Below are 56,222 nucleotides of genomic sequence, written 5' to 3'. Positions count from 1 at the left end.
AAAATCGGCAACGACCACGGTCGTTGGAAACGTTTCACCGGCTCGCTGCAACAGGACTTCCACTTGCCCTCAGCCTGGTGCTGGCGGCCTGCGGCGGCAGCGACAGCGCGCCAGGCGCGCAAGACCGTACCGCCAGTCTCAAGGTCATGGGGGGCGCCGCCGATCCCGAAGTGGCGCTAACGCCGGCCGCCGCCAACTCCAGCGGTGCCGAACGGGGCGACCTGTCGGCCGCCGCCGCCATCGACCACAACCAGAACACCCGCTGGGGCAGCCTGTTCAGCGACGACCAATACCTGACGCTGGATTTTGGTGCGTCCAAGCCCATCAACCGCGTCCACATCGAGTGGGAAAACGCGCACGCCACCAAGTACCTGCTGCAGGTGTCCGACGATAATGCCACCTGGACCACCATCAAGACCGTCGACAACAGCGCCGGCGGCATTGAGGACTGGGGTAACTTGAACGCGCAAGGCCGCTATCTGCGCATGCAGGGCGTGAAGCGCTCGACCAATTACGGCTATTCGATCTTCGAGATCCAGGCCTATTCCGGCGGTTCGACCGCCACGCCTGGCGATCCCACCACGCCGCCGACCACCACCGATCCGGTGATCATCGACCCGACCAAGCCTGGCGTCGCTATCCAGCCGGTGGAAGCCACCTCGTCGAAGCTGGAAAACCCCGGCATGCCGGCCGCCAACAGCATCGACGGTAAAACCAATACCCGCTGGGCCAGCGCGTTTGAAGACGGCGCCTGGATTCAGTACGACTTCGGCGCCAAAACCCAGATCGGCTACATGAAGCTGATGTGGGAAAACTCGTATGGCAAGCAGTACAACCTGCTGGTGTCCGACGATGGCCAGAACTGGACGCAGATCCGCGCCGTCACCGACGGCAAAGGCGGCACCGAGGAGTTCTTCAACCTCGGCGTCAACGCCCGCTACCTCCGTCTGCAGGGCGTGGCGCGCGCCACCCAATACGGCTACTCGCTGTTTGAAGTCGAGTTCAAGACGCCGGGCAACGACAATACGCTGGGCACGTCCGCCACCTCGCCGATGAAATTCCCGGCCAGCGGCGCCGGCTGGGCACCGCTGCCGGCATCGGGCGAACCGATCGAATCGCTGCAATTCACGCTGGCCGACGGCACGCTGGTCACCCGCTTCGGCGCGCGCGGCCTGGCGCGTCATGGCCGCGAACGTGGTGAGGAGTGGAACGAGATCGGCTATGGCCCCAACGAAACCGTCGATCCTGTCACCGGCCTGCCGGTCGATAAAGGTCCGGGTAACTACCTGACCTTCGTGCCGCAATACTTCAAGAACCGCACCTGGGGCGTGGAGATCATCGACAACAGCCGCGTGCCTGGCGTGACCAAGCCTACGCTGACGGTCAACCAGTACACCACGGTGGACTTCCTCAGCGGCGGCATCGCCTTCTTCCGCGGCATCGACCGCCCAGGCGTGACCGGTTATGGCTGGATGGCGCCGGGCCAATTGGTCGACGACAGCGTCAAGGTCTGCAAACCAATCGCCTACCCCGCCAACAACAAACTGGCCAGCGCCAATGGCATCAACAGCGCCTGCACGCTGCAGGTGAAAAACTATCCGGGCATGACCGCGCTGGATGCCGACGGCTTCCCGATCGCCGGCAAGGCCATCAACGCCCGTCCGCTGGTACAGGGCGATGTGATCGAGGTGTCGCCATCGATGTTCTCCACCAATGAGTCGATGCAGTCCAAGGGCGACAATGGCGGCATCCGTTACTACTCGTATGAGTGGGTGTACGTGGTCGGACAGGGCCTGAAGCCATGGTACGGCGTGCAGCCCCGCCTGAACTCCGTGCCGCTGCCGGCGGAAACACTGTCGGGCGGTCTCGGTTCGGTGGGCTATAACTACTCGGACAACGCGTTGTTCATGTTCCAGCAGCCGCATACCAACATCGGCATGCAGAATATGCAGCGCTTCGTTGAAGGCCGCCGCCTGTTCCATACCAACTTCAGCACCGGCGATCACAATGAACCCGGCAATGACCGCTATGACGCGGCGGTGGGCCTGCAAGGCCAGCGCTTCAACCAGTCGTCGTGCTTCGCCTGCCACGTCAACAATGGCCGCAGCGTGGCGCCGGTCGCGATCAACCAGAAGCTGGACAGCATGTCGGTGCGCGTTGCGACCACCAACGCCGCCGGCCAGCAAATGCCGCATCCGACTTACGGCACCGCAGTGCAGATGAACGCCGTGTCCTCCAGCGGCACGCCGCAAAACTGGGGCACTGGCGTGCGCGTCGCGGGCTTCGACACCGCCACCAAAAAGCTGGCCGATGGCACGACGGTCGAACTGCGCAAGCCCAAGCTGGCGTTTGAAGGTCCAACGCCGGATACCATCTCGCTGCGCGCCGCACAGCCGATCATCGGCGCCGGCCTGCTCGAAGCGGTGCCGGAAGCCGACATCCTGGCGCGCGCCACCGGCACGCCGGACGTGGATGGCGTAAAAGGCGTGGCCAACTACGTCTATGATCCGGAATCGGGCGCGGTGCGTCTGGGCCGCTTCGGCTGGAAGGCATCGAAGGCGACGCTGCGCCAGCAGGCCGCATCGGCGCTGCTACTGGACATGGCGGTGACTTCGCCGCTCTACCACAACCGCTCGTGCGACGCCGATCCCGCCGGTTGCGGCGCCGCCGCCACGCAAAAAGGCATCTCGGAAGCGGACCTGCAATCGTTGTCCCACTACCTGGCGCTGGTCGCCGTGCCGGCGCAACGCAGTCTGGCCAGCGGCTTCCCGAAAGGCGTGGCGCCAATCGATGAACTGAACGTGGACCCTGCCAAAGTGGCGGCTGGCGCCAAGGTCTTCCAGGGCATGCGCTGCGCGGCTTGCCACACCGTCGAGATGAAGACCGGTTCGGGCCATCTGTTTGCGGAGCTGCGCAACCAGACCATCCGTCCGTACACCGACCTGCTGCTGCATGACATGGGCGACGGCCTGGCCGACAAGTTCGCGGAAGGTCAAGCCAAGGGCAATATGTGGCGTACCGCGCCGCTGTGGGGCATCGGCTACACCGAGAAAGTCATGGGCAACAGCGCCAAGGTCGGCTACCTGCACGACGGCCGCGCGCGCAGCCTGACGGAAGCCATCATGTGGCACGACGGCGAAGCAACCAAGTCGCGCCAGCGCTTCGAAGCGCTGAGCAAGACCGACCGCGAGGCATTGATGGCCTTCCTGAAGTCGTTGTAATCATTCCTTAGTTGTTTTTGAATGCCGGACATCTCGCGATGTTCGGCATTTTTTTTGAGGATCTCAATATGAATATCGCAGCATCTCCGCGCCGCGCGCGACGTGAGGCCTACATCCGCGACTTCATGCTGCCGGTAGGTCTATTCGACAAACTGCGCGCCACCTATCTGCAATTGAGCCTGAAGGACTGCCAGCTTGTGGCGCAAGCGCTGCGGCAGTTCTTTCTGGCGCACCTGAAAAGCGGACGCCAGTTCGTATCCATGCCGTCGCAGGTGGTGGACGAGTTATGGCACGAGTTCATTCTCTACACAAAAAACTACGAGCAGTTTTGCAAGCGCGCCCATCCCGCTTGCCATTATTGCGGCGCTGATCTGGGCGTGGCCGGCGTTGGCGGCGGCTGTGGTGGTGGCGACTGATCGCGCCACGCCCCCTCTTCTCTGCGCGCTAATCGAGCGGCGTCAATGTCACGTTGCGCAACTCGTATGGCGTGCCTTCCAGCTGGAAGCCGATGCGCCCCGATGCCGGCGACACCTGCGTCACACGATTTTGCGGCACGCCGTTCACCGTTACTTCCACCGTGCCGTCGCGGCTAACGATGTCGCATTCGTTCCATTCGCCGACCGGCTTTTCGCTATCCGCCGCCGTGTGGGCTTTGATGCGCGTGGCCGCGCCGGGAGCGCTGGTCAACGGTTCGGCGAAGCTGGCGGCGGCCATCGGCAACAGGTCGCCGGCGTTGCCGTTCTTGGTCTGGACCTGCAGGCTGACCGGCCAGACGCGGTCAAACGTGCCGGGGGTGATGTGCAGCAGCACGCCGCCGTTGCCCGGTTTGCCGCTCCAGCGCCACTCGACATGCAGCTTGTAGTTGCGGTAGTTTTCGGTGGTCGCCAAAAATCCGGACGGCGCACCGGCCGAGGCGATCACACCGCCCGGCAGCACGCGGAAGGCGTCGCCGACTTTCGCGGCCGGCGTGGTTTGCAGCGTCCATCCGCTGAAATCGCGGCCATTAAACAGGTCAACCGCCCCCGCGGATTGCGCGCACAGAGTTAATATCGCAGCACTCAACAACTTTTTCACTCAGGTCTCCTCTATGAAAACAATGCTTCTTGTATTGATGCTCGGCGCCGCAGGCCTGGCCTCCGCCGCCGACAAGGTAATTCCACTGTGGCCGGAGGGCGTGCCGGGCAAGCGCGATATCGGCCCGGAACAAGTCGGCAACGGCTACACGTCCAACGTCAGCGAAGCCACGCTGACCATGGTGTCGCCGGCGGTCGATCATCCGAACGGCACGGCGGTCATCATCTGTCCCGGCGGCGGCTACGTACGCATGTCCACCGCGCGCGAGGGCGATCAGTATGCCAACTGGCTCGGCACCTTGGGCGTGACGGCGTTTGTGCTGAAGTATCGCATGCAGGAGTATGGACATCCAGCGCCATTGCAGGATGTGCTGCGCGCCGTGCGCACGCTGCGTTCGCGGGCGGCCGAATTTGGGATCCGCGCCGACCGCATTGGCGTCATGGGCAGTTCGGCCGGCGGCCATCTGGCGGCGAGCGCCGGTACACTTTTCGACAGCCCGCTCGGCCGCACCGGCGCCCCGCTGGACAGTGTCAGCGCGCGGCCGGACTTCATGATGCTGATGTACCCGGTGATCACCATGCAGGACCCGGTCGCCCACGCCGGCTCGCGCAAGGCGCTGCTGGGCGCAAACCCATCGGCCCAGGATCTGACGCTGATGTCGCTGGAAAAACAGGTCACGCCAGCCACGCCGCCCACGCTGCTGATCCACACGCAGGAAGATAACACGGTGCCGGTCGAGAACAGCATCCTGTTCTATCAGGCGCTGACCAAGGCCAAGGTGCCGACCGAGATGTATCTGTTCGAGCATGGCGGCCATGGCATGGGCATGCGCCAGGGGCTGGGCACGTCGTCGCTGTGGCCACGCCGCGCGGAAGAATGGCTGCGCGAGCGCGGCCTGCTGAGCGCCGCGCCGGCTCAAACGAAGTGAAACACCTGCTGCAGCGGCCACTCGCGGGGCCGGTTGCCCGGCTCCACGAGCATCAGTTCAGCCATGCTGTCCCACCAGCGTTGCATGATGGGCTTGGACGGCAGCTCGCCGATCTGGTTATCTGGCCGAAGCTTCAGCACGGCGAACAGCGACAGCGTTTCCTCGTCCAGAAAGATCGAATAGTCGTAGATGCCGGCGTCGCTCAGCGCCTGGCCGAGATCCGGCCACAGTTCGTCGTGACGCCGCTTGTACTCTGCCACCATGCCTGGCTTGAGCTGCATGCGGAAGGCGCGGATATCGGCGCTCATACGATGCCGCTCCCGCTGGCGCCCGCCTTGGCCGGACGCGCTTCCGCCACCCGCGAGCGATAGCCGCTGGCGCGATAGCAAGCCACCGGATCGATGGCGCCACCCGCACGCAAGCGCGCCATCGCCAGGATGGCGCTGACATCGGTGCGGAAGGCGTGCTTCAGCGCCTGCGCCGATTGCAGCGCATCGTTGGCTTCCTGGTGCTGGCGCAAGGCCGCGCGGTCCACAATCTGCGACTGCACAAAGGCGCGCTGCACTTCCACCGCGCTGTTGATCAGGCTTTCGATCGGGTCGGTGACGTTGTGCGACTGGTCCAGCATATAGGCCGGCTTGAAGGCCGCGCCCTCGCGCTCCGCCGCATCGGCCAGTTCGTTAAACACCAGGAACAGCTGGAACGGGTTGATCGAGCCGGAATCCAGATCATCGTCGCCGTACTTGCTGTCGTTGAAGTGGAAGCCACCCAGCTTGCCGAATTGCGCAAGGCGGGCGACGATCATCTCGATGTTGGTGTTCGGCGCGTGGTGCCCGAGATCGACCAGACAGCGCGCCTTGTCACCCAGCGTCTGGGCGCAGGCAAAGCTGGTGCCCCAGTCGGCAATCGTGGTGGCATAGAACGCCGGCTCAAACAGTTTATGTTCGATGAACACCAGCCAGTCCGCCGGCAGGGCCGCATAGATGCCGCGCATGCTGTCCAGGTAGCGCTCCAGTGCGCCGCGCAGATTATGCTGGCCAGGGAAGTTGGCGCCGTCACCCACCCACACCGTCAATGCCTTCGAGCCGAGCGCCTTGCCAAGTTCAATGCATTCGATATTGTGCGCCACCGCTTGCGCGCGCGTGGCGGCGTCGTTGGCGGTCAGGCTGCCGTATTTGTAGCTGTGCTCCTGGTCCGCCTGATCCTGGAAGGTGTTGGAGTTGACCGCGTCGAAATACAGGCCGTGACTTTCGGCCTGCTGGCGCAGCGCCGCCGGGTCGGTGGTTTTATCCCACGGGAAGTGCAGCGATACGCCCGGCGTGGCGCGCGTCAGTTGATGGATGACGGCGCAGTCGTCCAGTTTTTCAAATACATTGCGCGGTTCGCCCTTGCCGGGGAAGCGCGCAAAACGCGTGCCGCCGGTGCCGACGCCCCAGCTGGGCAAGGCGACGGCAAAGGTTTGCGCCAGCGCCGTCAGACGTTCGATATCCACGCCGCGACGGGCCAGCATGCCGCCCAGCGCCTCATAATCCGCATTCAGTCCGGCGCGCAGTTGTGCGTTGTGCTCGGCCACGCGGCCGCTGTCGATGATAGTGCTCACAGTATCCCCTTTGTTCTTATCGTGTAAATGCGCCGGCGTTGCCGGCATCGACGTTGAGGATGTTACCGGTGCTCTTGGCCGCTTTGTCGCTGGCCAGGAAGTACACCGCTTCCGCAATATCCTCCGGCAGCACGCTCAGCTTCAGCATGCTGCGCTGGCGATAAAATTCCTCGACGTCGTCGGCCTCGATTTTATTCGACTGCGCGCGTTCCTGCTTCCATTTGCCGTCCCAGATGCGCGAGCCGCGAATCACCGCGTCCGGATTGACCACGTTGACGCGGATGCCATGCGGCGCGCCCTCCAGCGCGATGCAGCGCGCCAGATGGATTTCCGCCGCCTTGGCGGTGCAGTAGGCCGACGCGCCGGCCGACGCCACCAGGCCGTTTTTGCTGGCGACGAACACCATCGAGCCCCCCAGTTTTTGCTGCTTCATGATGCGGAAGGCGGCGCGGCTGGCGAGGAAGTAGCCCTTCACCAGAATCTCCTGGTTGCGGTTCCATACTTCCAGCGTGGTGTCTTCCAGCGGCGCCGACGAGGCGATGCCGGCGTTCGAGATCAGCAGGTCGATGCCGCCGAAGTTCAGCGACGATGCTTTCAGGATATCGTCCACCGCGTCCTCGCCGGTGATGTTGGCGACCACGCTGGTGACGTTGTCCTTGCCGGCCACCTTGGCCAGATTCTTGTGCGCTTCCGCCAGCGCCTCCGAATCGATATCGGTCAGCAGCACGCAGGCGCCCTCTTGCAGCAACTGTTTCGCCACCGCCTGGCCGATGCCGCCGGCGCCACCGGTCACCAGCGCGATGCGGCCGGCCAGCGATTTCGGTTTCGGCATGCGTTGCAGCTTCGCTTCCTCCAGCAGCCAGTATTCGATGTCGAAGGCTTCCTGCTCCGGCAGACCGACATATTTGTCGACGCCATTCGCGCCGCGCATCACGTTGATGGCGTTGACATAGAACTCGCCGGCGATACGGGCGGTGGCCTTGTCCTTGGCGAAGGACAGCATGCCCACGCCGGGAATCAGGTAGATGATCGGGTTGGCGTCGCGTACCGCCGGGCTGTTATCGTGCTTGCAGCGTTCGTAATAGGCCACGTAATCGGCACGGTACTGCGCAAGCGCCTCGTCCAGACCCGCGACCAGCTTATCGAAATCCTGATCGTAATCGATGACGAACGGGCGGATTTTGGTGCGCAGGAAGTGGTCCGGGCAGGACGTGCCCAGCGCCGCCAACGGTTGCAGATCGCGGCTGCAAACAAATTCCAGCACCGCGTCGCTGTCGTTGAAGTAACCGAGCTTGTACTCGTCGCGGCTGATTTTCCCGCGCAGCAGCGGCATCAGCTTCGCCGCCATCGCCGCGCGCTCGTCGGCCGGCAGCGGTGCGCGCGCCTGGCCACCGAACACTGGCTGCTGGATGTTTGCCGCCAGCCACTCCTCCGCGCGCTGGATGACGGCCAGCGTGGTTTCGTAGCACGACTTGGCGGTGTCGCCCCAGGTGAACAGGCCATGGCCTTCAAGGATGATGCCCTTCAGGTCCGGCTGCGATTGCGACAGCGCTTCCAGCTTCAGGCCCAGGTCATAACCTGGACGCTGCCACGGCAGCCATCCCAGTTCGCCGCCGAAAATCGTCGCGGTCAGTGCCTGGCTGCTGGCGCAGGCGGCGATCGCGATGACCGAATCCGGATGCATATGATCGACATGCTTGCGCGCGATGTAGGCATGCAGCGGCGTGTCGATACTGGCGGCCCGTGGATTGAGGTTAAAGGTGCAATGTGGCAGATACGCCACCATTTCGTCTTCGTGTTCAAGGCCGCGATAACGGCCTTTGAGCGCCTGCAGCTTGTCCATGTACAGCGTCGAAAAGCCGTCGATCTTGATGCTGCCCAGATCACCGCCGGAGCCTTTCACCCACAGCACTTCCACCTGCTCGCCGCTGAGCGGATCTTCCATCATCACCTTGGCCGAGGTGTTGCCGCCGCCGAAATTGGTGATGCGCAGGTCGGAGCCGAGCAGGTTGGAACGGTATAACAGCAGCTCGGGCTCACTCATGCTGGCGGCCGCGCCATCGTCCCATAGAGAAGTGATCGGTGATTCTTTCATGCCTGGTCTCCGTATTGTGTTTTTACTCCGGCCAGTAGAAATCAGGCCGTGGGTGAGTGTCAATGCGGAACCAATCAACTTGATGACAAAGATCGAAATAATCATATGGATGATCAATGTCTGATCAAAAACCGCCACACGCCTCGAAACAATCACATATTTGATCGCTATGTGATTGACGTGCGTTTTGGAAGTGTTTAGCCTTTAACGTTAATAAAACAGGCACACCGCACTCACGGGCGGTCGTAGACCTAAATAAAAGGAGACTGAAATGGTAAATCACAAACGTCGCAAGCGTTTGCTGAAGCTGCTTGCCGAACATAATGCGGCCACCGTGCCGCAACTGGTCGACTGGCTGAACGCCTCGCCGGCTACGGTACGGCGCGACATCAGCTGGCTGGCGGCCCGCAGCCTGCTCACCCGGACGCGCGGCGGCGCCGCCAATCTGGAGCAGAAAAAACGCGGCTTCACCCTCACCAGCGAAACCTTCCAGCACAATATCCAGTGCCGCGCCGAGCACAAACGCGCCATCGCGCGCTACGCGGCCAGCATGTGCAACGAGGGTGAAACGATCATCATCAACGGCGGCACCACCACGTTCATGATGGCCGAATTCCTGACCGACCATCATCTCAAAATTCTCACCAATTCCTTCCTGATGGCCGAGCGTCTGCTGGTCTCCAGCGAGAACGAGATCATCGTCCCCGGCGGCAAGGTGTACCGCGAACAGAACGTCATTCTCAGCCCGTTCGACAACGACATCACCCAGCACCACTACGCCGCCAAGATGTTCATGAGCGTCTTCGGCCTGTCGCTGCTTGGCCTGATGGAGGCCGATCCGCTGCTGATCCAGGCGGAGAAACGGCTGATTTCACAGGCCGAGGAACTGATCGTGCTGGCCGACAGCTCCAAGTTCACCAAGAAGGCGGGCCTGATCCTGTGCGGCTTGAACCGCGTATCGACCGTCATCACCGACACCGACGCCTCGGATTCGGCGGTGCAACTTCTGGAACAATCGGGCGTGCGTGTGGTGACGGTGAGCCCGGAAGCGCTGCCGAAGCAGATGACGCCATCGGTATTCAATGCGCCTTATGGCTACGAGACGCTGGCGGGTATTTATCATCCGGAGGCGGCCCATTGAAGTTCAGGAAGATCGTATTGGCGGCCGTTGCCGCCGGTCTGCTTGCGGCCATCGCCGGCTGCAAGGAGAAAGCGCCTGATCACATCCGCATCGCGATGGTGGTGAAAAACCTGGGCAATGGCTTCTTCGACGCCGCGCATACCGGCGCGCTGGACGCCGCCAAGGAATTGAAAAATGTCGAGATTATCTACACCGGGCCGACCACGCCGAGCGCGGAAGGCCAGATCGAGATCGTCAATTCGCTGATCAGCCAGAAGGTCGATGCCATCATCATCTCGGCCAATGATCCCAACGCGCTGGTGCCGATCGCCAAGAAGGCCATGGTGCGCGGCATCAAGGTCGTGTCCTTCGACAGCGGCCTGGCCAAGGATGGCCGCATGATGCAGCTCAATCCCTCCAACGCCGACTTGATCGGCTTGAAGCAGATCCAGATGGCGTCCGACGCCATTGGCGGTCAAGGCGAAATCGCGATTCTCTCCGCCTCCGCGCAAGCCACCAACCAGAATATCTGGATCGGCGTGATGAAAAAAGTGCTGGAGCAGCCGGAGTTCAACAAGATGAAACTGGTCACGGTGGCTTATGGCGACGACCAGTCGGACAAGAGCTACCGAGAGGCCATCGGCCTGCTGCGCAGCTATCCGAATCTGAAGGCGATCATCTCACCGACCACCGTCGGCATCAACGCCGCCAGCAAAGCGGTGGTGGATGAACACCTGGTGGGCAAGGTCTTCGTCACCGGCCTTGGCTTGCCGTCCGAGATGGCGGGCCACGTCAAAAGCGGCGCGGTGCGCGAGTTCGCGATCTGGAATCCGATCGACCTGGGCTACGCGGCCACCTACGCGGCGTATGACTTTGTGAAGAAGCAGCCTGGCGCGCAAGCCGGCGGCAGCATCAGCGCCGGCCGCATGGGCAGCATCGCCATCGACGCCAATGGCGAAGCCGCGATGGCCCCGCCGTTCACCTACAACAAGGGGAATGTCGACCAATTCTCCAAGATCTTCTAAGCCGGGCATTCCATGACGACGATTTCCACCGACAAGCCGGCGGCCCATAGCTCGCGCTACGTCATCGCCGACCAGCCCCCCGGCGGGCTGCGCGCCGCGCTGGCCAGCCGCGAAGCGCTACTGGCGCTGTTGCTGCTGCTGGCCCTCTGCGCCAACGGCATGCTGCTGCCCCACTTCCTCGATCCGTACAACCTGGCCGACAGCACTTTCAACTTCAGCGAAAAGGCGCTGATCGCGCTGCCGATGGCATTGTTGATCATCTGCCGCGAAATCGACATCTCGGTTTCCGGTATCCTGGCGCTATCGTCTGTGGCCATGGGGCTGGCGCACGCCAACGGCATGCCGCCGGAAGCGCTGCTGCCGATCGCCATCGCCACCGGCATGCTGTGCGGCTGCCTGAACGGCATTCTGGTCACGCAGTTTGGGCTGCCCTCGATCGTCGTCACCATCGGCACCGTTTCGCTGTTCCGCGGCCTGGCCAGCGTGGTGCTGGGCGACCAGGCCTTCACCGGCTATCCGCAGACGATGGCCGAATGGGGCCAGGGCTACTTCTTCGATTTCATCCCACGCGAATTCATCGTGCTGCTGGTGTGCGCCGCATTGTTTGCCGGCGTGCTGCACGCCACGAGCTGGGGGCGCCGCATCTACGCCATCGGCAATAACCCGGTCGCCGCGCGCTTCTCCGGCATCCACGTCGAACGCTATCGCCTGATGCTGTTCATGCTGACCGGCGCCATGGCCGGCCTGGCCGGCTACCTGCTGACCGGCCGTATCGGCAGCACGCGTCCGAACATCGCCATGGGCTGGGAGCTGGAAATCATCACCATGGTGATTCTCGGTGGCGTCAGCATCGCCGGCGGCGCGGGGACCATTGCCGGTGTGCTGCTGGCCGTGCTGACGCTGGGCGCTGTCACCTACGGCCTGCAAATGGCGAATATCCCTGGCATCTACATGACCATCGTTATCGGCGTGCTGCTGCTGGCGACCATCGCCCTGCCACGGCTGCTGCGTGGTGCCGGCGCAAAGTCTTACTTTAGCCTCTGGCGGGAAAAGAAAAAACCGCGCTAGACTATGGCCATGGCCATCTACGACACCTTCAAAACCCGCAGCGCCCAGGCGCTTCCCAAGCTGACGGCTGCGGAAATCAAACGCGTCCAACGCTTCGGCAATCTGGTCTGCTATCGCGATGGCGAACGGCTGTACGAGGTGGGCAGCAGCAGCTTCGGCATGTTTGTGGTGCTGAAGGGGGCCATCCGGATCAGCCGCTATGATGGTTTGGGCAACACCTCGATCATCACGGAGCATGGTGTGGGCGAATTCGCCGGCGAAATCAGCCAGCTGGCAGGTGCCCCATCGCTGGTCAACGGCGACGCGGTGGGCGACGTCGAAGTGCTGGCACTCACCACCGAATCCCTGCGCGCACTGCTGATCGCCGAGGCGGAACTGGGCGAACGCATCGCCCGTGCTTTCATTCTGCGCCGCGTCGAACAGCTGAATAGCCATGACGGCGGCGTGGTGCTGGTGGCCACGCCCGGCCACGCGCGCATGCACGCGCTGCAGGGATGGCTGTCCAGTAACGGCCTGCCGCATCGCGTGCTGGACCCGCGCAGCGACGAACAGGCTCGCGCGCTGGTCGAGCGTTTCCAGCCGGAGGCCAACGACTGGCCGCTGGCGGTGTGCCCGGACGGCGGCGTGAAAAAGAACCCGAGCGTGGTGGACCTCGGCCGCTGCCTTGGCACGCTGCCGGAACTGACGCCGGACCATATCTGGGATGTGATCGTGGTCGGCGCGGGACCTGCCGGCCTGGCCACCGCCGTGTATGCGGCGTCGGAAGGCTTGTCGGTGCTGGTGCTGGAAACCCGCGCCTACGGCGGCCAGGCCGCGGCCAGCGCGCGCATCGAGAATTACCTCGGCTTCCCGACCGGGATTTCGGGCGCGGCGCTGGCCGGCCGGGCTTTCGTGCAGTCGCAGAAATTCGGCGTCAAGATGGCGATTCCGGCGCCGGCCGGACGCCTGCTGTGCGATACCTACCCGGTGCAAGTCGAAATGTGCGGCAGCCTCACGCGGCTGCAAGGCCGCACCGTCGTCTTGTCCTGTGGCGCGCGCTATCGCCGGCCATCGCTGGCCAATCTCAAGCAGTTTGAGGGCAAAGGCGTGTACTACTGGGCCTCGCCGCTGGAGGCAGGCCTGTGCCACAGCCAGGAAGTGATTCTGGTCGGCGGCGGCAATTCCGCCGGGCAGGCGGCCGTCTACCTGTCCGGCCACGCGGCCAAGGTGCACATCCTGATCCGCAAGGACAGCCTGGCGTCCACCATGTCCAGCTATCTGATCGAGCGCATCGCGGCCACGCCGAACATTGAACTGCACGTGGAGTCCGAAATCGTGGCGCTGGAGGGCTGCGACGAGGAAGGCTTGCAGCAGGTGCGCGTGCGCGACAATCGCAGCGGCGTGGAAAAGGACTACGACATCTGCCGCGTTTTCCTCTTCATCGGCGCGGACCCGAACACCGGCTGGCTGGACGACTGCGGCGTACAGGTGGACGACAAAGGCTTTATCCTCACCGGTTACGACATTCCAGGCGCCCCCGCCAGTGGACGCGGAGGCCTGGAAACCAGCGTTCCCGGCGTGTTTGCGATTGGTGACGTGCGCGCCCGCTCGACCAAGCGGGTGGCTGCGGCGGTGGGAGAAGGCGCCGCCGTGGTGTCGCAGATCCACGGCTTTCTGGCCAACCGCGCTAGCGCAAATTGATCCGGTGGTACGGCGCGATGTCGTGAAAGACATCCTCCTGATGCAACGGGATGTACAGGTGCAGCTTTTTACCGCGATGAAAAACACCGCGTAGCTGGTTGCACACGTTCCAGACCCGTTCATACGAATCCGCCACCTCGATCAGCGCCCAGGGATTATCGTCCATGCCCTGGCGGATCATGCTGACGTTCTTGACGTGGAAGTACATCGCGAGGTCTTCGGCAATACTGGCTTCACACGCATCTCCGTGCAGGCCGGATAGGATAACTTGCATGGGCCGCTCCTCTCAGGCGATGATATTCAGGCCGCCGTCAACGTAGACCGTGCTGCCGGTGAGCCGCTTTGCGTACGGCGATGCCAGATAGGCGCAGGTATTGCCGACATCGATGATGTCGACCAGCTCTCCCAGTGGCGCGCGTTGGATCGCCTCGCTCAAAAGATGATCGAAGTCCTTCAGGCCGGACGCCGCGCGGGTTTGCAGCGGGCCAGGAGAAATGGCATGCACGCGAATGTCGCGTGGTCCCAGTTCAAACGCCAGGTAGCGACAGCAGGCTTCCAGCGCCGCCTTCACCGGGCCCATGACGTTGTAATTGGGGACCACCTTGTCGGCACCGTGATAGCTCATGGCGAACATGCTGCCGCCGGTTTTCATCAGCGGCGCCGCCAGCTTCGCCATCCGCACGAACGAGTGGCAGGACACGTCCATCGCCTTCAGGAAGCCTTCGAGCGAGCATTCCAGCAGGCCGGCTTGCAGGTCTTCCTTGGGCGCGAAGGCGATGGAGTGGACCAGAATGTCCAGTTGTCCCTGAACCGCCAGCGTGTCGAACACCGCTTCCAGTTGGCCGGGCTGGGTGACGTCCAGCGGCAGCAGCTGGGCGTCGATCTGTTGCGCCAGCGGCGCCACATGCGGCAGCGCTTTCTCGTTCAGATACGTCAGCACCACCTCGGCGCCCAGTTTGCGGAAGGCCAGCGCGCAACCCCAGGCGATCGAGTGTTCATTCGCCACGCCGACCACCAGCGCGCGCTTGCCGGTCAGGATCGGATAGATGGTTTCCGTGCTCATGTGCCCTCCACCACGTCCAGCGCGTGGCGCGCGATCATCAACTCTTCGTTTGCCGGCACCACCCAGACCGCGACCTTGCTGTCCGCCTTGCTGATGCGGGCAATGCCGCGCGGGTTGGCCGCGTTGGCTTGCGCGTCGAGCTGCACGCCCAGCCAGGCCGCGTCGCGGCAGACGGCTGCGCGCAGGGCGACGCTGTTTTCACCGATGCCGCCCGAAAACACCAGCGCATCCAGACCGCCCAGCGCCGCCGCCAGCGAGCCCAGTTCACGGCCGATGCGGTACACCATCAGGTCGATGGCCTTTCTGGCGCGCGGATCGTCGCTCTGCTCCAGCGTGCGCATGTCCGACGAAATGCCGGAGACGCCCAACAGGCCAGATTGCTGATACATCAGCTTCTGCACCGCCGCCACGTCCATCCCCAGTTCCTGCATCAGGTACAGCACCACGCCGGGATCGAGCGCGCCGCAGCGGGTGCCCATCGGCAGGCCATCGACGGCGGTGAAGCCCATGGTGCTGGCGACGCTGCGACCGGCATCCATGGCGCACATGCTGGCGCCGTTGCCCAGGTGCGCCGCCACCACGCGGGCATGGGCAAGGCCAGGCTCCGCCCGCGGCAGCACACTGGCGATGTATTCGTATGACAGCCCGTGGAAACCGTAGCGGCGCACACCCAGCTCCGTGATATTCGACGGCAGCGCAAATTCCTGCGCCTCCACCGGCTGGCCGACGTGGAACGCGGTGTCGAAACAGCCGATCTGCGGCACATGCGGCGCCAACGCCATCACCGAGCGCACCGGCGCCAGATTGTGCGGCAGGTGCAACGGCGCAAGCGGCACCAGCTTTTCCAGTTCATCAACCAGCGCCGCGTCCAGGCGCTGCGGTCCGCTGTGGGCTACGCCGCCATGCACGATGCGGTGACCGACCGCGATCACGCGATGGCCATCCAGGTGACTCTGGGCGAAGTCGATCAGGAAGCGCATGCCGCCTTCGTGATCCAGCGGCGCGTCGCGCCAATGGTGTTCGCCGACCACGCCATCGCGCGCGTCCTGGGCGACGAAGTGCGCCACGCCGCTGTACAGGTTTTCGATTTTGCCGCGCATGGTGAGTTCCAACGCGGCGCCGCTATACATCGAGAATTTGATGCTCGATGAGCCGGCATTGATGACGATGACGCTGTCGTTATCCTGCATGCGTTCAGCCCCCGAAAATACGCGAACCAGTCAGTTTGCTGTGCGCCACCAGCACAGCCACCGCGCACGATGCCAACCTTGCCTGCACAGTATCGGCACGGCTGGTGAGGATCACCGGTACGCGCGCGCCGAGCACGATGCCGGCGGCGCTGGCGCCGGCCATGAAACTCAGGCTCTTGGCCAGCATGTTGCCCGCCTCCAGGTCCGGCGCCACCAGCACGTTGGCCTGCCCCGCCACCGGCGACACCAGATGCTTGATGGCGGCCGCTTGCGGGTCGATGGCGTTGTCCATGGCCAGCGGGCCATCGAGCAGCGCGCCGGTGATCTGGCCGCGGTCGGCCATCTTGCACAGGGCGGCGGCGTCGATGGTCGACGGCATCTTGGCGCTGACCGTCTCCACGGCGGCGAGGATCGCGACTTTGACCGGATTGAAACGCAGGATGTGCGCCAGGTCGATGGCGTTCTGCACGATGTCCACCTTGTCGGCCAGCGTCGGCACGATGTTGACGGCGGCGTCGGTGATAATCAGCGGTTCGGCGCGGTCCGGCACGTCCATCACGAAGCAGTGGCTCAGGCGGCGCGCGGTGCGCAGGCCGGTGGCGGTGGCCACCACGGCGCCCATCAGCTCATCGGTGTGCAGGCTGCCCTTCATCAGCGCGGTGGCCTGGCCTTCGTGCACCAGTTGCACCGCGCGGGCGGCCGAAGCGTGGCTATGTTCGGTATCGATAATCGGCAGCGCCGAGATATCCAGGCGCGCGGCGTCGGCTTCCTGGCGAATGCGCTCGCTCGGGCCGACCAGAATCGGCTTGATCAGGCCCATGCGCGCCGCATCCAGCACGCCTTCCAGCGAACTGCGGTCGCAAGGATGGGCCACGGCGACGGTGGCCGGGCCGGCATGACGCGCTGCAGCGATCAATCTGTCGTAGTGCGGGTGCGGTCTTTCCATGCGTATTCCTCTCTAAGATGGCATGGAAATGATAACAATCAGGTCAAATAAAGCAATCGCTATTTGTGCGTTGCATCAAGAAAGCTGTTATTACCTGTAAGCAAAATTTTTCCCGCGGACTTAATAGATTTCGCGGCGCAGGCGCTGCATCTGCTGGTCGTGACGATCGACCCAACGCCGCGCGTCTTCGAACTGCCGCTCCAGCCGCTGCACATAGTCGACCAACTCGCGCCGCTCCTGCTCGCGGCGGCGGTCCTGCTTCGCCGATTCCTCATTATTGGGGCGGTCTTTCGCGTCCCGCGCCACGCGCATTTCCCGCTCCAGTCGTCCCAATCGGCCGCGCGCATCGAGCACGCGGTTGGCGAGGTCATTCGCGGCGGTCACCGCGTCGCTGTGCTTGGCCGCCGCGATTTCGTAATCCTGACCACTCACATAGGCGTGCTTCAGTTGATTCTGCGCGACCGGCGCACACACTTCCACCGCCATGCCGATGTTGCCGCGCCCCCGTTCAAAGGCGTTGTCCGGTGTGCAGTAGCGCGCGTTCTCCTGGCGCCAGGCGTTGGTGTAGGCATCGCGCGTGGCCGGGATGACGAATACGCCGGCGCGGCTGGCGTTGGCCATGCGGTCCTCCAACTGATACGGGTGGCCGTAACCGTCTTCGGCGCCGGTCTGCCGCCAGTATTCGGTCAGCCGCGTTTCCCACGCTTGGCGGTATTCCTTCTCATGGATCTTCAGCCCTTTGGCCTTGGCTTCCCGGCCGCGCAACCCAAACTCCTTGCCGCTGGTGGCGTCCTTGGTGCCGAGGTTGCGCCAGTAGTTGACGATCTCCGCGTTCCACGCAGCGCGGTAGGACGCTTCCTGCACATCGACGCCGGCGCGGCGCGCGGCGGCGGCGCGGTTGCGGAATTCGTCGTCCGGCGTGCCGTTGCGGGCATCGGTGTAGCCGGCGTCCGACCAGAAGGTGCGGTTGCCGGCGCGCCAGCCGTCGGTGTAGGCGCTATCGTCGAAACGCAGTTGCGCGGCGGCGGCGTGGTCGCGGTTGATGTCCTTTTGCGTCAACGGCTTGCCCTCGGCGCCCTCTTTCTGGCCAAGATTTTGCCAGTAGCGGGAATTACCGGCGCTCCAGCCGGCATCGTAGGCGGCGCGGTTCAGCGGGGTTTTATGCTTGCGGATTTCTTCGCCGTTGGCGCGCAGGTCGAACTGCGACCGCGTGCCCTGCACGCCGTCGGCGCTGCCCAGCGCATGCCAGGCGTCCCAGTTGCCGTGCGCCCAGCCGGCGCTGTAGCGCGCTGCCGCGTCGGCGATGGCGGGTTGGTCGGCATGGTCGTCGCAGAAGTCCTTGCGTGTGGCGTAGTTGGCCGGCTCGCCCATCAAGCCATCTTTGTGGCCGATGGCGGTCCAGTCGCCGATCTTGCAGTAGGCGACGCGCTGCAGGTGGGACTGGCATCCGGCCAGCAGCAGTAACAGGGGTATCAGGCGTAGTGCGATTTTCATGGCCCGGATTATAATGCCGGATTGACAATCCAGGCCGGTTTTATGCGGTGATGGCGGCGTGACCGTCGCGGTAGCGGATCGCGTGTTCGAGGAAGGCAGCGGCGCTCAGCGGCTTGGCGAAATGGTAGCCCTGCGCGACGTCGCAGCCCCAGTCGCGTATCAGCGTTAGCGCCTGCGCCGTTTCGACGCCCTCCGCCACCACCTGATAATCCAGCTCGCGCGCAAGGGTGATCAGCGAGCGCACGATGCGCTGGTTGCGCGGATTGGCGTCCACATTGCGAATCAGCGATTGGTCCACCTTGACCACGCTGGCCGGCACCTTCTGCAGATAGGCGAAGTTGGAGTAGCCGGTGCCGAAATCGTCCAGCGCGAGGCTCATGCCCAGATCGCGGATGCCGTTCAGCGCGGCCAGGATGCCGGCGCCTTCCATCCACACGCCTTCGGTGCATTCGATTTCCACGTAGCGCGGATCGACACTGAACTCACGGCAGACCGCGGCCAGCCGCGCGACAATATCCGGCTCCTCGAAATTGTAGGCGGACAGGTTGATCGCCACCTTGACCGGATGGCCGGCGGCGTGCCATTCGGCCAACTGGCGCATGGCGGTGCGGATCACCCAGTGGCTCAGGGGCCCGATCAGCGCCGTCTTTTCGATCAGCGGAATGAATTCCGCCGGCGATACCGGTCCCAGTGTCGCGTGGTTCCAGCGCAGCAGCGCCTCGGCCGCCAGGCAGGCGCCGTTGCGCAGGTCATGCTTGGGCTGATACACCAGCTCAAACTGATCGTTGGCGATGGCGTGCCGCACATCGTTCAGCAGACGGAAGGCGCGCTGCTGCTTTTCATCCTCCGCATTGCTGTAGCAACTCCAGCGCTGCTGCCGGACCAGCGCCTGGTTGATCGCCGCAGCCGCTTTGCGCGGCGCATCCGTGGCCGCGCCGGGACACAGATCGAATTCCACGATGCCGCCAAAGCTGGCCAGGGCCATGGGAATACTCAAGCGATTCAACGGCGCCTGCAACTCGGCGTCAAGGCCATGCAGGTAGGCGATAAAGCCGGCGCAATCCTGATCCCGCGACAGAACAGCGAAGCGGGCGTCGGTCAGGTGATAGACCTGCGCCCTGCCCTCGAACAGCCGCAAAAGCCGCGCGCCCACTTCGCGCACCAGTTCATCGTAGACCAGCGCGCCCAGCACGCGGATGATTTCAAAGGCCTTGGCCGCATCCGGCATGGCGATATCGGCCAGCACGCGGCGTTCGCCGGGATAGTCGCGCGCGTGGTTGGTCAGGTCTTCGAACAGCTGATATTTGTTCGGCAGGCCGCTGACCGGGTCCACATGGCCGGCAGCGCGGCCCAGCGTGATGTGCGACATGACCAGCGACGCCAGGCTGGCCAGCTTGTCCATCTCGGCGGCGGTGAGCGTGCGCGGCGCGCTGTCGATCACGCACAGCGCGCCGATGGCGTAGCCGTCGCCGGTGATCAGCGGCGCGCCGGCGTAAAAGCGCACGGCCTGCACGCCGGTCACCATCGGATTGTCCGCAAAGCGTTCGTCGAGCAGCGTGTCCTCGATCATCAACACGCTGGCCTGCTGGATGGTGGTGTGGCAGAAGGTCTGGTCACGCCGCGTGGCCGTTGGACAGAGGCCGACGCTGGACTTGAGCCACTGGCGGTCGCTGTCCAACAGCGAGATGTAGGCGCCGGCCACGCCATACATGTCCATCACCAGCCTGGTGATGGCGTCGAAATACTCGCTGGCGTTGGTGTTGAGGATGCCGAACTGGTGGAGCGCTTCCAGCCGCTCCGGCTCAGACCTGTTCAGCAACATCATCCCCTACGCCTCCTCTGGTGCCGGCAGACGCGCGGCGCCGGCAGGGGCGGCGGGCGCCGGCCGCGCGTCCCAGCCGGCGCGCTGGAGCTTGAACACGCTGACCGTCTGATTCAGCTGGGCGGCCTGCTGCCGCAGCACCTCGACTTCACCGGCGGCGTTCTCCACCAGTGCCGCGTTTTGCTGCGTCACCTGGTCCATCTGCGAGATGGCGCGGTTGACTTCCTCGATTCCCTCGCTTTGCTCGTTGCTGGCCAGCGTGATGGCGCCGACCATGTCGCTCACCTGCTTCACGCTGTGCACGATGTCGCGCATGGTGCTGCCCGCGTGTTCCGCCAGTTCCGTGCCGGCGTGGATTTTGGACACCGAGTCGTCGATCAGCGTTTTCACCTCGCGCGCGGCGGTGGAGCTGCGCTGCGCCAGGTTGCGCACCTCGGTCGCCACCACCGCGAAGCCGCGTCCCTGCTCACCGGCGCGCGCCGCCTCCACCGCCGCGTTCAGCGCCAGAATGTTGGTCTGGAAGGCGATACCGTCGATGACACCGATGATCTCCTCGATCTTGCGCGACGAGGCGTCGATCAAATTCATGGTCTGCACCACCTCGCCGACGATTTCGCCGCCCTTGCTGGCGATGTCGGAGGCGTTTTGCGCCAGTCGGTTGGCGTCGCGCGCGCTGTCGGCGTTCTGTTTGACGGTGGAGGTCAGTTCCTCCATCGCCGAGGCGGTTTCCTCCAGCGAGCTGGCCTGGTCTTCGGTGCGGCTGGACAGATGCTGATTCTGCTCGGAGATCTGTTCGCTGATGCTGGTGACGGCGACGGACGCCTGGTGCACTTCGGTGACGGTGCTGCGCAGGTTGCGGCTCATTTTCAGCAGCACGGCCATGATGCTGGTCCGGTCCTGGTCACGCAGCGCCACCTCGTGATACAGCTCGCCGCGGTCGACCGCATTGGCCAGCGCCTTCACCTCGGCCGGTTCGGCGCCGAGGGCGCGCAGCAGGTAATGCGTGACGCGCCATGCCACCACCAGGCCGATGGCGATCGCCGCCGCCACGGCGAACAGGGCCAGCGACTGGAAGTTGTGCGCGCCCTGGCGTGCCAGTTCGGATTCGGCGCTGGTGAGTTTCTCCTCCTGGTCGATGAGGCCGTTGATATTGGCCAGCCATTGAACGAAGGCCGGTTTGGCCTGCCCCAGCATGATCTTGCGGGCGCCTTCGAGGTCGCCGCCATTGCGGGCGTCGATGATCTTCTTGATCAGCGGCGTGGTCTGGGTTTCGCTCTGTTTGATTTTGTTGAGCCACTCGCGTTCTTCCGGCGTGACCTTGACCTGGGCGTCGCTGAATAAAGCGTCCAGCGGCTTGGCCGAGCGCTGATAATCGGCGTCCAGCTTGTCGATCAGCGCGGTGACGCCGGCCATTTCGCTGTCACCGACCAGCGTAACGTCCCGCAGCGCGATCGCGCGGTCATGCACGCTGCCCCGGAAGTTGATGGCGTAGCGCTGCTTGACGTTATTGACTTCGCTGATGTGCTGCAAGCTGTTGTCGATGGCGTTGACCTTGAACACGCTCAGCACCGACAGTGCCAGCATCATGGCCAGGATAATGCCAAAGCCGATGCCCAGGCGGGCAGCGACGGTGATTTCGTTTTTGTTGGATTCCATGGCTTTGTTCCTTATCGCAATTTAAGTGCAATCATTGGAATAAGATAATAACAGTTTCCAGCAAATAATTTCCAGTGAGCAAGTTGATAACAATGCCGACGCCTCACCAGTTGAACCGCAACGACAGCGTCAGGCTGCGCTCGGTCTGCACCGGCGCCTCGCCGAGCTGCAGGCGCGCGCCCCGGTCGCTGCGCACCAGCAGCGCCTCCGTCATCAGCGATACGCGGTCGGCCAGCGGCGCATCGTAAGCCAGCGCCACGGCATAGCCGCGCTCGTTGTTCGGGTCGGTTGGAAGATGGTCGTGCTCGCGCGTGCTGAAGCGGTCGTAGCGCAGCGTCGCCGTGCCGGGGCCGAGCGGATGGCTCGCCAGCAAGAACCATGACCGGAAGTCCAGCGCCACCAGGTTGCGCCCCATCATCGTATCGCCGGCCATGGCTTGCGCCGCCAGTTCCCACTCGCCGCGCGGCCGCCACACCGCGCTCAGATGGGTGAAGCGCGTGCGCCAGCCCCACTGGTTATCCTTGATGGCGGTGGCGTCCGCCAAATTATCGTAACGGAGTGACGACAATTCCAGCGTCCGGCCCAGGCCCAGATTGGCGCCGTAGTAATAGCCAAGCCGGCCGTCGATTTCACGGAACGGATGGATGGTGCGGCTCTGCGCGGGAATCGGGCCGTCCGGCGCGTAGGACGGCAGGTTCGGCAGCAGCAAGGCGTCGTTGCGGCCGCCGATGCGGTCACTGATCGACCAGCCGCGCCAGGCCAGCAGCGTACCGGTCGGATCGTTGCCGTTGAAGACGGCGGCCAGCAGGCCGACATCGTAAGGCGCATCGACGTAACGTCCCAGCCGGCGCGCGCTCCACTCAATGCCGTTGGTGCGCAATTCCTCGCCGATCCAGCTGTTGATGGCGGCGCTGGAGACGGTGTGTTTCGGCAGCCAGCCGACGCTGTCGTAATCGGTTTCCACGCTGGTCGGCGGAAAGAAGAAGCCGGCCTTGACGCGCGTTTTCCACGCGCCGGCCGGCAGCGGACTCCATGCCAGCCAGGCCTCGCGCACGCCCACCGCGCGGCCCCGGTGTTGCTGCTCGGCGCTCAACACCACGCTGGCGCTGATGCTGTCGGCCTCGTCCATGTCCCCTTGCAGCACCGCCTGGCCGACGCTTAGTCGCGGCGACTGCGCGTCATAACGCGTTTTGCCCATGCCGCCGTCGAGAAAACCGCGGTTGGCGCCGGCATCGACGGCGCGCACGTCCAGCAGGCCGCGCCACTCGGCGCCGTCCGCGCCGCCGGCCAGGGTCATCAGCGCCAGCAAAATCGGAGGGGGTGTGAATCTCATGCGCGCATGATACACGGCTATAATCCACCGTCCCAACCTGATGAAGAAAGCTTCGGATGATCAAAAGTTTACGTGTTGCCGGTCTGGCGCTGCTGGCCTGCGTGTCCGGCGCGGCCATGGCCGACACCTTCGAAACCATCGACTCGGCGCCGCTGAATGAAGTGTGGCTGAACGGCGGTTTCCACACCTGGCACTTCCAGCGCGATAAAAACCTGAACGGCGCCAATGGCGGCATCGGCGGCGAGTGGCGCTTTTCGACGGTGGCGTCGGCCACGGCCGGCCGTTTCTACAATAGCGACCGCGCGTATTCCAACTATCTCGGTGTCTACTACCAGCCGTGGAAGGTCGGGCCGGTGCGCATCGGCGCGGTGCTGGGCGCTTTTGACGGCTACCCTAAAATGCGCAATGGCGGCTGGTTTCCCGCCGCCATCCCCACGTTGAGCTATGAATACAAACGGGTTGGCGTCAACCTCGGCATCATCCCGTCGTACAAGGACCGGCTGTACGGAGGCATCTCCGTACAGCTGAAAGTCAAAGCGTTTTAAGCTTTCGCCTTGGTCACGGCGATCTGGTCCAGGATGTGTTTCGGAACTTCGGCATAGTTCTTGAACTCCATCGTGTAGGTCGCCCGGCCCTGCGTCAGCGAGCGCAGCGTGGTTGAGTAGCCGAACATCTCGGCCAGCGGCACGGCGGCGCGGATGATCTTGCCGCCACCGCCCGGAATCTCATCCATGCCCTGCACCATGCCGCGCCGCGACGTCAAATCGCCCATGGCGTTGCCCATGAACTCTTCCGGCGTTTCCACCTCGACCTGCATCACCGGTTCCAGCAGCACCGGGCCGGCCCGCTTCATGCCCTCCTTGAACGCCATCGAACCGGCCATGCGGAACGCATTCTCGTTCGAGTCGACGTCGTGGTACGAGCCGAACGTCAGCGTGGCGCGCACGTCGACCACCGGATAGCCGGCCAGCACGCCCTGCTTCAGCGTCTCCTGGATGCCCTTGTCCACCGCCGGGATGAACTCGCGCGGCACCACGCCACCTTTGATGGCGTCGACAAACTCGTAGCCCTTGCCGCCCGGCGCCAACGGTTCCAGCGTTAGCACCACATGGCCGTACTGGCCGCGTCCGCCCGATTGCTTGACGAACTTGCCCTCGACATCGGTGGCGGTCTTGGTGATGGTTTCGCGGTAAGCCACCTGCGGCTTGCCGACCGTCGCCTCCACGCCAAACTCGCGCCGCATGCGGTCCACCAGAATCTCCAGGTGCAGCTCGCCCATGCCGGACATGATGGTCTGGCCCGATTCCTCGTCGGTATGCACGCGGAACGACGGGTCTTCCTGCGCCAGGCGATTCAGGGCGATGCCCATTTTTTCCTGGTCGACCTTGGTTTTCGGCTCGACCGCCTGTGAAATCACCGGCTCGGGGAAGATCATCTTCTCCAGCACGATGACGTCGTCCGGCGAGCTGAGCGTATCCCCGGTGGTCACGCCTTTCAGGCCCACCGCGGCGGCGATATCGCCGGCGTACACTTCCTTGATTTCCTTGCGCTCGTTGGCGTGCATCTGCAGGATGCGACCCAGACGCTCTTTCTGCGCCTTGGTCGGGTTATAGACCGTGTCGCCGGAATTCACCACGCCGGAATACACGCGGAAGAAGGTCAACTGGCCGACGAACGGGTCGGTCATGATCTTGAACGCCAGCGCCGAGAACGGATCGGTGTCGGTCGGATGGCGCTCGATCGGCCGGTCCTGCTCGTCCGTACCGGCGATCGCCGGCACATCCACCGGCGACGGCAGATACTCGACGACCGCGTCCAGCATCGCCTGCACGCCACGGTTCTTGAAGGCGCTGCCGGCCAGCATCGGCACGATTTCGTTGCGGATGGTACGCAGGCGCAGGCCGGCTTTGATCTCGTCCTCGCTCAGCTCGCCGCCATCCAGGTATTTCTGCAGCAGCTCGGGCGTCGCCTCGGCGGCGGCCTCCACCATTTTCTCGCGCCATGACTGCGCCACGGCCTGCAAATCGGCCGGGATGTCCTCATAGGTGAACTTGACGCCCAGCGTCTCGTCATCCCAGTTAATCGCGCGCATCTTGACCAGGTCAATCACGCCGTGGAAGTTATCCTCGGCGCCCAGCGGCACCTGGATCGGCACGGCCACGCCCTTCAGGCGGTTGGCGATCTGCTCGCGCATGCGGAAAAAGTCGGCGCCAACGCGGTCCATCTTGTTGATGAACGCGATCCGCGGCACCTTGTACTTGTTCGCCTGGCGCCACACGGTTTCCGACTGCGGCTGCACGCCGCCGACGGCGTCATACACCATCACGGCGCCATCGAGCACGCGCATCGAGCGCTCGACCTCAATGGTAAAGTCGACGTGGCCGGGCGTATCGATGATGTTGATGCGGTGTTCGGCGAAATTGCCGGCCATGCCTTTCCAGAAGGCGGTGGTGGCGGCCGAGGTGATGGTGATCCCGCGTTCCTGCTCCTGCTCCATCCAGTCCATTGTCGCCGCGCCATTGTGCACCTCGCCGATTTTATGGTTGACTCCGGTATAAAACAGGATGCGCTCGGTGGTCGTCGTTTTACCGGCGTCGATGTGGGCGCTGATGCCAATATTGCGATAGCGCTCGATGGGGGTCTTGCGGGTCATGACAATCTCCTTAGGGATACTGCTGCGGAAGTCTCAAGTGCGGCATGCGTGCCCGAATTCAAGGGCTGGTTAGCGTGCGACGTGACTAGTGGCAATTAATGTAGTCTTGCGTATAAATTCTTAGCTTACCTCTCACCTGGATAAACTGCATGCGTGTGCGACCAAAAACCCCTCTCTTTCTGACTTTTGGCATAGTGCCGGCCCTGGCTTTCGCCCAGCCCTCCGAGCTGGAACTGCGTCTGGAACGCTGTTCGGTGCTGGGCGACGCCTCCGCCCGCCTGGCCTGTTACGACGGGCTGGCCAAGGTGGCGCCGACGGTCAAGGCGGCCGGCGAGAACGCCATCGTGGCCCCGGCCGCCGACGTCAACGCCAAGGTGGCGGCAGCCACCGACGCCCCGCCCCGCACCCAGCCAGTCGCGCCACCGCCGGCACCGAACGTGCCGCCCAAGGTCGCCGAGCTGACCACCATCAAGCCGGAAGACACCGTCTCGCGCATGGTGCAGGAATGGGAACTGGACCGCTCGTCCAAACGTGGCGTGTTCAATTTCCGTCCGCATAATGACAGTTACCTGTTGCTGGCGAATTACAGCACCAGCTCCAATGATGCGCCTTTTGAGGAATTCACGCCGGCCGGCATCAAGTCCAAGCACGTGGAACTGACGTATCAGATCAGCTTCAAGATGAAAATGATTGAACATTTGCTCAGCACGCCGGTGGATTTGTGGTTCGGCTACACCCAGAACAGCTTCTGGCAGGCCTACAACCGCGCCGCGTCCAGCCCGTTCCGCGAAACCAACTACCAGCCGGAGCTGATGCTGACCACGCCGCTGGCGCTGGACCTCGGCATTCTCGACGTGCGCCGCCTGACCCTGGGCCTGAATCACCAGTCCAACGGGCAAACGTCCACGCTGTCGCGCAGCTGGAATCGGCTGTATGCGGAAGTGGGGGCGGAAAAAGGCAAGTTCGGTGTCTCGTTCCGTCTGTGGAAGCGGCTGGACAACGCCCGCTCGGACAACGACAACATCGACATCACCGATTACATGGGCCATGGCGACCTCCGCGCCAGCTACCGCTGGGACGGCCACGAGATCTCGTTGATGGCGCGCCGCAACCTGTCGACCAACCACGGCGCGTTGCAGTTGGGCTGGGCCTTCCCGGTCGTGGCCAATCTAAAGGGCTATGTGCAAGGCTTCAGCGGCTACGGCCAGAGCCTGATCGACTATAACTACGCGCAGAAATCCATCGGCGCCGGTTTCAAGGTCGACTTTTAACGGGGATTGCCACCCAGGATGCGCGCCGGCAGCATGACGATGGCGCGCAGCAGCTCGAACACACCCTCGACGCCGATGCCGATCAGGCGAAACGGCAAGGTCAGCAGCCAGATTAGCGGATACAGCATTAGCGCCAGCAAGGCCAGCGGCCAGCAAACGAACAGCAACACCAGCCACAGCATAAAACTCAGCATGAGAAGCTCCCGATACAGTGAATTCATTGTCGATGAGGTCACTGTATCGGAGCGGCCGGCCAGCGGCCAACGGCTTGCGACCAACTGCGTAAAACGCCGACCAAAGGCCGCTTTGCGCCGATGAACGGGATCTTTGCCCTACGCTTGGGCCGACATTGCTTCCATAACTCGATCAGCGGGATGATTTTCCATCCGTTGGGAGCAGTTCTCTCGCCATCCCGATTGCCTGCTCACGTGAAGCGGCAAGCAGTAGAGGGTAGCCCCAGAACTTGGCAAAAACGACCGAAAATGCCTTGAAACCAAGACGTTTTGCCGCGTTGGGTTCGACCATGATCATTGCCAGAACCAGCCTTCGCAACTCAACCTTGTTCTTTTTCATCCACAGCGCGGTGCGCTTTTTTTCTTCGGGCGAGTGCTCGTGGTCGTCGGCAGGTACGGTATCGGTCAAGAGCACGAAGGGGACGCCGCGCCGCAAATTGGCCTCGAATTCATCGAAGTCCGGCTGGTGATCATGGCCGGGTTCTTGTGAAAGATTCATCCAGACCAGAGGGAAGTTGGAACTATTGATAGACATGGTTGTTTCCTTTGTTTTTGATGCGGCCCCAGGTGGCCGCAATGGCGAACACGCCGGGCAACGCGATGAAGAACACCGCAGAGAAGGCAACGTGCCAGCCGTCGCGCAACCCGTCGGAGATGCCGCCCAGGGTATTGAGGGCGACCAGCAGACTGCCGAGGACCAGCGCCCCCCACTGAGCAGTACGGGTGCCGATCAGCGCCAGCAGCACGGTGACTATCCAGCAACCATAGAATGCGGAAAACATCCACAGTACGTCCGGCTCAAAGGTAATCGCCGGGGGCGCCCCCTTCGCTCGGACAAAGTCGTTTACGTAGAAGAACAACTGGAAGGTTACAAAAAGCACGGCGCCCGCGGCTGTCGTCAACCAGAACAAGGCGACCTTGTTGGGGTTGTTGATGGCCAGGTCTTGGGCGGGGCTTCGGGACGGCTGAACGGTCATAGGAATTTTCTCGATAATTAATGGGTTAAGCTTTTGCAGGCGGCCAAATCAATACCGATAGTTCAGCGTCACCATCACGTTGCGTGGTGCGCCGTAACTCACGGTGTCGAAATCACCCTTTTGTAGCGCGTACTTCTTGTCGAGCACGTTGTTGACGTTGACGGCCACGGTGGTCTGCTTCGTGATGGCGTAACGTGCGACCAGCGACACCAGCGCGTATGAACTCTGTTCCCCACCCATGGTACTGGTGCCAGTGTTGCGCGCCTGGTAGAAGCGGCTTTGCCATTTGACGCCGCCACCGAGCGTCAACTTGCGCCACTCTCCGGGCAACTGGTAGGTGGTGAAAAACTGGGCGGTGGTGCGCGGTATTTGCGAATTCAGGCGCAAGCCATTGCCATCTTGCGCCGTAAAGTGCGCGAGACCTGCGTAGAGGTTCCAGTCACGCGCCAGCGCGCCCTGCAAGTCCAGCTCGATCCCGCGCGACTTCGTCCCATCCGCGCCGGTATAGGCTTGGGCGCCGCCTGGCGTATAGGTTCCGGCGACCATCTGTGCCGCGTTGTCCAGCTCGGTCTCGAACAAGGCCACCGACGCATTCAGACGCCCCTCCAGGTAAGTGCCTTTGAGGCCGATTTCCTCGGTTTTCCCCTTTGATGGCGTGAGCACATTGCCCTTGCTGTCCCGGTAGTCGGTTTGCGGATTGAAGATGCCCGTGTAGCTGACGTAGGCCGAATAGGTCTTGTCGATGTCGTAGATCAAGCCGGCATACGGCGTGAATTCATTGCTTTTTTTGTAGTGCAACGACGTGCCATTGGCGTTATCGTCGATTTCGTAGGTGCTGAAGCGGCCGCCGACGACGAGTTTCAGCGGGTCAGCCAGCGATAACCGGGCGGCGCTGTAGACACCGCGCTGCTTGATTAAGGTGCGGGTCGGTATCGAAGCCATGGCATCGAAATCAGGGGGAGGATAGGCCGGGCTCAGGTCATAGACATTGACCGGCGCAACGCCTGCATAGAACGGTGCGATATCCAGTTGGCTGGCCGTGCGGCGCGAACTCGTCGCCCCCAGTACCAGCGCATGTTGGCGCCCCAGCAGCTCGAAGGGGCCGCGCGCCATCATGTCGAAGGTGTTTTGACGGCTGCTACCTTCGGACGCCAGCGCGACCGGATAGGCCCCGTTGGGATAGGAGCCCAGTCCGGTGACGCGATCGGGGCGGCCGACCAGACCAAGCAGTTCGGCAGCGTATTCGGTGCGGTACTGGTTCGCCATGGCACGGAGGCTCCAGCCGTTGTCGAAGCGGTGCTCGACCTCGGCAAACGCGGTCTTCAGGGTGTTGTTCCAATGGCTCCAGTCCTGCGCATAGTTCTTGCCGCGTGCATACTCGGCCAGCGTGCCGTCGCCGAACCATAGCGGCAAAACCGCCCCAGGTGGAGCCCTTCGGTGTGATGTCCTGGTAGTCATAGCCCAAGCTCACTGTCGTGGCGGGTGCAAGATCTGCCTCGATGATGCCGTAAGCCGCCTTCCTCTGCGGCTTGTAGCCGTTGAGGTACGAGTCGCCGTCCTGGTACGTCCCGACCATGCGCGCGCGGATGTGACCGTCCTCGGTCAACGGCGTCGATACGTCCGCCATTCCCCGGTGGGTATCCCAGCTCCCCGCACCGAGCGCGACGGATGCCGACAATTCAGGCGTCGGGCGTTTGCGCACCAGGTTGATGGCCGCCGAGGGATTGCCGGTGCCGGTCAGCAAGCCGGAGCCGCCGCGCACGACCTCGACACGATCATAGAACGCGGTATCGGCAGAACCGATGCCGCTCCCATTGACGATGTTGCCGACGACGGTGGGGATGCCATCGTACTGGACGTTGTTGATCAAAAAACCCCGCGAATAGAAACTCGTCCGTTCGCTGTCGGACTGGTACGCCGCGACGCCCGTGGCGTTCTCCAGCACCCCCTGCACCGAATTCAATTGCTGATCGTCGATGCGCTGGCGCGTGATCACCGTCACTGCCTGCGGGGTTTCCCGCAGCGACAGCGGCAGATGCGTCGCCGCCGCCGTCTGGCCAGTGGCGTAGGAACCTGTACCTTCGCACACTGCGGCGGCACGATCCAGACGCCATCTTCGATTTCGCAGTTGAGGATGCCGCGCACGGAGTAAATCAGTTGTGCCTTGCGGTGCTGATGCCGGGCATTTTCCCAGTCCTTGGATACCAAGGCGGCACTCAACGTTAAAACTGGGCGCGAAACGCTGTCGACGTCCATCGGTGGGGTGAGATCGGTAAGGGCAATGCGCGACATGATGCGTGACGATAGAGAGGATAAGGCATTGGCCTAATAAGAAAATATTATCGCTAACTTGCTCAATGACGTCCAGCATTGCGCGGCTATGGCGCGATGAACCCATGCAGGGCAGTCCGACCGCAACCAACATCGGTAATAAATTACGTAACTTGCTACCGAAATGGGAAACTGCTATGATTTATGCATGCCAAACGACGATTTCGTCCGCTCGCTCGGACCTGCCTTCCTCCCCCACATGCTCCGCCGCCTGTCCGACCTGATGGTCGATGCGGGAACGGAATGGACCAAACTCGCTCCCGCGCTACCGCCGGTGAGAACCCACTCGACGATGTTCGCGCTCGACAGGCACGGAGAGTTGGCGGTGACGGAACTGGCGGCGCTGATCCGGCAGTCGCATCCCCATGCATTGCAATGGGTCAAGGCATTGGAGAAGCTCGGCCTCGTCGCGCGGCATCGCCATCCAAACGACGCCCGCAGGACGATGTTGCGCCTGACCGTCAAAGGGGCTGCGACCATGCCCGCGATCCATCATGCCAGATCGGTCAACGAAGAGGTGGTGCGCCGTTTGTCGGCGGAGCTCGGTGATGACTTGTGGGAACGACTGGGGCGCCTGGAGGCGATACTTAACGACCGATCATACATAGCCCGAATGACCGAAATTGCAAAGTCTGTCGGTGAGGACGACCGATGACGATACGACTGACCCTCGCGGCTTGTGTGGCGATGATCGCTGTCTCAACTACCGCACCAGCAAAAGTGGACATGGCTCCCGGCGCGAGCGGAGGCAGCACGGGTTCGCCAGACGGTGCGGGCGACGACGAGGCGAGCTTGGCCACGTCGCTGCTTGAACGCTACAGGACAGCGAGCGTTCCGGCAGAGCTATCCACCCGCTATCTGCTACAGATAGCGGCCGGGCGCTTCGAAGATGCCGAACGCACGATCGAGCGGCTGCAAGGTCTTTACCGGCCTGAACGGCCCAAGATGGCGAATGCGCTGGTTCCCTGGCGAATTTATGTGCAATTCCGCCGTGATGAATCGCGGGGAATGGATGCGCCGGGCGCATTGAAACGCGCTTTCGACACATTTTACGGCAGCCTGCCAAACAAGCGGATGGCCGACATATTGCCTGAATACAGCGCCAACCTCGACCGGCTTCAGGCAACATACGACGCAGGCTTGAAAGCCTGCGCCGATCGCCCTTTACGCGCCTGCGCGACCGCAGCCGACGTCATTGCGTCCCATCAGGCGCTGCTCGCATGGCAGCGCCTGACTCCCGCGTCCGCGCCCTTAATTCGCGCGGATGCGGAACGGCGCTTCATCATCGATGATCGCCTGCTGATCACGACACCGGACGGCGCGCAGATCGCTGCGATGACTGTGCGCCCGCGCGAACCGGCCGGGACCAAGCGGGTCGCACTGCTCAATTTCACGATCTACGCTAACGACGCCTGGAGCTTTGCCGATGCAGTCAAGATGGCTGCACACGGCTATGCCGGTGCGGTGGCGTATACACGTGGCAAAGGCCGGAGCCCGGGCACTGCCGTCCCCTACGAGCATGACGGCGCGGATGCGGCCGCCGTTATCAATTGGCTGGCGCGTCAGCCATGGAGCGATGGTCGGGTCGGGATGTTCAGCGGCAGCTACAATGCCTCCACCCAATGGGCTGCAGTCAAGCAACGTCCCCCTGCGCTAAAGGCGATCGCCACCAACGCCAGCAACGCGCCCGGCATCGACGCTCCGATGCAGGGCAACATTTTCAAAAATTTCATCTACCCGTGGACTTTCTACACGACAAACAGCAAAGGCCTCGATGACCGGACTTATGGCGACCGCAGTCGTTGGAACCAACTCAATCGCAACTGGTATCTTAGCGGACGTCCCTACCGTGATCTCGATCACATTGATGGGACGCCGAACCCGGTCTTCGACACCTGGCTGAGACATCCAACCTACGACGCTTATTGGCAGCGCCTGATCCCTTACGGGGAAGAGTTTGCAAAGATCGACATTCCGGTGTTCGTCGAGGCGGGCTATTATGACGGCGGCCTGGTAGGCGCGCTCTACTATCTGCAACAGCACTATCGCTATCGCCCGTCCGCCGACCACCGACTGCTCGTTGGCCCCTATCATCATACGGCCATGCAGACGGGCGTGCTTCCGACGGTCGCCGGGTACGACGTTGATCGCGCGGCGATGGTGGACCTTCAGGACATTCGCTTGAAATGGTTCGACCATGTGTTTCATGGCGCGCCGCTGCCCGAGATCCTGCGCGACCGTATCAATTTTCAGGTGATGGGGGCAAACCGCTGGCGCCATCTCTCCAACCTGGCGGCGATGGCCGATCGCCGCCAGCGCCTGTATCTGACCGGCGAGCGCCAAGGGGACGATCTTCTGTTTGGCAGCACGGCACCGACTGCCGGCTCAGCGCCCGAACTGCGCGTCGATATGACCGATCGGAGCGATGTTGACCTGGACATTCCGGCTGATAAACCCGATATCCGCAATGCCTTGGTTTTCACGACCGCACCGTTGCCGGAACCGGTCGAGGTCAATGGACTGTTTCATGTGAGATTTGACGTCATCACAAATAAACGGGATTTCGACTTGGTGGTCGAATTCTTCGAAAAACGTCGCGATGGCAAATTTCTGCCGTTGGCATCCTATCTGGGCAGGGCAAGCCATATGAGGGACCGCGGCACGCGTCACCTTTTGCGTCCGGGACAGCCCACCACGCTTACCTTTTCAAGTCAGACACTGACCGCCCGTCTGCTCGGAGCCGGCAGTCGGATCATCGCGGTAATCGGTGTTCCTAAACAGCCGGATATGCAGATTAACTACGGGTCGGGACGTCCTGTCAGCGACGAGTCGATCGCGGATGCCGGCGAGCCGATCATCATCAAATGGCGTCACGGCAGCTATGTCGATCTTGGCCTACATTAACTCGCCTCGTGCGGCGATCCTGCGCCCGCTACTGGCCCAGGCAAATAATCTTGGTGACGTACTCTTTGGCGTTGGGCTTTTTCCTGGTCGCCCAGGCGATCGCCTCGTTGGCCTGCTCGATGGTCAGGACGGAGGCCTTGTCCTTGGACTTGATGAAGGACACGCCCTCAAACACCCCCTCCTTGCTGCGCATGACTTTGGCGAACACGGGCGGTTTGTTGTCGCCGTCGGCGATCTTGTTTTGCTGGATCAGGTAGCGTTGGTCGGTCTGGCTCATCATCTTTCTTTCTCAAAAGACGAAATATACGCGCCAGAACGACCGCCGTGGGAGTTTTTTATGCGAACACGGGAACCGCCGGCGCCGTTTGCGGCACGGCTTGGTACAACACTTCGGCCGTCAGCGACGCCTGCAGCGCGGCGATGGCGCCACCGGCACGGTACTGGAAGCTCACTTGCAGCACGTCGCCCTCGCGCGCCTTGACCGGCGTCGCCAGCGGCAGCGTCATGTAGTGGTTCAGCCAGTCGATCGTGGTCGACCGCTCCTGCACCACCGCCAGAATGTTCTTGGTGACGAAGCGCAAGGCGTTGATCTCGCCGTTGCGTTCGACCACGAACTTCCCTTGCCAGGCGTACGTCAGCTCATTCGGCTGGTTAAAATCGATGATGCTGTAGACGGCCGGCGGCGCCGCTTCCACCGTGCCGGGGTAAATCACCGTGGTCTCCTGGAACTGCACGATGGGCGCGTAAAAGCCTTCGAAGTCATATTCCTGTTGCAGCGGCTGCACCGCCATGATGACCGCCTCCGGCAGGAACACTGGCAGCGGGCCGCCAAAGCGCTCGGTATAGCGGCGCTTGAACGATTCGATCACCTCCACCTGCTTCTCGCGCAGCATGCCGACGTGGATCATCTCGCAGATCACCACGTCCACCGGCTCCGGCGGCAGGTATTCGAAGGCGTCGGCGTGGACCACCTCGACTTTTTCGCCGTTCGGATTCATTGCCAGGAATTTGCGCGCTTCCCTCACCATGTCCGGATTGAACTCGACGCAGTACACCTTGGAGGCCTTGGCCGCCGCGAACCAAGACAGCACGCCGGTGCCGCCGCCCAGTTCCAGCACCTTGGCGCCTGGCTTGACGGCGTAGTCGATGGCGGACTTGAACCCGTGCATGCGGTTCTGATCCATCAGCATGTTGTGATGGTAGTGGAGAGGAATGAACTGCCCCAGATAGCAGCTCTCGATTTCGCGTTCGTTCAGCATGGCGGGTCCTTGGTTGATGCACTGGGGCCATTATCGTTAAGATTGCCGCTACACGATGCGGTGAACTGGGGAACAAACACCCTCCAATTCTCAGCAGTTGCGCGTTTGCCATCATTGCGTTTACAGTAGTTCTCCCTTGATTCGGAGCAGCAATGTCTATCCAGTACCGCAACAATGTTCACTGCCACGGCGATGGTCCGGCAACCGTCATGTTCGTTCACGGTTACGGCTGCGACCAGCAGATGTGGCGCTTCATCTATCCATCTTTGCTGGGCCGCTATCGGGTGGTGCTGCTCGATCTGGTCGGCAGCGGCGGTTCGGACTTGAGCGCCTACGACCGCGACAAGTACAGCACACTGCATGGCCATGCGGAAGATATTCTGGATGTGATCGATCTGTATGCGAAGGCGCCGGTGGTGTTTGTCGGGCACTCGGTCAGCGCGATGATCGGCATGCTGGCGTCCATCATGTCGCCGGAGAAGTTCCGCGCGCAGATCATGGTCGGGCCGTCGGCCAGCTACATCAACGATGGCGACTACGTTGGCGGCTACAATCCGGAAGATATCGACGGCCTGCTGCAACTGATGGAGGTCGATTACGATGGCTGGGTCAAGCGCATGGCGCCGGCCATCATGGGCGCGCCGCATCCGATCTTGTCCAAAGAGCTGCTGGCCCGCTTCCAGCGCAACGATCCGGAGATTACCCGCCACTTCGCCCGCGTCACCTTTACCGCCGACCACCGCGCGGACCTGGCCAAGTCCACCGTGCCGGCGCTGATCCTGCAATGCAGCGACGACCTGATCGCCCCGCGCGAGGTCGGCGAGTACCTGCATGCCCACCTGGCCAACAGCCAGCTGGCGGTGATCGACAACGTCGGCCATTGCCCGCATCTGAGCGCGCCATCGGCCAGCTTTGAGCGGATTGACCGCTTTCTGCAGCAACTCGGCTGTTGACCCCTCGCACGTTACAACAGGTAACAGCTTCGGCAGCGAACCCCTGCTAATCTAGGTTCATGTCCGATGCAATGATGAGGTCCTATAATGCGAGTGCCTGCAAAAACCCTGACGATGGTGGTCTCGTCATCCCTGCTGCTTGGCATGCTGAGTGGCTGCAACAAAACCCCTGACACGCAGCAGCAAAGCAGCGCGCCGTTGGCGACCGCATCGCCGGCGCCGTACACGCCGCCCACCGCCGAGCAACTGTCGCAGATGGTCGCGCCGATCGCGCTGTTCCCCGATAAACTGCTCGGCCAGGTGCTGGCCGGCGCCACGTATCCGGCGCAGATCAGCGCGGCAGATCAATGGCTGGCGCAAAATCCAACGCTGAAAGGCGACGCGCTGCAAAGCGCCGAGGCCAATCAGCCCTGGGATGTCAGCGTCAAGGGGCTGACCGCCTTTCCGAGTGTTCTCGACCAGATGGCGGGCAACATTCAATGGACCACCTCGCTCGGCCAAGCCTACGCCAACGACCCCACCGACGTAATGAACGCGATTCAGGTGCTGCGCCAGCGCGCGCAGCAAGCGGGCACGCTGAAGAGTTCGCAGCATCTGATCGTGTCGACGCGTGAGCGCGCGGCGCCGCCGCAGGAGATGTCGGTGACCGTGGTCGATCCCGAACCGCATCGGATCGTGATGCCGCCGAAGACCACCATCATCATCGAGCCGGCCGAGCCGGACGTGGTCTATGTGCCGCACTACAACCCGGCCGTGGTCTACGGCGCGCCGGTCGCCGTCTACCCTGGCTGGGTGTATCGTGAACCGGTCTATACGCACCAGGATCTGGTGACCACCGGCGCCATTTCCTTCGGCGTGGGCGTGCTGGTCGGCGCGATGGTGGATCATCATTCAAGCTGGGGCTGGAATGCCTGGGGCGTCGATTGGGGCAGCCCAATGCCGCATCCTGGCTATGGCGGGGGCTGGCGCCCGCCGGCGGTGGTGTACAACAATAATACCTACGTCACCAAATCGGTGTCGGTGGTGAACCGCGTTAATAATGTGAACAATAATGTGAACGTCACGAATAACAACTACCGCGTGACCAACAACATTGATAATCACAACCGCAATATCAATGTCGCCCCCGCAGCAGCGCCCTTGCCTGCGCAGCAGGCTAACAGGATGATGAGCATGCCGCATTTCACCCCGCGCGACATGGCGGCCGGTGCGCGTCCTTTAGCGGCCAGTGCGTTTGCGCCGCCACACCAGGCCGCACCGCAGATGCGACATGCCGAGACCGCGCCAGCCCAGCCGTCGTTCAGGCAGGAACGGCCGATGCTTGCGCACAAGCAGTCAGCGGTGCAGCCAGCCGCGGTACCGCATGAACACCCTGCCGTGGAGCGCAGTCTGGCCAGCAGCATGGCGCCGGCACCCGCGTTCCATCCGCAGCAACACGACCAGTTCCGCGACCAGTTCCGCGATCAGCCACACGATCAACCGCGCGATCAACCGCGCGAACAGGCTCGTCTGCACACGCAGGTGCAAGCGCCATCGCAGCCGGTCGCCTTTAAGCCAGCCCCATCAATGCCGCCAGCGCATATGCAACCGCAGCACGACAGAATGATGGCGCATCAGGAGCATCCACACCCAGCCCAGGCTGCGCGGCACGAGGAAAGGCACGCGCAGCATGAGCCCGGCCATGGCAAGCATGAAGGCGAGCCGAAACACGGCTAAGCTTACTGTTTTTTCGCCAGGAAGGCGTTGATGCTCTTGGCGATCCAGGGCTTTTCGGCCTTGAGGGCGAAGCCGGCGGCGGTGAGGTGGAAGCCGCGGTCTTGCAGCATGGCGTCGGCGCCCTCCACCAGCAGCAGGCCGACGACGTCTTCCTGGCCCTCGCGGGCGGCGATCATCAGCGGCGTCATGCCGGTCGGCGTTTCGGCGTCGATGTAGGCGTGCTTTTCCAACAGCAACGAGGTGATCTCGACGCTGCCGGCCGCGGCGGCGTAATGTAATGCCGTCCAGCCTTTTTGATTAACCTGCGCGCCGTGATTCAGCAAGTCCATCACGGCCGCCCGGTTGTTGCGGAAGGCCGCCATCATCAGCGCGGTGTTGCCGTTGGGCGCCTTGGCTTCGAGGTCGATGCCGGGCGTATCCATCAGCAGGCGGGCGACCTTCAACGATTCGTAGCGCATGGCGATGATCAGGCCGGTTTCGCCGTTGGAGTCGCGCGTGTTCGGATTGACGCCGCGCGACAGGGCTTTCTTCACCCGGTCTACCCCGTCCAGCTGCGCCGCGCGGATGAAGTCCACTTCGTCATCGGTCTGCTGGGCGGCCCACGATGGCAGCGCCACCGCGGCCGCCAGAGCCAACATGACCAGCCGGCGCGTCATCATGCCGGCACACTGAACAGCTTGCGGAAGTTGGCCGTGGTCTGCGCCGCGACGTCTTCCACCGACACGCCCTTCAGCTTGGCGATAAACTCCGCCACATGGGCCACAAAGCCAGGCTCATTCATCCTGCCGCGGTACGGTACCGGCGCCAGATAAGGCGCATCGGTCTCGATGAGGATGCGTTCCAGCGGCAGTTCCAGCGCCACCGCCTGCAACTCCTTGGCGCTCTTGAATGTCACGATACCGGAGAACGAGATATAAAAGCCCATCTCGATCGCCGCCTTCGCCACCTCCAGCGACTCGGTAAAGCAATGCATGACGCCGGCCACGCCACCGGCGTCCGTGCCGGCGCCCTCTTCCCGCATGATGCGGATGGTGTCCTCGCTGGCGCTGCGGGTATGAATAATCAGCGGCTTGCGGGTGATGCGCGAGGCCTTGATGTGCGTGCGGAAACGCTCGCGCTGCCATTCCAGATCGCCTTCGAGGCGGTAGTAATCCAGCCCGGTCTCGCCGATGGCGATGATTTTCGGGTCGTCCGCCAGCTGCACCAGCTGCTCGACCGACGGTTCGGGCGTGTCCTCATAATCCGGATGCACGCCGACCGACGCGTAGATGTGCGGATACTGATGCGCCAGCGCCAGCACCTGCGGGAAATCCGGCAGGTCGACCGACACGCACAAGGCGTGGGTCACGCGGTTGTCGGCCATCTTGGCGAGAATCTCGGGCATGCGCGCGGCCAGCTCCGGGAAATTGATGTGGCAATGGGAGTCGATATACATGCCCCGATTGTAACCGATCCCGCCCTGGCACCGTTTCTGTGGAAACGATGCCACCAAGATCAAGAAATCGCTTTCAAATTTACTCTTTTCATTTTAGTATCGCTGCACGGTTACGTAATTATGTAACACGATAAAAATAAAGGGGACTTATGAGCACCACCGAAATCTATTTGCTCGCCATGCTGCTGATCTTCGTCGCGCCGTTTCTGGTGTGGCGTCTCTGCAAGACGGACTATTTCGCGCCGTTGGCCATCGTACAAATCATCATGGGCATTGTGCTCGGCCCTGGCGTGGTCGGTGCGATTTTTCCGGAATATCACAAATTTGTCTTCAATCCCGATGTGGTGAAAACCCTCAACGGCGTCGCCCAATGGGGCGTCATGCTGTTTGTTATGCTTGCCGGCATTGAGCTCGATTTGAAGGCGACCTGGAAATATCGCCGCGAAAGCATCACCACCGCCGGCCTGTCGCTGGGCCTGCCTCTGGTGTGCGGCTGCGCCGCCGCCGTGCTGCTGATGCAGTACCCCGGCTGGATGGGCGCCAAGGCCGCCAATTGGCAATTCATGCTGGGCACCGGCATGGCCTGCGCCGTCACCGCGCTGCCGGTCCTGGTGCTGCTGATGGAAAAGCTGGATATTCTGCGCCAGCCCATGGGGCAGCGCATCTTGCGCTACGCCAGCCTGGACGACGTTGCGATCTGGGGCGTGCTGGCGCTGATCCTGCTGGATTGGGAACGCGTTGGCCGTCAGGCCAGTTTCCTGGTCGGCTTTGCGGTGCTGACCATCGTGTTCCGCCGCCTGATGGCCCGCCTGCAGCAAAGCGACCGCTGGTACGTGGCGCTGATCTGGCTGATCGCCTGCGCGTTCGCCGCCGACTGGGCCGGCCTGCACTTCATGGTCGGCGCCTTCCTGGCCGGCGTCGTGATGGATGTCGAATGGTTCGGCCAGGAAAACCTCGACGCCCTGTTCAAGAACGTGCTGCTGGTGCTGATGCCGGTGTTCTTCCTCAGTACCGGCCTGCGCACCAAGTGGGACCTGGGCGGCTACGCGGTGTTCTTCGTCGGCGGCCTGCTGCTGCTGGCGTCGGTGGGTGGCAAGCTGGTTGGCGCACATCTCGCCGGCAAGCTGCTGGGCTGGAAGAGCGGCGAGGCGTCGATTATCGGCTGGCTGCTGCAAACGAAGGGGCTGATCGAAATCATCTTCGCCAACATCCTGCTGGACAAGCAGATCATCACCAACGAGACGTTCACGGCCTTGTTGCTGATGGCCGTCGGCAGCACCATGTTGACGATTCCGATCGTGCACCCTAAACTCAACCGTGCACAGAACCGAGGACTGGTGAGTCAAGCCAGCTCCTGAACCCGATAGGATGAAGTCATGGCGCGTACCGGATTAACCAAAGCAGAAGTGAAAGCCAGCCGCGAGCGGCTGCTGGCGGCGGGACGTTACCCATCGGTTGACGCGGTGCGCCAGGACTTGGGCACCGGTTCCAAGTCCACCATCCACAAGCACTTGAAAGAGTTGCAGGAGGACGAGAGCCATCCGGGCGGCATCAAGCGCGACGACACCGAACGCAGTCTCAACGCGCTGGTCGAACAACTGGCCGGCCGCCTGCACGATGACGCCGACCGCCGCTTCCGCGCGCTGTGCGCGGAGCACGAACAGGCGATGCAGGCCAAGGAACGCGAACTGGCCGAGCTGCGCCGCACGGTGGCCCGGCTTTCGGCACGCGTCGCAGAACTGGAAATCGGCGCGGACGGCGGCTTGCCGCATGATGAAGGATTCGGCGACTTCAGCAACCTGTTCGCCAGCTCGCGCTGCGGCCAGCGCGACGACAGCGCCTTCAACGTGGTGCTGGCCGGCGGTCGCGCGGCGACCATCGATCTGGACAGCCCGCAAATCAGGCTGTACCACACCCTCAGCTAAATTCTACAGCGTGTGCGTGGCGCGTGACGAGCGCAACGCGGCGCCCAGCAGTTCCTCGATGCGCAGGCGGGCGCGCTGGCCGCTGTCATCATCCGGGAAGTGCACGCCCACGCCCTGCGCCTTGTTGTGGTGCGCATCGGGCGGCGTCAGCCACACGACCTTGCCGGCGATCTGGTACTTCTGCGGATCGTCCATCAGCGCCAGAATCAGATAGATCTCATCCCCGAGTTGGTACGGCTTCTGGGTCGATACGAACAGACCGCCATTTTTGAGGAAAGGCATGTAGGCGGCATACAGCGCCGCCTTTTCCCTGATGGTCAGCGACAACACCGTCGGCCGCGGCGCGGGGTTCGGGTTGAGCGGACTGGCAGCGGACATGAGCTTACCTTTCAGGCGCAGCAGTTGGCGTAGTCAAGCAGCATATCTTCCAGGAACAGCTTCGGCGACAGCGGGTGGTCCGACGTGGCGCGGCGGTCGTTGGCGCCCTTGATCGCGGCCAGCAGGCGGCTGACGTGGATCTTGTCGGCCAGACTGGCCAGCTCTTTCTGGTAACGAGGATAATAACGGATGTTGCCGGCGAGCTTGTAGGAAAACACATCATAAAGCCAGCGCTGCAGCCAGGAAACCGGGCCGGACAGCGGGACTTTCTGTAATTTGTCCGCGACTTTCAGCGCGCCTTCCACGCTCGGATGGGCCAGCAGTTGCAGCAAGATCTCCAGTTCCTCACGGCTGCCCGCCTCGGCTTGCCGCATTGCCGCCAGCGGCGCGCCACCCTGCTCGCGCAGCCAGCTGTCGGCATCCGCCACGCCCTGCGCCTTGAGCCAGGCGAGCGCTTCATCGTGGCTCGGCATCGGCAAACTGAACTTGCGGCAGCGCGACAGGATGGTTGGCAGCAGACGGTCGAGGCTGTTGGAGGCCAGCAGGAAAACGGTGCCCGGCGGTGGCTCTTCCAGCGTCTTCAGCAGCGCGTTGGAAGCGGCATTGTTCAGCGCCTCGGCCGGATACAGCACCACCACCCGCAAGCCCTGGCGGTGGGTGGAAATATTCATGAAGTCCGCCAGCGCGCGGATTTGCTCGATCTTGATTTCCTTGGACGGCGTCTTGGACTTGGCGGCCTTCTTGGCCTCGCCGTCCCCCTCTTCGTCGATCGGCTCGTCCTCCATGGATTCCGGCCGCAGGCGGCGGTAATCCGGATGGTTGTGCTGCGAGAACCAGCCGCAGGACGCGCACTGGCCGCAGGCGTGGCCATCCGGCAGCACCGCCTCGCATAGCAGGCCTTGGGCGAAGCGCTCGATGAAATCGGCCTTGCCTATGCCGGCGGCGCCATGGAACAGGATGGCGTGCGGCATGCGCGGGCGCAGCGTTTGCAACTGCTGCCACGACGCTTGCTGCCACGGGTAGATGGATTGACTCATTGTTCAGTATTCTATTTCAAAAAAACGCGTCCAGGATCGCGGCAAGCTGCAGCTGGATCTCGGCAATGCTCTGCGTCGAGTCGATCACGTGGAAACGCCGCGGGAACTGGGCCGCGCGGCGCAGGTATTCGCCGCGGGTGGCGGCAAAGAAATCGGCCTTTTCCTGCTCGAACTTGTCCAGCGCTCGGGTGGCGTCGAGCCGCGCGCGCGCCACTTCCAGCGGCACGTCGAACAGGAAGGTCAGATCCGGTTGCAGTGCGGGATGCACCCACTGCTCCAGCATTTCCAGCTTGGCCAGGCTCATACCACGACCGCCGCCCTGGTAGGCGAACGACGAATCGGTAAACCGGTCGGAGATGACCCACGCGCCACGCGCCAGCGCCGGCTCGATCACCTGCGCGATATGCTCGCGGCGGCTGGCGAACACCAGCAGCGCCTCGGTCTCCAGGTGCATTTTTTCATGCAGCACGATCTCGCGCAGCTTCTCGCCCAACGGCGTGCCGCCCGGCTCGCGCGAGCTGACCAGCTCAATGCCGCGCCGCTTTATGTAATCGCTGACGAAGGCGATGTGCGTGGACTTGCCGGCGCCATCGATGCCTTCAAAGGTGATGAATTTGCTCATTGCTTCTTAACTAAATTCTTATCGTTGATACTGGTTGACTGCGCGATTGTGGTCGTTCAGGTTGTCCGAGAACTGGCTGGTGCCATTGCCGCGCGAGACGAAATACAGCGCGGCGGTCTTGGCCGGCGACAGTGCCGCCGTCAGCGACTGCACGCCCGGCAAGGCGATCGGCGTGGGCGGCAGGCCGGCGCGCGTGTAGGTATTGTACGGGGTGTCGGTTTCCAGATCCTTCTTGCGGATCTTGCCATCGTATTTCAGGCCCATGCCGTAGATCACGGTCGGGTCGGTCTGCAGCAGCATGCCCAGCCGCAGGCGGTTGACGAACACGCCAGCGATCATCGAGCGTTCCGACTTCTGCCCGGTTTCCTTTTCGACGATGGAGGCCATGGTCAGCGCCTCATACGGCGACTTGTACGGCAGCGCCGGGTCGCGCTTGGCCCAGGCGTCGTTCAGGCGACTCAACATCATCACATGCGCTTGCTTGTAGATTTGCAGATCGCTGGAGCCCTTGGCGAACAGATAGGTGTCCGGGAAGAACAAGCCCTCGGCTTGCTTGTAATCGGAGCCGATCGCTTTCAGCACTTCCTGATCGGACAGCGCCACGGTGTCGTGCTTGAGGCCCTTGTGGGCGGCGATGGCGGCCCGCATCTGGCGGAAATTCCAGCCCTCGATGATGGTCAGCTGCTCCTGCGCGAACTCGCCGCGGGCCAGTTGCTCGATCAGGCGCATCGGCGTCGAACCCGGCTTCAGCTCGTAAGAGCCGGCCTTCAGCCGGGAGCTCTTGTTGGTCACGCGCGCCAGCAGATTGAACAGCAAAGGTTCAATCGGCACGCCGGCCTCGGCGATCTGCTGGCCGGCGGCGTGGGCGCCGCTGCCGGGCACGATGGTGAAATCGATGGCCTCCGCCGTCTCCGGAATGATGGGGTTCTGCGACCAGTACATGAAATAAGCACCGCCGGCGACGGCCAGCACGACACCGAGTCCTATTATTTTTTTGATAAAAGCCATTATGAAACCGTATTGTTGGATCAAGTCGCACAGCTTGCCAGTTCTTGACTGGGTCCGCCAGTGCCGCGTTTTGTGTGGCTTCTGACGCGATCTTCGCGACATCACTATAATGAGCCCGTAATGATAATGCTTTCACCGTCAAAAGATTGAAAATTATGCCTTCATGGAATGAACTTTTAGCGCAGCGTGCCGCGCCGCTGAACGCCACGCAACTGGCCACCGGCTTTGTCGCCCCGATGACGGACCTTGGCCTGATCGCCCTCGACGGCGAGGAGTCGGCCAGCTTCCTGCACAAGCAATTGACCAATGATGTGGAACATCTGGGCCAGGGCGAAGCGCGCCTGGCCGGCTACTGCTCGCCGAAAGGCCGCCTGCTGGCCTCGTTCCTGATGTGGCGCAACGAAGCGACCATCTTCCTGCAATTGCGGCGCGACATTCATGCGGCGGTACAAAAACGCCTGTCGATGTTTGTGCTGCGCAGCAAAACCAAATTGAGCGACGCCACCGAACTGCCGGCCAACGCGGTCGTGTTGGGCTTGGGCGGCGGCTTGGCGGAAGCCGCGCTGCGCAATTGGTTCGACGCCCTGCCCGCCAAGCCATTCGCCAAGCTGGATCACCCGCTGGGCACGCTGATCCGCGTGGCCGACGTGTTCGGCGCGCCGCGCTACCAGTGGCTGCTGTCGGCCGACACCGCGCAAAACGTGGTTGCCACCTTGGCCGAGACGCTGAATGTCGGCAACAACGACGCGTGGAATCTGTCGGAAATCCACGCCGGCATTCCGGCCATCGCCAAGGCCACGCAGGAACAGTTCGTGCCGCAGATGATCAACCTGGAATTGCTGGGCGGCGTCAACTTCAAGAAAGGCTGCTACCCGGGCCAGGAAATCGTCGCCCGCAGCCAGTATCTGGGCAAACTCAAGCGTCGTACCACACTGGTCAGCATTCCCGACGCGACGGCGGCGGCCGGCCAGGAAGTGTTTGCCACCGCCGATCCCGAGCAGCCGTGCGGCATGATCGTCAATGCCGCCCCCAACGGCAACGGCGGCGTCGATGCGTTGGTCGAGATGAAGCTGGCCGCCATCGAGGCCGGCTCGGTGCGGCTGGGCTCGGCGCAAGGCACGGCGCTGGCCTTCCTCGACATGCCTTATGCGCTGGAACCGCTCGATCTCTAGCATGGATTTGTATATCTACTACAAGGTCAAACAGGCCGATGCGGCATCCCTGCTAGCTGCAGTCGTCACCATGCAGACATCGCTGGCGCAGCGCCACGGCGTGGCGTGCCAACTCAAGCGGCGCCCCGAGACCAGCGAAGGCTTGCAGACGTGGATGGAAGTGTACGCCGCCACGCCGGAAGGTTTCGCGGCGGCGTTGCAGCAGGCCGTGGCCGAGGCTGACGTGGACCAGTTCACCACCGGCCTGCGCCACACCGAAGCCTTTATGGATGTCATCCCATGTGCCTGATTGTTTTTGCGTGGCAGGTGGTGCCGGCGGTGCCGCTGATCGCCGCCGCCAACCGCGACGAGTTCTACCAGCGCGCCACCGCGCCGGCCGCGCCGTGGCCCGAGCATCCGCAGATCTACGCCGGCCGCGACTTGCAGGCCGGCGGCAGCTGGATGGGCATCACCAGGCCGGATGAAAACCGCGGACCGTCGCGCTTCGCCGCCATCACCAATATTCGCGCGCCATCCGAACAGAAGGACAGCGCACCGTCGCGCGGTCAGCTGGTGGCCGACTACCTCGCCGGCGACATGACGCCGCAAGACTATGTGGCGTCGATCCGCGCCAGCGCCGACCAGTACAACGGCTTCAACCTGGTGCTGGGCGACCGCGACACGCTGATCTGGTACTCCAACAAAGGCGACAACGACCCGCGCAACGGCAAGCCACTGGCACCGGGCGTCTACGGATTATCGAACGCCCTGCTGGATGCGCCGTGGCCGAAAGTGGTCAAGACGAAAGCACAGTTCGCCAGCCTGCTGTGCCTGGGCGCGCCGGACGAGGCCTTCTTCGAAATGCTGTCCGACACCACCCCCGCGCCCGACCTGCGGCTGCCCGAAACCGGCGTGCCGCGGGACCTGGAGCGCATGCTGTCCGCCGTGCGCATCGAAAGCCAGAACTACGGCACCCGCACCTCCACCGTGGTCAAGCTCTACGCGCATGCACCGGCCACGCTGCATGAGATGCTGATTCACTAAAGCATGCATGGCCGGCGCTCTTCGACCTTTCCAGTAAATCGCGAAAGGCCTTGAATACCTTCTGCATCGCTGGGATTTTGTACGGGAACATCTCCTCCGGGTCCATCGCGTGGACGATCATGGCGTTGTCGACCTCAAAGATCAGCAGCTCGCCATTCGGCATCTCGGCGCAGTCGATGCCCAGATACGGCAGGCCCATGCGCTGGTCAATCGCTTGTAGCGCCGCCTTGTGGCGCTGGGCGAAATCCCGGTCAAAGCGGGCCATGACGGCTTCCTCTTCAGCCCGTTTTTCCACGCTGCCGTTCGTGCCGCCGTCCGGCTGGTGCATCATCCAGCCCTTGGAGATGGCGTAGTGGCAAATGAAAGGCTGGCCGTCAATCAGCACCACGCGATACTGACGGAATAGCCGGTCCGTGCTGCGGTAATCGACAAAGCGCGATACATAGAAGTACGGCCCGTCCATTTCTTTCAGATACTTGCCCAGCGCCGCCGGCGTGTTGAGCTTTTGCAGATGCATGCCGGAATGCGAGCCCAGCGGCCGGACGATAATCGGGAAGCGGCCCTCCGGCAGCAGGGCATCGAGCGGCCGCGCGCCGGACGCCACCGCGTTCAGAGCGCCCAGTCCGCTGCGGATCGTTATTGGCATCATCACGCCCGGCACGCCACGCAGCGCCGCGCTGACGCTGTCACGCGACAGCTTGCGGATCTGCTCCGGCCGGTTGATGACCGGACGCGGCCAGTCGCTGGTGTACGCCACCAGCCGCCGCAGCAGCGCCTGATTGGCTTCCGACTCGGCCACGGCCACCAGCATCACATCGTGATCCGGCACTTCATCGGGAAAGTCCTCGTCGGGGCACAGGTAGAGCAGTTCCAGCGTCACATCGCTGTTTTCGACCAGGAATTCAACGGGCGTATTGGCCATCAGATCGCCTGGGCCCATCAGCACCAGCAAGGTCAGGCCCGGCGCGCGGTGGGCGGCGATGGTGTAATGCGGCTTCAGCATGATGGCCTCCGCCTGCACCGCCAACGCGTCCTCGCGGTTGCCGGTCAGTTGCAGCACGGTGGAGAAATCCATATAGGCGTGCGCGTCGTTCGGGTAAGTCTGTGCGCGTTCCAGCAAGGTCTGACCGATTGTTGACAGATCTTCGCCTGCCAAAGCGCGACGCATCAGCGGCGCCACCCCGATCAGCGGGGCAGCGAAATTTTCGTGCATTTTCTTTGCCATTTGACTCAATTTTTTCTGAGGCCTGCCGTTATCACCAGTAGCGGGGCAATCCACCAAACGACATGCCTCACTTACAGGAAGGACAACAATCATCATGGACACGAGCAATATTTACGGTTTCGCCGTATTACCCGCCACCGCCGCCACGGCGGCGGCGGTGGCCGTGCCCGCCTCTGGAAAAAATGCGGGGACGGACACCGCTCAATCTATTGTCGCCGCGAACGAGGCGCCCGTGGTCCGCGTGCCGAGTAAAACTGAGTTAAAAAAGTCGGTTGACGCGATCAACCGTTTCCTTGAGAGCAATAGTGAAGTGCATTTCAGCATCGATGACGACAGCGGCGTGTCCGTCATTAAGGTGATTGATACTGAAACGAAAAAGATTCTGCGCCAATTCCCGTCCGAGCAATCGCTGGAAATCGGCCGCAATCTGACCACCAAAGGCCTGCTGATCGACAGCGAGGCCTGATCCGGCGTTTAGAAGTTACGCTGCATATTGATGTGGGCGATGCCCGCCTCGTAAAACTCTTCCCCTTCGATGGCAAAACCGTGGCGCGTGTAGAACGGCGCCGCGTGCGTCTGCGCGCTCAGCGCCACATGGTGGTCGCCGCGCACCTTGGCCTGTTGCATCAGCGCTTGCAGCAATGCCCCGCCGACGCCGCTGCCGCGCGCGATCTTGCGTACCGCCATGCGGCCGATATGGCCGTCCGGCAAGAGACGGCCGGTGCCGACCGGGATGCCGTCGGCGTCATAGGCCACGGCATGGAGACAAACGATGTCCAGACTGTCCATCTCCAGTTCGGCGGGAACGCCCTGCTCTTCGACAAAGACTTCGGTACGGATAGCCTTGGCGTCGGCGTTCAGTGTGCCCCAGTCTCCCAGTTTGATGTTGTACGTGCTCATCATAATTTCCTTCTGACCAAAATACGATTGTCGCACGTCAACCCTTCGACGTGGAAGCACCGTTGATTTTGGCCTGCAACAGTGCGCGGATTTGCGGCGTTGCGGCATACGGGTCGGGCGGGTTGACGCCGGCGACCACGCTTTCCAGATTGTCGCGCACGCCGGCCAGCGCCTCCGGATGCGAGTAGATGTAGAACCGGCCCTCGGCGATGGCGCGGAACGTGATATCCGCCACCTGCGCCGCCGACACCTTGCCGCTGGCGACCGCCTTGTCGGTCATGAACTGGGCGGCGAGCTGGCTGGCGGTGGGGCCGACCGTCATGCGCACGTCGTCCGGACGGTTGCGGTGCGACTGGCTGATGCCGGTCGGCACAAAGTACGGGCACAACACCGAGGCGCCGATCGGCGCGCCGACCAGTTGCAGGTCGTGGTACAGCGTTTCCGACAGCGACACCACCGCATGCTTGGCGACGTTGTAGACGCCCATCGCCGGCGCATTCAGCAAGCCGGCCATCGAGGCGGTGTTGACGATGTGCCCTTCGAAGGACGGGTCCTTCGCGGCCGCGTCCAGCATCAGCCGGGTGAAAATGCGCACGCCATGGATCACGCCCCAGACGTTGACGCCCATCACCCATTCCCAATCCGCCTCGGTGTTTTCCCAGATCAAACCGGCCGCCCCGACGCCGGCGTTGTTGAACACCAGATGCACGGCGCCAAACGCGGCCACCGCCGCATCGGCCAGCGCCTGCACCTGCTCGCCCTTGCGCACATCGCACAACTGCGCGATGACGCTGGCGCCCTGCCCGCGCAGCTCGCCGGCGGCGCGCTCCAGCGCATCGGCCTGAACGTCGGCCAGCACCAAGTGCATGCCCTCGCGCGCGGCCACCTCGGCGAATTGACGGCCCAAGCCGCTTGCTGCACCCGTGATCACCACCACTCTGTCGCGGAATGTTTTCATATGAGCTTCACCAGTTGTTTGCCAAAGTTATGCCCGTGCAGCAGGCCCATGAAAGCTTGCGGCGCGGCGGCCAGGCCGTCCGCCACGGTTTCCCGGTAGGTGATGCGCCGGTCGGCGACCAGCGCGGCCAATTCCTGCAGGCCCTGCTGCCAGTATTCCATGTGTTCGGTGATGATGAATCCGCGCAAGCTCAGGCGGTTGATCAACAGCAGGCGCGCATTTTTGATCGGCATCTCGGCGCCGTTGTAACCGGCGATCAGCCCGCACAGCGCGACGCGGGCGAAGGCGTTGGTACGCGCCAGCGCTGCATCCAGACAGTCGCCGCCGACGTTTTCGAAGATGGCGTCAACGCCGTCCGGCGTGGCGGCGGCCAGGTCGGCCTCCAGATTGCCTGCCTTGTAGTCGACGCAGGCGTCGAAGCCCAGTTGCTTGACCACGTAGTCGCATTTCTCCGGCCCGCCGGCGATGCCGACCACGCGACAGCCGCGCAAGCGCGCCAGTTGGCCGACCACGCTGCCGACCGCGCCGCTGGCGGCAGAAACCACCACGGTTTCGCCGGCGGCCGGTGCCATGATCTGGTTCAGGCCATACCATGCCGCCATGCCCGGCATGCCCACCGCGCCGAGGTAGGCCGACAAGGGAATGTGCGAGATGTCGAGCTTGCGCAACAGCGCGCCGTCCGACACGCCCATCTCGGCCCAGCCCAGCATGCCGCCAACGTGATCGCCAACCCGGAACAGCGGGTTGCGCGAGGCGACAACCTGGCCGACGGTGCCGCCGATCATGGTCTCGTCCAGCGCCTGCGAGGCGGCATAGCTGGCGGCTTTGCTCATGCGGCCGCGCATGTACGGGTCCAGCGACAGGTAATGGTTGCGGATCAACACCTCGCCGTCCGCCAACTCGGGCACCGGCACCGTCTCCAGCCGGAAGTTCTCCGGCGCGACGGCACCGCGCGGCCGCGCGGCCAGCACGATGCGCTGGTAGGTTGCCGGAATCGTCATACCGCCGACACGCCGCCGTCCACCGCCAGGATCTGGCCGGTGATGTGTTTGCCGGCATCGGAGGCGAACAGCACGGCCGCGCCTTTCAGATCTTCATCATCGCCGAGGCGGTTCAGCGGAGCGTGGCCGATCAGCTGGTCGCCCATGGCCGACAGCAGGCCCTTGGTCATTTTGGACGGGAAGAAGCCCGGCGCCAGCGCGTTGACCGTGATGCCGTGGCGGCCCCATTCGCCGGCCAGCGTGCGGGTAAAATTGACCAGCGCGCCTTTCGAGGTGTTGTAGGCGATGGTTTGCATGGTGCCGGGAGGGTTGCCGGCCAAGCCGGCGATCGAGGCGATGTTGATGATGCGGCCGGACTGGCGCGGGATCATCGAGCGCTTGCCGACCAGTTGCGACACCACGAAGATGCTGCGGATGTTCAGGTCCATCACCTTGTCCCAGGCTTCCAGCGGATGGTCTTCGGCCGGCGCGCCCCAGCTGGCGCCGGCGTTGTTGATCAGGATGTCGATATGGCCAAGATGGCCGATGGCGGCGGTGACCAGGGCCTCGGCCTGCGCGTCCTGCGACAGGTCGGCGGCGACCGCGTGCGCGCTGATGCCGCGCTGGGTCAGGAAGGTGACGGCTTCATCGAGTTCGGCTTGCTTGCGCGCCGAGATCACCACCTTGGCGCCCTGCTCGCCCAGCGCCAGCGCCATTTGCAGACCCAGGCCACGCGAGCCGCCGGTGACGAGCGCGGTCTTGCCGGCCAGTGAAAAAAGTTCTTGGGTAGTACGCATCGTTTTGTCTCCTTTGCACTGACTAAAACCACGCATCCCGCATATCGAGCGTGGTGGTATCTATGGCGGCCAACAATTCCAGCTGCGGCCCCACTTTCGGCAACTCCCACTGGAAGAAATACAGACAGGCCTGTAGCTTGCCGCGATAAAAATCCGTGTCGCCGCCGGTCAGCGCCGATGCCGCCAGCAAAGCCTGCTGCAGCCAGATCCATGCGACCACCACATGGCCGACCGCCTCCAGATACAGGCTGGCGTTGGCCAACGTCTGGTTCAAATCGCCGACAGCATACAGCTTTTGGGTCACTTCTTCCACGGTTTGCCAAGCCTGTTCCAGCGCGTCCGCGTGCGACCGCAACCCGGCACTGATGGCGGCCAGATCGGGAGTAACCGTGTCCGGCGCGCCAACACTGCCGCGCACCTTGCGCACCGTCTTGCGCAGCTCGGTGCCGAAGGCACGGAACAAGGCGCCGTCGTGCAAGGTGACCTTGCGTCCCAGCAGGTCCAGGCCATGGATGCCGTGTGTGCCTTCGTGGATCGCGTTCAGGCGATTGTCGCGGTAAAACTGTTCGACATTGTATTCGCGGGTATAGCCATAACCGCCGTGGACCTGAATCGCCAGGCTGTTGGCCTCAACGCACCATTGGGATGGCCAGGACTTGGTGATCGGCGTCAGGAAATCCAGCACCCGGGCCGCATGTTCGCGGGCTTCCGCCGTTTCGGCGGTGTTCTGCTCGTCGACCAGACGGGCACTGTACAACACCAGGCCGAGCGCGCCTTCGACATATGCCTTCTGCGCCAGCAGCATGCGCTTGACGTCGGTATGCTGGATGATCGGGATTTGCGGTTGCGCCACATCCTTGTTGGCCGGATGGCGCCCTTGCGGCCGGTTGCGCGCGTATTCCAGCGCGTGCAGATAGCCGGTGTAACCCTGCACCGCCGCGTTGAGGCCGACAGCGATGCGTGCCTCGTTCATCATATGGAACATATTGGCCAGGCCGTGGTGCGGCTTGCCGACCAGATAGCCTATGGCGCCGCCGCGCTCGCCGAAGTTGAGCAGGCAGTTGGTGGTGCCGCGGTTGCCCATCTTGTGGTTCAGACCGGCCAGTTCGATGTCATTGCGCGCGCCGAGGCTGCCGTCAGCGTTGACCAGATACTTCGGCACGATGAACAGCGAGATCCCTTTCACGCCCGGAATCAGCTTGCCATCTTCGCCGGGAATCTTGGCCAGCACCAGATGAATGATGTTGTCGGCCAGCTCGTGGTCGCCAGCGGAAATCCACATCTTGTTGCCGGTCAGGCGGTACTGGCCGTCACCGTCCGGCAGCGCGCGGGTGGCGATGTCGGACAGGCTGGAGCCGGCCTGCGGCTCGGACAGACACATGGTGCCGAAGAAGCGGCCTGCCAACATCGGATCGACGTAAGTCGCGATCTGCTGCGGCGACGCGCACTTGAGCAAGGTGTTGGCGTTGCTCATCGTCAGGAAGGTGTAGGACGCGGTGCTGACGTTGGCGGCGGTAAAGTACGCCGCCAGCGCCTTGTCGACCACCATCGGCAACTGCATGCCGCCGCGCTCGTAGTCCTGGCCGGCCGCCATCAGGCCAGCCGCCGAGAACGCATCGAGCGCCACCTTCACCTCAGGGATTAGCTTTACTTTGCCATCGACCACGTGCGGCTCATTGGCGTCCGCCTTTTTGTTATGCGTGGCGAACAGATCGGTGGCGAGCCGTTCGGCGGTATCGAGCGCCGCGTCAAAGGTTTCGCGGTTGTGGTCCTCAAAGCGGGCGCGACGCGTCAAGGCCTCCGCGTCCAGCCATTCGAACAGCATGAAAGCCAGATCGCGGCGCGATAGAATGGTCGAAGCCATGCTCACACCACTTCAAACAGACCGGCCGCGCCCTGGCCGCCACCGATGCACATGGTGACCACCACATATTTGACGCCGCGCCGCTTGCCCTCGATCAGCGCGTGGCCGACCAGGCGCGCGCCCGACACGCCGTAGGGATGGCCGACCGCGATGGCGCCACCGTTGACGTTGAGGCGGTCCATCGGAATGCCCAGCTGATCGGCGCAGTACAGCACCTGCACCGCGAAGGCTTCGTTCAGTTCCCACAAACCGATATCCTCGACCTTCAGGCCGGCCTTATTCAGCAGCTTGGGCACGGCGAACACCGGGCCGATGCCCATCTCATCAGGCTCGCAACCGGCGACGGCGAAACCGCGGAACACACCCAGCGGCTGCAAGCCTTTGGCGGCGGCGGTTTGCGCGTTCATGACGATGGCCATCGCGCCACCGTCGGAGAACTGGCTGGCGTTGCCGGCGCTGATCACGCCGCCCGGCAGCGCGGTGCGGATCTGGGAAACCGCCTCATAGGTCGTATCGGCGCGGATGCCCTCATCGGCGGCAATGGTCACCTCGCGCGACAGCAACTGGCCGGAGGCCTTGTCGGCCACGCCCATTACCGTGGTCATCGGCACGATCTCGGCGTCGAACAAGCCGGCGGCTTGTGCCGCGGCGGCGCGCTGCTGGCTCTGCACGCCGTACTCATCCTGACGGGCGCGGCTGATGTTGTAGCGCTTGGCGACGGTTTCGGCGGTCTGCAACATCGGCCAATAGATTTCCGGCTTGTGCTGCGACAGCCAGACTTCCTTGTACATGTGCAGATTCATCTCCTGCTGCACGCAGGAAATCGACTCCACGCCGCCGGCGGCATAAATGTCGCCCTCGCCGGCGATGATACGCTGGGCGGCGAGGGCGATGGTCTGCAGGCCGGACGAGCAGAAACGATTGATGGTCATGCCGGCCGTGGTCACCGGGCAACCGGCACGGAGGGCGATCTGGCGCGCGATATTGCCGCCGGTCGCGCCTTCGGGATTGGCGCAGCCGACCAGCACATCCTCGACCTCGCCCGGGTCCAGATGCGCGCGCCGGATGGCGGCCTCCAGCACATGGCCACCGAGCGTGGCGCCGTGCGTCATGTTGAACGCGCCTTTCCACGACTTGGCCAGGCCGGTACGGGCGGTCGAAACAATGACGGCATCGATCATGAGAGTCTCCTATAGTAATGGTGTTGTGCGAACCAGAATAGCATAGTTTTAGTACGGTCGTTCGCAAACCTTTTTGTAAGTTTCGCGTAAGTTTCGTGAAAGCATCGCGTAAGGTTAGGCGCCCAAACTCGAATCAAGCTGACGAAGTATTAACTATCTCAGCCGGGGAAAGAACAGCCTAAAAAATCCAACAGGAGACACATCATGGCAAATAGCGGTACTGCGGACAACCGCAACCTACCCAAGCAAACCGCGCCGATCACGGCCGAAGAGCGCAAGGTGATTTTCGCGTCCTCGCTCGGCACCGTATTCGAGTGGTACGACTTTTATCTGTACGGCGCGCTGGCGCCGATCATCGCCAAGCAGTTCTTCATCGGCGAACCGACCACCACCTTCATTTTTGCGCTGCTGGCGTTCGCCGCGGGCTTCATCGTGCGGCCGTTCGGCGCCATCGTCTTTGGACGGCTGGGCGACATGGTCGGCCGCAAGTACACCTTCCTGGTGACCATCCTGATCATGGGCGCCTCCACCTTCATTGTCGGCCTGCTGCCGGGGCACGCGGCGATCGGCATCGCGGCGCCGATCATCCTGGTCACCCTGCGCATCATGCAAGGGCTGGCGCTGGGCGGCGAGTATGGCGGCGCGGCCACCTACGTGGCTGAACACGCGCCGGCAGGCAAGCGCGGCTCGTTCACCGCCTGGATACAGACCACCGCGACCATGGGCCTGTTCCTGTCGCTGCTGGTGATCCTGGGCACCCGCACCGCCGTCGGCGAGGAAGCCTTCAACGCCTGGGGCTGGCGCGTGCCGTTCCTGGTATCGGTGCTGCTGCTGGGCGTGTCGGTATGGATCCGCATGTCGATGAATGAATCGCCAGCCTTCGCCAAAATGAAGGCCGAGGGGAAAACCTCGAAAGCGCCGCTGAGCGAAGCTTTCGGCCAATGGCGCAACCTGAAAGTGGTGATCCTGGCGCTGATCGGCCTGACGATGGGCCAGGCGGTGGTATGGTACACCGGCCAGTTCTACGCACTGTTCTTCATGACCCAGGTGCTGAAAATCGACGGTGCCACCGCCAACATCATGACCGCGCTGTCGCTGTTGCTGGCGACGCCGTTCTTCATCTTCTTCGGCATGCTGTCGGACAAGATCGGCCGCAAATGGATCATCCTGGGCGGCTGCCTGATCGCCGCCGCGACCTACTTCCCGCTGTTCGGCGCGCTGACCCACTACGGCAACCCGCAGCTGGAAGCGGCACTGAAGAACTCGCCGGTGGTGGTGTACGCCGACCCGGCATCGTGCAACTTCCAGTTCAACCTGACGGGCCAGAAGAAATTCACCTCGTCGTGCGACATTGCCACCAGCATCCTGTCGAACGCCTCGGTGAACTACACCAAGCAGGACGCGCCGGCCGGCAGCGTGGCCAAGATCAAGGTGGGCGACAAGGAAATCACCGGCTTCAACGCCGTGCTGACGCCGGATGGCCTGAGCTTCGACAAGGCCTCGAAAGACGCCGACGCCGCGCTGAAGAAAGAAGTGGGCGCCGCCGTGAAAGCGGCCGGCTACCCGGCCAAGGCGGACGACGCGCAGATCAACAAACCGATGATGGTGCTGATCCTGTTCATCCTGGTGCTGTACGTGACGATGGTATACGGCCCGATCGCCGCGATGCTGGTGGAAATGTTCCCGACCCGCATCCGCTACACGTCGATGTCGCTGCCGTACCACATCGGCAATGGCTGGTTTGGCGGGCTGCTGCCGACGATCTCGTTCGCGCTGGTGGCGTTCAAGGGCGACATCTACTACGGCCTGTGGTACCCGATCATCATCGCGCTGACCACGTTGGTGATCGGCGCGCTGTTCGTCGGCGAAACCAAGGACAACAACATCTACGCGGCCGACTAACCCCCACCGCCCACGAAGCCGCCTGCGGGCGGCTTTTTTTTCGCCGTGTCAAACCCGGGTGTCAAACTCCGGTTTCAAACCCGGTGTCAGATACCGTCTTGAATGGCAAGCTTTTTCGATAAGTATTTGGGGTCGAAAGGCTTGCCAGTACGGATGACACCGTAAATCAGATGCGTCAGTTTGTGAACGACAGCACTGATCAC

At 62.9% G+C, this 56,222-nt stretch carries 52 protein-coding genes and 1 pseudogene; 20 read left to right on the top strand and 33 right to left on the bottom strand.

Going from position 1 to position 56,222, the window contains the following annotated elements; translation table 11 throughout:
* Positions 1-146: 146 nt before the first annotated feature.
* On the top strand, positions 147-3,221 hold the full coding sequence (locus GTP44_RS20405; RefSeq protein WP_229257003.1) for a di-heme oxidoredictase family protein: 3,075 nt from the start codon (positions 147-149) through the stop codon (positions 3,219-3,221).
* A 38-nt stretch (positions 3,222-3,259) separates the two neighbouring features.
* Complete coding sequence (locus GTP44_RS20400; protein ID WP_202424160.1) at positions 3,260-3,637, top strand: UCP032817 domain-containing protein; 378 nt, start codon at positions 3,260-3,262, stop codon at positions 3,635-3,637.
* Between the two features lie 28 nt (positions 3,638-3,665).
* On the opposite strand, the gene GTP44_RS20395 is transcribed toward GTP44_RS20400, so the two are convergent.
* The gene (locus GTP44_RS20395; protein ID WP_161020848.1) at positions 3,666-4,295 is read right to left on the bottom strand and encodes a 3-keto-disaccharide hydrolase; all 630 of its coding nucleotides are present in this window, start codon (positions 4,293-4,295) and stop codon (positions 3,666-3,668) included.
* Between the two features lie 22 nt (positions 4,296-4,317).
* Here GTP44_RS20395 and GTP44_RS20390 point away from each other — a divergent pair, with 22 nt between their 5' ends.
* Entirely contained in the window at positions 4,318-5,223 is a 906-nt protein-coding gene (locus tag GTP44_RS20390; RefSeq protein WP_229256999.1) for an alpha/beta hydrolase, read from the top strand.
* Here the strand turns inward: GTP44_RS20390 and GTP44_RS20385 are convergent.
* Genes GTP44_RS20385 through GTP44_RS20375 form a run of 3 tightly spaced genes read right to left on the bottom strand, consistent with a single transcriptional unit; the run spans position 5,211 to position 8,918 of the window.
* The gene (locus GTP44_RS20385; RefSeq protein WP_160990458.1) at positions 5,211-5,531 is read right to left on the bottom strand and encodes an L-rhamnose mutarotase; all 321 of its coding nucleotides are present in this window, start codon (positions 5,529-5,531) and stop codon (positions 5,211-5,213) included. The genes GTP44_RS20390 and GTP44_RS20385 overlap by 13 nt on opposite strands.
* Entirely contained in the window at positions 5,528-6,823 is a 1,296-nt protein-coding gene (gene rhaI / locus GTP44_RS20380) for an L-rhamnose catabolism isomerase (protein WP_371867282.1), read from the bottom strand. Before rhaI ends, GTP44_RS20385 begins: the two co-directional genes overlap by 4 nt.
* Positions 6,824-6,839: 16 nt before the next feature.
* Positions 6,840-8,918, bottom strand: coding sequence for a bifunctional rhamnulose-1-phosphate aldolase/short-chain dehydrogenase (locus GTP44_RS20375; RefSeq protein ID WP_161020846.1), 2,079 nt, complete (start codon positions 8,916-8,918; stop codon positions 6,840-6,842).
* Positions 8,919-9,189: 271 nt separating this feature from the next.
* Between GTP44_RS20375 and GTP44_RS20370 the strand changes: the two genes are divergently transcribed.
* Genes GTP44_RS20370 through GTP44_RS20355 form a run of 4 tightly spaced genes read left to right on the top strand, consistent with a single transcriptional unit; the run spans position 9,190 to position 13,811 of the window.
* Positions 9,190-10,059, top strand: coding sequence for a DeoR/GlpR family DNA-binding transcription regulator (locus GTP44_RS20370; RefSeq protein ID WP_160990461.1), 870 nt, complete (start codon positions 9,190-9,192; stop codon positions 10,057-10,059).
* 17 nt (positions 10,060-10,076) lie between these two features.
* A complete protein-coding gene (rhaS, locus tag GTP44_RS20365; RefSeq protein WP_229256998.1) occupies positions 10,077-11,063 on the top strand; it encodes a rhamnose ABC transporter substrate-binding protein in 987 nt (328 codons plus the stop codon).
* Between the two features lie 12 nt (positions 11,064-11,075).
* Positions 11,076-12,131, top strand: coding sequence for an ABC transporter permease (locus tag GTP44_RS20360; RefSeq protein ID WP_161020844.1), 1,056 nt, complete (start codon positions 11,076-11,078; stop codon positions 12,129-12,131).
* 9 nt (positions 12,132-12,140) lie between these two features.
* Positions 12,141-13,811 (top strand): FAD-dependent oxidoreductase, encoded by a 1,671-nt coding sequence (locus GTP44_RS20355; RefSeq protein WP_161020843.1) that lies wholly within the window; start codon positions 12,141-12,143, stop codon positions 13,809-13,811.
* Here GTP44_RS20355 and GTP44_RS20350 read toward each other — a convergent pair.
* The 8 genes from GTP44_RS20350 to GTP44_RS20315 all read right to left on the bottom strand — a co-directional run bounded on the left by GTP44_RS20350 (position 13,798) and on the right by GTP44_RS20315 (position 23,315).
* Positions 13,798-14,085, bottom strand: coding sequence for an RNA-binding protein (locus GTP44_RS20350; protein ID WP_160990464.1), 288 nt, complete (start codon positions 14,083-14,085; stop codon positions 13,798-13,800). The genes GTP44_RS20355 and GTP44_RS20350 overlap by 14 nt on opposite strands.
* Before the next feature lie 12 nt (positions 14,086-14,097).
* Entirely contained in the window at positions 14,098-14,874 is a 777-nt protein-coding gene (gene fabI, locus GTP44_RS20345) for an enoyl-ACP reductase FabI (RefSeq protein WP_161020842.1), read from the bottom strand.
* Positions 14,871-16,064, bottom strand: a complete 1,194-nt coding sequence (locus tag GTP44_RS20340; RefSeq protein ID WP_161020841.1) for an acetate/propionate family kinase — start codon at positions 16,062-16,064, stop codon at positions 14,871-14,873. Before GTP44_RS20340 ends, fabI begins: the two co-directional genes overlap by 4 nt.
* Before the next feature lie 4 nt (positions 16,065-16,068).
* A complete protein-coding gene (locus tag GTP44_RS20335; protein ID WP_161020840.1) occupies positions 16,069-17,010 on the bottom strand; it encodes a phosphate acetyltransferase in 942 nt (313 codons plus the stop codon).
* A 120-nt stretch (positions 17,011-17,130) separates the two neighbouring features.
* Positions 17,131-18,504 carry a DUF2799 domain-containing protein gene (locus tag GTP44_RS20330; RefSeq protein WP_161020839.1) on the bottom strand — a complete coding sequence of 458 codons (1,374 nt, stop codon included), beginning with the start codon at positions 18,502-18,504 and terminating at the stop codon, positions 17,131-17,133.
* A gap of 40 nt (positions 18,505-18,544) precedes the next feature.
* Positions 18,545-20,329, bottom strand: coding sequence for a sensor domain-containing phosphodiesterase (locus GTP44_RS20325; protein ID WP_161020838.1), 1,785 nt, complete (start codon positions 20,327-20,329; stop codon positions 18,545-18,547).
* A 3-nt stretch (positions 20,330-20,332) separates the two neighbouring features.
* A complete protein-coding gene (locus GTP44_RS20320) occupies positions 20,333-21,982 on the bottom strand; it encodes a methyl-accepting chemotaxis protein (protein WP_161020837.1) in 1,650 nt (549 codons plus the stop codon).
* A 103-nt stretch (positions 21,983-22,085) separates the two neighbouring features.
* Positions 22,086-23,315 (bottom strand): hypothetical protein, encoded by a 1,230-nt coding sequence (locus GTP44_RS20315; protein ID WP_161020836.1) that lies wholly within the window; start codon positions 23,313-23,315, stop codon positions 22,086-22,088.
* 56 nt (positions 23,316-23,371) lie between these two features.
* On the opposite strand from GTP44_RS20315, the gene GTP44_RS20310 reads away from it, so the two are divergent.
* Complete coding sequence (locus GTP44_RS20310; RefSeq protein WP_160990472.1) at positions 23,372-23,860, top strand: hypothetical protein; 489 nt, start codon at positions 23,372-23,374, stop codon at positions 23,858-23,860.
* On the opposite strand, the gene fusA is transcribed toward GTP44_RS20310, so the two are convergent.
* Entirely contained in the window at positions 23,857-25,968 is a 2,112-nt protein-coding gene (fusA, locus tag GTP44_RS20305; RefSeq protein ID WP_161020835.1) for an elongation factor G, read from the bottom strand. The genes GTP44_RS20310 and fusA overlap by 4 nt on opposite strands.
* 149 nt (positions 25,969-26,117) lie before the next feature.
* Between fusA and GTP44_RS20300 the strand changes: the two genes are divergently transcribed.
* Positions 26,118-27,239 (top strand): phospholipase A, encoded by a 1,122-nt coding sequence (locus GTP44_RS20300; RefSeq protein WP_161020834.1) that lies wholly within the window; start codon positions 26,118-26,120, stop codon positions 27,237-27,239.
* Here GTP44_RS20300 and GTP44_RS20295 read toward each other — a convergent pair.
* The 5 genes and pseudogenes from GTP44_RS20295 to GTP44_RS27630 all read right to left on the bottom strand — a co-directional run.
* Positions 27,236-27,433 carry a hypothetical protein gene (locus GTP44_RS20295; RefSeq protein WP_160990475.1) on the bottom strand — a complete coding sequence of 66 codons (198 nt, stop codon included), beginning with the start codon at positions 27,431-27,433 and terminating at the stop codon, positions 27,236-27,238. The genes GTP44_RS20300 and GTP44_RS20295 overlap by 4 nt on opposite strands.
* Positions 27,434-27,605: 172 nt before the next feature.
* Positions 27,606-28,007 carry a hypothetical protein gene (locus GTP44_RS20290; RefSeq protein ID WP_160990476.1) on the bottom strand — a complete coding sequence of 134 codons (402 nt, stop codon included), beginning with the start codon at positions 28,005-28,007 and terminating at the stop codon, positions 27,606-27,608.
* On the bottom strand, positions 27,994-28,449 hold the full coding sequence (locus tag GTP44_RS20285; RefSeq protein WP_161020833.1) for a hypothetical protein: 456 nt from the start codon (positions 28,447-28,449) through the stop codon (positions 27,994-27,996). The genes GTP44_RS20290 and GTP44_RS20285 overlap by 14 nt, the downstream gene beginning before the upstream one ends.
* A 48-nt stretch (positions 28,450-28,497) precedes the next feature.
* Positions 28,498-29,862: a TonB-dependent siderophore receptor gene (locus tag GTP44_RS27635; protein WP_229256997.1), complete on the bottom strand. Its 1,365-nt coding sequence runs from the start codon at positions 29,860-29,862 to the stop codon at positions 28,498-28,500.
* A 364-nt stretch (positions 29,863-30,226) separates the two neighbouring features.
* A pseudogene (locus GTP44_RS27630) lies at positions 30,227-30,820 on the bottom strand (TonB-dependent receptor plug domain-containing protein); the annotation flags it as partial.
* Between the two features lie 108 nt (positions 30,821-30,928).
* Here GTP44_RS27630 and GTP44_RS20275 point away from each other — a divergent pair.
* Both GTP44_RS20275 and GTP44_RS20270 read left to right on the top strand, forming a co-directional pair.
* Complete coding sequence (locus tag GTP44_RS20275; RefSeq protein WP_161020832.1) at positions 30,929-31,435, top strand: MarR family winged helix-turn-helix transcriptional regulator; 507 nt, start codon at positions 30,929-30,931, stop codon at positions 31,433-31,435.
* Positions 31,432-33,684 (top strand): CocE/NonD family hydrolase, encoded by a 2,253-nt coding sequence (locus tag GTP44_RS20270; RefSeq protein WP_161020831.1) that lies wholly within the window; start codon positions 31,432-31,434, stop codon positions 33,682-33,684. The genes GTP44_RS20275 and GTP44_RS20270 overlap by 4 nt, the downstream gene beginning before the upstream one ends.
* Before the next feature lie 28 nt (positions 33,685-33,712).
* On the opposite strand, the gene GTP44_RS20265 is transcribed toward GTP44_RS20270, so the two are convergent.
* Both GTP44_RS20265 and GTP44_RS20260 read right to left on the bottom strand, forming a co-directional pair.
* The gene (locus tag GTP44_RS20265) at positions 33,713-33,961 is read right to left on the bottom strand and encodes a hypothetical protein (protein ID WP_160990480.1); all 249 of its coding nucleotides are present in this window, start codon (positions 33,959-33,961) and stop codon (positions 33,713-33,715) included.
* Positions 33,962-34,019: 58 nt separating this feature from the next.
* On the bottom strand, positions 34,020-34,943 hold the full coding sequence (locus GTP44_RS20260; RefSeq protein ID WP_161020830.1) for a class I SAM-dependent methyltransferase: 924 nt from the start codon (positions 34,941-34,943) through the stop codon (positions 34,020-34,022).
* Positions 34,944-35,095: 152 nt separating this feature from the next.
* On the opposite strand from GTP44_RS20260, the gene GTP44_RS20255 reads away from it, so the two are divergent.
* Together GTP44_RS20255 and GTP44_RS20250 are read left to right on the top strand one after the other, a co-directional pair.
* On the top strand, positions 35,096-35,896 hold the full coding sequence (locus GTP44_RS20255) for an alpha/beta fold hydrolase (RefSeq protein WP_161020829.1): 801 nt from the start codon (positions 35,096-35,098) through the stop codon (positions 35,894-35,896).
* Between the two features lie 87 nt (positions 35,897-35,983).
* Positions 35,984-37,612, top strand: coding sequence for a DUF3300 domain-containing protein (locus tag GTP44_RS20250; RefSeq protein ID WP_161020828.1), 1,629 nt, complete (start codon positions 35,984-35,986; stop codon positions 37,610-37,612).
* 2 nt (positions 37,613-37,614) lie between these two features.
* Here the strand turns inward: GTP44_RS20250 and GTP44_RS20245 are convergent, their stop codons facing one another.
* Entirely contained in the window at positions 37,615-38,271 is a 657-nt protein-coding gene (locus tag GTP44_RS20245; RefSeq protein ID WP_161020827.1) for an ankyrin repeat domain-containing protein, read from the bottom strand.
* Positions 38,268-39,047 carry a TatD family hydrolase gene (locus tag GTP44_RS20240; protein ID WP_161020826.1) on the bottom strand — a complete coding sequence of 260 codons (780 nt, stop codon included), beginning with the start codon at positions 39,045-39,047 and terminating at the stop codon, positions 38,268-38,270. Before GTP44_RS20240 ends, GTP44_RS20245 begins: the two co-directional genes overlap by 4 nt.
* Before the next feature lie 149 nt (positions 39,048-39,196).
* Between GTP44_RS20240 and GTP44_RS20235 the strand changes: the two genes are divergently transcribed.
* Positions 39,197-40,405: a cation:proton antiporter gene (locus GTP44_RS20235; RefSeq protein ID WP_161020825.1), complete on the top strand. Its 1,209-nt coding sequence runs from the start codon at positions 39,197-39,199 to the stop codon at positions 40,403-40,405.
* Positions 40,406-40,423: 18 nt separating this feature from the next.
* Positions 40,424-40,972 carry a DNA-binding protein gene (locus GTP44_RS20230; RefSeq protein ID WP_161020824.1) on the top strand — a complete coding sequence of 183 codons (549 nt, stop codon included), beginning with the start codon at positions 40,424-40,426 and terminating at the stop codon, positions 40,970-40,972.
* A gap of 3 nt (positions 40,973-40,975) precedes the next feature.
* Here the strand turns inward: GTP44_RS20230 and GTP44_RS20225 are convergent, their stop codons facing one another.
* Genes GTP44_RS20225 through mltG form a run of 4 tightly spaced genes read right to left on the bottom strand, consistent with a single transcriptional unit; the run spans position 40,976 to position 44,017 of the window.
* On the bottom strand, positions 40,976-41,350 hold the full coding sequence (locus GTP44_RS20225; protein ID WP_161020823.1) for a PilZ domain-containing protein: 375 nt from the start codon (positions 41,348-41,350) through the stop codon (positions 40,976-40,978).
* A gap of 11 nt (positions 41,351-41,361) precedes the next feature.
* Complete coding sequence (locus GTP44_RS20220; RefSeq protein WP_161020822.1) at positions 41,362-42,387, bottom strand: DNA polymerase III subunit delta'; 1,026 nt, start codon at positions 42,385-42,387, stop codon at positions 41,362-41,364.
* Between the two features lie 16 nt (positions 42,388-42,403).
* A complete protein-coding gene (gene tmk / locus GTP44_RS20215) occupies positions 42,404-43,009 on the bottom strand; it encodes a dTMP kinase (RefSeq protein WP_161020821.1) in 606 nt (201 codons plus the stop codon).
* Between the two features lie 18 nt (positions 43,010-43,027).
* Positions 43,028-44,017: an endolytic transglycosylase MltG gene (mltG, locus tag GTP44_RS20210; RefSeq protein ID WP_161020820.1), complete on the bottom strand. Its 990-nt coding sequence runs from the start codon at positions 44,015-44,017 to the stop codon at positions 43,028-43,030.
* Between the two features lie 155 nt (positions 44,018-44,172).
* Between mltG and ygfZ the strand changes: the two genes are divergently transcribed.
* The 3 genes from ygfZ to GTP44_RS20195 are packed head-to-tail and all read left to right on the top strand — an operon-like array spanning position 44,173 to position 46,212.
* A complete protein-coding gene (gene ygfZ, locus GTP44_RS20205; RefSeq protein WP_161020819.1) occupies positions 44,173-45,189 on the top strand; it encodes a CAF17-like 4Fe-4S cluster assembly/insertion protein YgfZ in 1,017 nt (338 codons plus the stop codon).
* A gap of 1 nt (position 45,190) precedes the next feature.
* Positions 45,191-45,478, top strand: a complete 288-nt coding sequence (locus GTP44_RS20200) for a DUF4936 family protein (RefSeq protein WP_161020818.1) — start codon at positions 45,191-45,193, stop codon at positions 45,476-45,478.
* Positions 45,469-46,212 carry an NRDE family protein gene (locus tag GTP44_RS20195; protein WP_161020817.1) on the top strand — a complete coding sequence of 248 codons (744 nt, stop codon included), beginning with the start codon at positions 45,469-45,471 and terminating at the stop codon, positions 46,210-46,212. Before GTP44_RS20200 ends, GTP44_RS20195 begins: the two co-directional genes overlap by 10 nt.
* Here GTP44_RS20195 and GTP44_RS20190 read toward each other — a convergent pair.
* Complete coding sequence (locus tag GTP44_RS20190) at positions 46,160-47,425, bottom strand: ATP-grasp domain-containing protein (RefSeq protein ID WP_202424158.1); 1,266 nt, start codon at positions 47,423-47,425, stop codon at positions 46,160-46,162. The genes GTP44_RS20195 and GTP44_RS20190 overlap by 53 nt on opposite strands.
* Before the next feature lie 106 nt (positions 47,426-47,531).
* Between GTP44_RS20190 and GTP44_RS20185 the strand changes: the two genes are divergently transcribed.
* Positions 47,532-47,903 (top strand): flagellar protein FlaG, encoded by a 372-nt coding sequence (locus GTP44_RS20185; protein WP_160990495.1) that lies wholly within the window; start codon positions 47,532-47,534, stop codon positions 47,901-47,903.
* Positions 47,904-47,911: 8 nt separating this feature from the next.
* Here GTP44_RS20185 and GTP44_RS20180 read toward each other — a convergent pair whose 3' ends face one another.
* The 6 genes from GTP44_RS20180 to GTP44_RS20155 are packed head-to-tail and all read right to left on the bottom strand — an operon-like array spanning position 47,912 to position 54,117.
* Positions 47,912-48,337 (bottom strand): GNAT family N-acetyltransferase, encoded by a 426-nt coding sequence (locus GTP44_RS20180; RefSeq protein ID WP_371867281.1) that lies wholly within the window; start codon positions 48,335-48,337, stop codon positions 47,912-47,914.
* A gap of 37 nt (positions 48,338-48,374) precedes the next feature.
* Positions 48,375-49,295: an SDR family oxidoreductase gene (locus GTP44_RS20175; RefSeq protein ID WP_161020815.1), complete on the bottom strand. Its 921-nt coding sequence runs from the start codon at positions 49,293-49,295 to the stop codon at positions 48,375-48,377.
* Positions 49,292-50,290: an NADP-dependent oxidoreductase gene (locus tag GTP44_RS20170; protein ID WP_503826641.1), complete on the bottom strand. Its 999-nt coding sequence runs from the start codon at positions 50,288-50,290 to the stop codon at positions 49,292-49,294. The genes GTP44_RS20175 and GTP44_RS20170 overlap by 4 nt, the downstream gene beginning before the upstream one ends.
* 2 nt (positions 50,291-50,292) lie before the next feature.
* Positions 50,293-51,072 (bottom strand): SDR family oxidoreductase, encoded by a 780-nt coding sequence (locus GTP44_RS20165; RefSeq protein WP_161020813.1) that lies wholly within the window; start codon positions 51,070-51,072, stop codon positions 50,293-50,295.
* Between the two features lie 22 nt (positions 51,073-51,094).
* Positions 51,095-52,936, bottom strand: a complete 1,842-nt coding sequence (locus GTP44_RS20160; protein ID WP_161020812.1) for an acyl-CoA dehydrogenase — start codon at positions 52,934-52,936, stop codon at positions 51,095-51,097.
* A gap of 2 nt (positions 52,937-52,938) precedes the next feature.
* The gene (locus GTP44_RS20155; protein ID WP_161020811.1) at positions 52,939-54,117 is read right to left on the bottom strand and encodes an acetyl-CoA C-acyltransferase; all 1,179 of its coding nucleotides are present in this window, start codon (positions 54,115-54,117) and stop codon (positions 52,939-52,941) included.
* A 204-nt stretch (positions 54,118-54,321) separates the two neighbouring features.
* On the opposite strand from GTP44_RS20155, the gene GTP44_RS20150 reads away from it, so the two are divergent.
* The gene (locus GTP44_RS20150; RefSeq protein WP_202412789.1) at positions 54,322-56,019 is read left to right on the top strand and encodes an MFS transporter; all 1,698 of its coding nucleotides are present in this window, start codon (positions 54,322-54,324) and stop codon (positions 56,017-56,019) included.
* Positions 56,020-56,222 lie beyond the last annotated feature (203 nt).

The organism is Duganella lactea (assembly GCF_009857505.1).
GTDB lineage: Bacteria > Pseudomonadota > Gammaproteobacteria > Burkholderiales > Burkholderiaceae_D > Rugamonas > Rugamonas lactea.
Note: the sequence above shows the minus strand (reverse complement) of the source record. Positions and strands in the feature narration are given on the sequence as shown.

Excerpts from the sequence above, each read along its gene's own strand:
- GTP44_RS20405 (WP_229257003.1), top strand. The coding sequence starts at position 147 with ATGGGGGGCGCCGCCGATCCCGAAGTGGCGCTAACGCCGGCCGCCGCC.
- GTP44_RS20400 (WP_202424160.1), top strand. The coding sequence starts at position 3,260 with ATGTTCGGCATTTTTTTTGAGGATCTCAATATGAATATCGCAGCATCT.
- GTP44_RS20390 (WP_229256999.1), top strand. The coding sequence starts at position 4,318 with ATGCTTCTTGTATTGATGCTCGGCGCCGCAGGCCTGGCCTCCGCCGCC.
- GTP44_RS20385 (WP_160990458.1), bottom strand. The coding sequence starts at position 5,531 with ATGAGCGCCGATATCCGCGCCTTCCGCATGCAGCTCAAGCCAGGCATG.
- GTP44_RS20375 (WP_161020846.1), bottom strand. The coding sequence starts at position 8,918 with ATGAAAGAATCACCGATCACTTCTCTATGGGACGATGGCGCGGCCGCC.
- GTP44_RS20370 (WP_160990461.1), top strand. The coding sequence starts at position 9,190 with ATGGTAAATCACAAACGTCGCAAGCGTTTGCTGAAGCTGCTTGCCGAA.
- GTP44_RS20360 (WP_161020844.1), top strand. The coding sequence starts at position 11,076 with ATGACGACGATTTCCACCGACAAGCCGGCGGCCCATAGCTCGCGCTAC.
- GTP44_RS20355 (WP_161020843.1), top strand. The coding sequence starts at position 12,141 with ATGGCCATCTACGACACCTTCAAAACCCGCAGCGCCCAGGCGCTTCCC.
- GTP44_RS20350 (WP_160990464.1), bottom strand. The coding sequence starts at position 14,085 with ATGCAAGTTATCCTATCCGGCCTGCACGGAGATGCGTGTGAAGCCAGT.
- fabI (WP_161020842.1), bottom strand. The coding sequence starts at position 14,874 with ATGAGCACGGAAACCATCTATCCGATCCTGACCGGCAAGCGCGCGCTG.
- GTP44_RS20340 (WP_161020841.1), bottom strand. The coding sequence starts at position 16,064 with ATGCAGGATAACGACAGCGTCATCGTCATCAATGCCGGCTCATCGAGC.
- GTP44_RS20335 (WP_161020840.1), bottom strand. The coding sequence starts at position 17,010 with ATGGAAAGACCGCACCCGCACTACGACAGATTGATCGCTGCAGCGCGT.
- GTP44_RS20330 (WP_161020839.1), bottom strand. The coding sequence starts at position 18,504 with ATGAAAATCGCACTACGCCTGATACCCCTGTTACTGCTGCTGGCCGGA.
- GTP44_RS20325 (WP_161020838.1), bottom strand. The coding sequence starts at position 20,329 with ATGATGTTGCTGAACAGGTCTGAGCCGGAGCGGCTGGAAGCGCTCCAC.
- GTP44_RS20320 (WP_161020837.1), bottom strand. The coding sequence starts at position 21,982 with ATGGAATCCAACAAAAACGAAATCACCGTCGCTGCCCGCCTGGGCATC.
- GTP44_RS20315 (WP_161020836.1), bottom strand. The coding sequence starts at position 23,315 with ATGAGATTCACACCCCCTCCGATTTTGCTGGCGCTGATGACCCTGGCC.
- GTP44_RS20310 (WP_160990472.1), top strand. The coding sequence starts at position 23,372 with ATGATCAAAAGTTTACGTGTTGCCGGTCTGGCGCTGCTGGCCTGCGTG.
- fusA (WP_161020835.1), bottom strand. The coding sequence starts at position 25,968 with ATGACCCGCAAGACCCCCATCGAGCGCTATCGCAATATTGGCATCAGC.
- GTP44_RS20300 (WP_161020834.1), top strand. The coding sequence starts at position 26,118 with ATGCGTGTGCGACCAAAAACCCCTCTCTTTCTGACTTTTGGCATAGTG.
- GTP44_RS20295 (WP_160990475.1), bottom strand. The coding sequence starts at position 27,433 with ATGCTGAGTTTTATGCTGTGGCTGGTGTTGCTGTTCGTTTGCTGGCCG.
- GTP44_RS20290 (WP_160990476.1), bottom strand. The coding sequence starts at position 28,007 with ATGTCTATCAATAGTTCCAACTTCCCTCTGGTCTGGATGAATCTTTCA.
- GTP44_RS20285 (WP_161020833.1), bottom strand. The coding sequence starts at position 28,449 with ATGACCGTTCAGCCGTCCCGAAGCCCCGCCCAAGACCTGGCCATCAAC.
- GTP44_RS20275 (WP_161020832.1), top strand. The coding sequence starts at position 30,929 with ATGCCAAACGACGATTTCGTCCGCTCGCTCGGACCTGCCTTCCTCCCC.
- GTP44_RS20270 (WP_161020831.1), top strand. The coding sequence starts at position 31,432 with ATGACGATACGACTGACCCTCGCGGCTTGTGTGGCGATGATCGCTGTC.
- GTP44_RS20265 (WP_160990480.1), bottom strand. The coding sequence starts at position 33,961 with ATGAGCCAGACCGACCAACGCTACCTGATCCAGCAAAACAAGATCGCC.
- GTP44_RS20260 (WP_161020830.1), bottom strand. The coding sequence starts at position 34,943 with ATGCTGAACGAACGCGAAATCGAGAGCTGCTATCTGGGGCAGTTCATT.
- GTP44_RS20255 (WP_161020829.1), top strand. The coding sequence starts at position 35,096 with ATGTCTATCCAGTACCGCAACAATGTTCACTGCCACGGCGATGGTCCG.
- GTP44_RS20250 (WP_161020828.1), top strand. The coding sequence starts at position 35,984 with ATGCGAGTGCCTGCAAAAACCCTGACGATGGTGGTCTCGTCATCCCTG.
- GTP44_RS20245 (WP_161020827.1), bottom strand. The coding sequence starts at position 38,271 with ATGATGACGCGCCGGCTGGTCATGTTGGCTCTGGCGGCCGCGGTGGCG.
- GTP44_RS20240 (WP_161020826.1), bottom strand. The coding sequence starts at position 39,047 with ATGTATATCGACTCCCATTGCCACATCAATTTCCCGGAGCTGGCCGCG.
- GTP44_RS20235 (WP_161020825.1), top strand. The coding sequence starts at position 39,197 with ATGAGCACCACCGAAATCTATTTGCTCGCCATGCTGCTGATCTTCGTC.
- GTP44_RS20230 (WP_161020824.1), top strand. The coding sequence starts at position 40,424 with ATGGCGCGTACCGGATTAACCAAAGCAGAAGTGAAAGCCAGCCGCGAG.
- GTP44_RS20225 (WP_161020823.1), bottom strand. The coding sequence starts at position 41,350 with ATGTCCGCTGCCAGTCCGCTCAACCCGAACCCCGCGCCGCGGCCGACG.
- GTP44_RS20220 (WP_161020822.1), bottom strand. The coding sequence starts at position 42,387 with ATGAGTCAATCCATCTACCCGTGGCAGCAAGCGTCGTGGCAGCAGTTG.
- tmk (WP_161020821.1), bottom strand. The coding sequence starts at position 43,009 with ATGAGCAAATTCATCACCTTTGAAGGCATCGATGGCGCCGGCAAGTCC.
- mltG (WP_161020820.1), bottom strand. The coding sequence starts at position 44,017 with ATGGCTTTTATCAAAAAAATAATAGGACTCGGTGTCGTGCTGGCCGTC.
- ygfZ (WP_161020819.1), top strand. The coding sequence starts at position 44,173 with ATGCCTTCATGGAATGAACTTTTAGCGCAGCGTGCCGCGCCGCTGAAC.
- GTP44_RS20200 (WP_161020818.1), top strand. The coding sequence starts at position 45,191 with ATGGATTTGTATATCTACTACAAGGTCAAACAGGCCGATGCGGCATCC.
- GTP44_RS20195 (WP_161020817.1), top strand. The coding sequence starts at position 45,469 with ATGTGCCTGATTGTTTTTGCGTGGCAGGTGGTGCCGGCGGTGCCGCTG.
- GTP44_RS20190 (WP_202424158.1), bottom strand. The coding sequence starts at position 47,425 with ATGCACGAAAATTTCGCTGCCCCGCTGATCGGGGTGGCGCCGCTGATG.
- GTP44_RS20185 (WP_160990495.1), top strand. The coding sequence starts at position 47,532 with ATGGACACGAGCAATATTTACGGTTTCGCCGTATTACCCGCCACCGCC.
- GTP44_RS20180 (WP_371867281.1), bottom strand. The coding sequence starts at position 48,337 with ATGAGCACGTACAACATCAAACTGGGAGACTGGGGCACACTGAACGCC.
- GTP44_RS20175 (WP_161020815.1), bottom strand. The coding sequence starts at position 49,295 with ATGAAAACATTCCGCGACAGAGTGGTGGTGATCACGGGTGCAGCAAGC.
- GTP44_RS20165 (WP_161020813.1), bottom strand. The coding sequence starts at position 51,072 with ATGCGTACTACCCAAGAACTTTTTTCACTGGCCGGCAAGACCGCGCTC.
- GTP44_RS20160 (WP_161020812.1), bottom strand. The coding sequence starts at position 52,936 with ATGGCTTCGACCATTCTATCGCGCCGCGATCTGGCTTTCATGCTGTTC.
- GTP44_RS20155 (WP_161020811.1), bottom strand. The coding sequence starts at position 54,117 with ATGATCGATGCCGTCATTGTTTCGACCGCCCGTACCGGCCTGGCCAAG.
- GTP44_RS20150 (WP_202412789.1), top strand. The coding sequence starts at position 54,322 with ATGGCAAATAGCGGTACTGCGGACAACCGCAACCTACCCAAGCAAACC.